52 protein-coding genes (2 of these 52 only partly in view) are annotated in these 56,373 nt (G+C 70.9%); 33 read left to right on the forward strand and 19 right to left on the reverse strand.

Annotated features, from left to right (window positions below):
* The 4 genes in view from AXK60_RS15740 to AXK60_RS15755 are tightly spaced (at most 49 nt apart) and all read right to left on the reverse strand, a layout consistent with a single transcriptional unit that may run on beyond the window.
* Positions 1-607: the 5' portion of an acyl-CoA dehydrogenase family protein gene (locus tag AXK60_RS15740; protein WP_068572381.1), read on the reverse strand. It extends 590 nt beyond the left edge of the window; the window shows 607 of its 1,197 coding nt (coding positions 1-607); the start codon lies at positions 605-607; the stop codon falls past the left edge of the window.
* A complete protein-coding gene (locus AXK60_RS15745; protein ID WP_068572383.1) occupies positions 604-2,349 on the reverse strand; it encodes an acyclic terpene utilization AtuA family protein in 1,746 nt (581 codons plus the stop codon). The genes AXK60_RS15740 and AXK60_RS15745 overlap by 4 nt, the downstream gene beginning before the upstream one ends.
* Positions 2,350-2,360: 11 nt before the next feature.
* The gene (locus AXK60_RS15750; RefSeq protein ID WP_068572870.1) at positions 2,361-3,137 is read right to left on the reverse strand and encodes a TIGR03084 family metal-binding protein; all 777 of its coding nucleotides are present in this window, start codon (positions 3,135-3,137) and stop codon (positions 2,361-2,363) included.
* Positions 3,138-3,186: 49 nt separating this feature from the next.
* Positions 3,187-3,894, reverse strand: coding sequence for an HNH endonuclease family protein (locus AXK60_RS15755; RefSeq protein ID WP_068572872.1), 708 nt, complete (start codon positions 3,892-3,894; stop codon positions 3,187-3,189).
* Between the two features lie 80 nt (positions 3,895-3,974).
* Between AXK60_RS15755 and AXK60_RS15760 the strand changes: the two genes are divergently transcribed.
* From AXK60_RS15760 to holA, 13 genes are all read left to right on the forward strand, one after another.
* Entirely contained in the window at positions 3,975-5,261 is a 1,287-nt protein-coding gene (locus tag AXK60_RS15760; RefSeq protein ID WP_068572386.1) for a glutamate-5-semialdehyde dehydrogenase, read from the forward strand.
* A gap of 46 nt (positions 5,262-5,307) precedes the next feature.
* Positions 5,308-5,757 (forward strand): SRPBCC family protein, encoded by a 450-nt coding sequence (locus AXK60_RS15765; RefSeq protein WP_068572388.1) that lies wholly within the window; start codon positions 5,308-5,310, stop codon positions 5,755-5,757.
* A 55-nt stretch (positions 5,758-5,812) separates the two neighbouring features.
* The gene (locus AXK60_RS25475) at positions 5,813-6,265 is read left to right on the forward strand and encodes an SRPBCC family protein (protein WP_068982543.1); all 453 of its coding nucleotides are present in this window, start codon (positions 5,813-5,815) and stop codon (positions 6,263-6,265) included.
* A complete protein-coding gene (locus tag AXK60_RS15770; protein ID WP_425315224.1) occupies positions 6,262-7,164 on the forward strand; it encodes an AAA family ATPase in 903 nt (300 codons plus the stop codon). The genes AXK60_RS25475 and AXK60_RS15770 overlap by 4 nt, the downstream gene beginning before the upstream one ends.
* Entirely contained in the window at positions 7,165-8,652 is a 1,488-nt protein-coding gene (locus tag AXK60_RS15775; protein WP_068572391.1) for a vWA domain-containing protein, read from the forward strand.
* 40 nt (positions 8,653-8,692) lie between these two features.
* Entirely contained in the window at positions 8,693-9,364 is a 672-nt protein-coding gene (gene nadD / locus AXK60_RS15780) for a nicotinate-nucleotide adenylyltransferase (protein WP_068572393.1), read from the forward strand.
* Complete coding sequence (gene rsfS, locus AXK60_RS15785; RefSeq protein ID WP_068572395.1) at positions 9,361-9,777, forward strand: ribosome silencing factor; 417 nt, start codon at positions 9,361-9,363, stop codon at positions 9,775-9,777. Before nadD ends, rsfS begins: the two co-directional genes overlap by 4 nt.
* Complete coding sequence (locus AXK60_RS15790; protein ID WP_068572398.1) at positions 9,777-10,484, forward strand: histidine phosphatase family protein; 708 nt, start codon at positions 9,777-9,779, stop codon at positions 10,482-10,484. Before rsfS ends, AXK60_RS15790 begins: the two co-directional genes overlap by 1 nt.
* The gene (gene octT / locus AXK60_RS15795; RefSeq protein WP_068572400.1) at positions 10,481-11,206 is read left to right on the forward strand and encodes a diglucosylglycerate octanoyltransferase; all 726 of its coding nucleotides are present in this window, start codon (positions 10,481-10,483) and stop codon (positions 11,204-11,206) included. Before AXK60_RS15790 ends, octT begins: the two co-directional genes overlap by 4 nt.
* Positions 11,206-12,057 (forward strand): DegV family protein, encoded by an 852-nt coding sequence (locus AXK60_RS15800; protein WP_068572403.1) that lies wholly within the window; start codon positions 11,206-11,208, stop codon positions 12,055-12,057. Before octT ends, AXK60_RS15800 begins: the two co-directional genes overlap by 1 nt.
* A 126-nt stretch (positions 12,058-12,183) precedes the next feature.
* On the forward strand, positions 12,184-13,089 hold the full coding sequence (locus tag AXK60_RS15805) for a ComEA family DNA-binding protein (RefSeq protein ID WP_068572405.1): 906 nt from the start codon (positions 12,184-12,186) through the stop codon (positions 13,087-13,089).
* Entirely contained in the window at positions 13,086-14,675 is a 1,590-nt protein-coding gene (locus AXK60_RS15810; RefSeq protein WP_139057990.1) for a ComEC/Rec2 family competence protein, read from the forward strand. The genes AXK60_RS15805 and AXK60_RS15810 overlap by 4 nt, the downstream gene beginning before the upstream one ends.
* On the forward strand, positions 14,575-15,564 hold the full coding sequence (gene holA / locus AXK60_RS15815) for a DNA polymerase III subunit delta (protein WP_231855434.1): 990 nt from the start codon (positions 14,575-14,577) through the stop codon (positions 15,562-15,564). The genes AXK60_RS15810 and holA overlap by 101 nt, the downstream gene beginning before the upstream one ends.
* 163 nt (positions 15,565-15,727) lie before the next feature.
* On the opposite strand, the gene rpsT is transcribed toward holA, so the two are convergent.
* Positions 15,728-15,988: a 30S ribosomal protein S20 gene (gene rpsT / locus AXK60_RS15820; RefSeq protein WP_068572410.1), complete on the reverse strand. Its 261-nt coding sequence runs from the start codon at positions 15,986-15,988 to the stop codon at positions 15,728-15,730.
* A 334-nt stretch (positions 15,989-16,322) separates the two neighbouring features.
* Between rpsT and AXK60_RS15825 the strand changes: the two genes are divergently transcribed.
* The 4 genes from AXK60_RS15825 to AXK60_RS15840 are packed head-to-tail and all read left to right on the forward strand — an operon-like array spanning position 16,323 to position 22,218.
* Entirely contained in the window at positions 16,323-17,876 is a 1,554-nt protein-coding gene (locus AXK60_RS15825; protein ID WP_139058014.1) for a circularly permuted type 2 ATP-grasp protein, read from the forward strand.
* Entirely contained in the window at positions 17,863-18,846 is a 984-nt protein-coding gene (locus AXK60_RS15830; protein WP_068572412.1) for an alpha-E domain-containing protein, read from the forward strand. Before AXK60_RS15825 ends, AXK60_RS15830 begins: the two co-directional genes overlap by 14 nt.
* A complete protein-coding gene (locus AXK60_RS15835; RefSeq protein ID WP_068572414.1) occupies positions 18,843-19,685 on the forward strand; it encodes a transglutaminase family protein in 843 nt (280 codons plus the stop codon). The genes AXK60_RS15830 and AXK60_RS15835 overlap by 4 nt, the downstream gene beginning before the upstream one ends.
* A 13-nt stretch (positions 19,686-19,698) precedes the next feature.
* A complete protein-coding gene (locus AXK60_RS15840; protein WP_068572416.1) occupies positions 19,699-22,218 on the forward strand; it encodes an excinuclease ABC subunit UvrA in 2,520 nt (839 codons plus the stop codon).
* Here the strand turns inward: AXK60_RS15840 and AXK60_RS15845 are convergent.
* The 3 genes from AXK60_RS15845 to AXK60_RS15855 are packed head-to-tail and all read right to left on the reverse strand — an operon-like array spanning position 22,205 to position 25,363.
* Positions 22,205-22,603, reverse strand: a complete 399-nt coding sequence (locus AXK60_RS15845; RefSeq protein ID WP_068572417.1) for a PPOX class F420-dependent oxidoreductase — start codon at positions 22,601-22,603, stop codon at positions 22,205-22,207. The genes AXK60_RS15840 and AXK60_RS15845 overlap by 14 nt on opposite strands.
* Positions 22,600-23,736, reverse strand: a complete 1,137-nt coding sequence (locus tag AXK60_RS15850; protein ID WP_068572419.1) for a saccharopine dehydrogenase family protein — start codon at positions 23,734-23,736, stop codon at positions 22,600-22,602. The genes AXK60_RS15845 and AXK60_RS15850 overlap by 4 nt, the downstream gene beginning before the upstream one ends.
* 25 nt (positions 23,737-23,761) lie before the next feature.
* Positions 23,762-25,363 carry a succinic semialdehyde dehydrogenase gene (locus tag AXK60_RS15855; protein WP_068572421.1) on the reverse strand — a complete coding sequence of 534 codons (1,602 nt, stop codon included), beginning with the start codon at positions 25,361-25,363 and terminating at the stop codon, positions 23,762-23,764.
* A gap of 202 nt (positions 25,364-25,565) precedes the next feature.
* On the opposite strand from AXK60_RS15855, the gene AXK60_RS15860 reads away from it, so the two are divergent.
* Both AXK60_RS15860 and AXK60_RS15865 read left to right on the forward strand, forming a co-directional pair.
* Positions 25,566-26,252, forward strand: coding sequence for a type 1 glutamine amidotransferase domain-containing protein (locus tag AXK60_RS15860; RefSeq protein ID WP_068572423.1), 687 nt, complete (start codon positions 25,566-25,568; stop codon positions 26,250-26,252).
* Between the two features lie 20 nt (positions 26,253-26,272).
* Positions 26,273-26,698: a RidA family protein gene (locus AXK60_RS15865; protein ID WP_068572424.1), complete on the forward strand. Its 426-nt coding sequence runs from the start codon at positions 26,273-26,275 to the stop codon at positions 26,696-26,698.
* On the opposite strand, the gene AXK60_RS15870 is transcribed toward AXK60_RS15865, so the two are convergent.
* Positions 26,683-27,297: a type II toxin-antitoxin system PemK/MazF family toxin gene (locus tag AXK60_RS15870; protein ID WP_068572426.1), complete on the reverse strand. Its 615-nt coding sequence runs from the start codon at positions 27,295-27,297 to the stop codon at positions 26,683-26,685. The two genes, AXK60_RS15865 and AXK60_RS15870, sit on opposite strands and share 16 nt — an antisense overlap.
* 104 nt (positions 27,298-27,401) lie before the next feature.
* Here AXK60_RS15870 and AXK60_RS15875 point away from each other — a divergent pair, with 104 nt between their 5' ends.
* Together AXK60_RS15875 and AXK60_RS15880 are read left to right on the forward strand one after the other, a co-directional pair.
* The gene (locus AXK60_RS15875) at positions 27,402-28,013 is read left to right on the forward strand and encodes a maleylpyruvate isomerase family mycothiol-dependent enzyme (protein ID WP_068572427.1); all 612 of its coding nucleotides are present in this window, start codon (positions 27,402-27,404) and stop codon (positions 28,011-28,013) included.
* Positions 28,010-28,978, forward strand: coding sequence for an RNA polymerase subunit sigma-70 (locus AXK60_RS15880; RefSeq protein WP_068572429.1), 969 nt, complete (start codon positions 28,010-28,012; stop codon positions 28,976-28,978). Before AXK60_RS15875 ends, AXK60_RS15880 begins: the two co-directional genes overlap by 4 nt.
* A 9-nt stretch (positions 28,979-28,987) precedes the next feature.
* Here AXK60_RS15880 and AXK60_RS15885 read toward each other — a convergent pair whose 3' ends face one another.
* Genes AXK60_RS15885 through betT form a run of 3 tightly spaced genes read right to left on the reverse strand, consistent with a single transcriptional unit; the run spans position 28,988 to position 34,241 of the window.
* Positions 28,988-30,598: a GMC family oxidoreductase gene (locus AXK60_RS15885; RefSeq protein WP_068572431.1), complete on the reverse strand. Its 1,611-nt coding sequence runs from the start codon at positions 30,596-30,598 to the stop codon at positions 28,988-28,990.
* On the reverse strand, positions 30,568-32,085 hold the full coding sequence (locus AXK60_RS15890) for an aldehyde dehydrogenase family protein (RefSeq protein ID WP_068572433.1): 1,518 nt from the start codon (positions 32,083-32,085) through the stop codon (positions 30,568-30,570). The genes AXK60_RS15885 and AXK60_RS15890 overlap by 31 nt, the downstream gene beginning before the upstream one ends.
* On the reverse strand, positions 32,082-34,241 hold the full coding sequence (gene betT, locus AXK60_RS15895) for a choline BCCT transporter BetT (RefSeq protein ID WP_068572436.1): 2,160 nt from the start codon (positions 34,239-34,241) through the stop codon (positions 32,082-32,084). Before betT ends, AXK60_RS15890 begins: the two co-directional genes overlap by 4 nt.
* 135 nt (positions 34,242-34,376) lie before the next feature.
* Here betT and lepA point away from each other — a divergent pair, with 135 nt between their 5' ends.
* Complete coding sequence (gene lepA / locus AXK60_RS15900; protein ID WP_175400040.1) at positions 34,377-36,230, forward strand: translation elongation factor 4; 1,854 nt, start codon at positions 34,377-34,379, stop codon at positions 36,228-36,230.
* A gap of 10 nt (positions 36,231-36,240) precedes the next feature.
* A complete protein-coding gene (locus AXK60_RS15905) occupies positions 36,241-37,179 on the forward strand; it encodes a cation diffusion facilitator family transporter (RefSeq protein ID WP_068572440.1) in 939 nt (312 codons plus the stop codon).
* A 17-nt stretch (positions 37,180-37,196) separates the two neighbouring features.
* Here the strand turns inward: AXK60_RS15905 and AXK60_RS15910 are convergent, their stop codons facing one another.
* Entirely contained in the window at positions 37,197-38,021 is an 825-nt protein-coding gene (locus tag AXK60_RS15910; protein ID WP_068572442.1) for an aldo/keto reductase, read from the reverse strand.
* A 35-nt stretch (positions 38,022-38,056) separates the two neighbouring features.
* Positions 38,057-39,247 carry an MFS transporter gene (locus AXK60_RS15915; RefSeq protein ID WP_068572444.1) on the reverse strand — a complete coding sequence of 397 codons (1,191 nt, stop codon included), beginning with the start codon at positions 39,245-39,247 and terminating at the stop codon, positions 38,057-38,059.
* A 146-nt stretch (positions 39,248-39,393) separates the two neighbouring features.
* Here AXK60_RS15915 and AXK60_RS15920 point away from each other — a divergent pair, with 146 nt between their 5' ends.
* Both AXK60_RS15920 and AXK60_RS15925 read left to right on the forward strand, forming a co-directional pair.
* Positions 39,394-39,855, forward strand: a complete 462-nt coding sequence (locus AXK60_RS15920; RefSeq protein ID WP_068572446.1) for a MarR family winged helix-turn-helix transcriptional regulator — start codon at positions 39,394-39,396, stop codon at positions 39,853-39,855.
* Positions 39,856-40,020: 165 nt separating this feature from the next.
* Positions 40,021-40,422 (forward strand): hypothetical protein, encoded by a 402-nt coding sequence (locus tag AXK60_RS15925; RefSeq protein ID WP_139057991.1) that lies wholly within the window; start codon positions 40,021-40,023, stop codon positions 40,420-40,422.
* Positions 40,423-40,539: 117 nt separating this feature from the next.
* Here AXK60_RS15925 and AXK60_RS15930 read toward each other — a convergent pair whose 3' ends face one another.
* Positions 40,540-41,652, reverse strand: coding sequence for a winged helix DNA-binding domain-containing protein (locus tag AXK60_RS15930; protein ID WP_068572450.1), 1,113 nt, complete (start codon positions 41,650-41,652; stop codon positions 40,540-40,542).
* A 36-nt stretch (positions 41,653-41,688) separates the two neighbouring features.
* Between AXK60_RS15930 and AXK60_RS15935 the strand changes: the two genes are divergently transcribed.
* Positions 41,689-42,657: an NAD(P)H-dependent flavin oxidoreductase gene (locus tag AXK60_RS15935; protein ID WP_068572452.1), complete on the forward strand. Its 969-nt coding sequence runs from the start codon at positions 41,689-41,691 to the stop codon at positions 42,655-42,657.
* A complete protein-coding gene (locus tag AXK60_RS15940) occupies positions 42,657-43,310 on the forward strand; it encodes a pentapeptide repeat-containing protein (protein WP_068572454.1) in 654 nt (217 codons plus the stop codon). Before AXK60_RS15935 ends, AXK60_RS15940 begins: the two co-directional genes overlap by 1 nt.
* A gap of 66 nt (positions 43,311-43,376) precedes the next feature.
* Here AXK60_RS15940 and AXK60_RS15945 read toward each other — a convergent pair whose 3' ends face one another.
* Complete coding sequence (locus AXK60_RS15945; protein WP_139057992.1) at positions 43,377-43,751, reverse strand: hypothetical protein; 375 nt, start codon at positions 43,749-43,751, stop codon at positions 43,377-43,379.
* Positions 43,752-43,836: 85 nt separating this feature from the next.
* On the opposite strand from AXK60_RS15945, the gene AXK60_RS15950 reads away from it, so the two are divergent.
* The 3 genes from AXK60_RS15950 (at position 43,837) to AXK60_RS27095 (ending at position 48,522) form a co-directional block, all read left to right on the forward strand.
* Positions 43,837-45,870, forward strand: a complete 2,034-nt coding sequence (locus tag AXK60_RS15950; RefSeq protein ID WP_068572458.1) for a M3 family metallopeptidase — start codon at positions 43,837-43,839, stop codon at positions 45,868-45,870.
* Positions 45,867-46,256, forward strand: coding sequence for an inorganic pyrophosphatase (locus AXK60_RS15955; RefSeq protein ID WP_068572459.1), 390 nt, complete (start codon positions 45,867-45,869; stop codon positions 46,254-46,256). The genes AXK60_RS15950 and AXK60_RS15955 overlap by 4 nt, the downstream gene beginning before the upstream one ends.
* 463 nt (positions 46,257-46,719) lie before the next feature.
* On the forward strand, positions 46,720-48,522 hold the full coding sequence (locus tag AXK60_RS27095; protein ID WP_175400041.1) for an HNH endonuclease signature motif containing protein: 1,803 nt from the start codon (positions 46,720-46,722) through the stop codon (positions 48,520-48,522).
* Positions 48,523-48,542: 20 nt separating this feature from the next.
* Here the strand turns inward: AXK60_RS27095 and AXK60_RS15970 are convergent, their stop codons facing one another.
* The 3 genes from AXK60_RS15970 to AXK60_RS15980 all read right to left on the reverse strand — a co-directional run bounded on the left by AXK60_RS15970 (position 48,543) and on the right by AXK60_RS15980 (position 54,039).
* Positions 48,543-48,809, reverse strand: a complete 267-nt coding sequence (locus AXK60_RS15970) for a F0F1 ATP synthase subunit C (protein WP_068572465.1) — start codon at positions 48,807-48,809, stop codon at positions 48,543-48,545.
* A 139-nt stretch (positions 48,810-48,948) separates the two neighbouring features.
* Positions 48,949-51,999 (reverse strand): alpha-mannosidase, encoded by a 3,051-nt coding sequence (locus tag AXK60_RS15975; RefSeq protein ID WP_068572467.1) that lies wholly within the window; start codon positions 51,997-51,999, stop codon positions 48,949-48,951.
* A 27-nt stretch (positions 52,000-52,026) separates the two neighbouring features.
* The gene (locus tag AXK60_RS15980) at positions 52,027-54,039 is read right to left on the reverse strand and encodes a glycoside hydrolase family 15 protein (protein ID WP_068572469.1); all 2,013 of its coding nucleotides are present in this window, start codon (positions 54,037-54,039) and stop codon (positions 52,027-52,029) included.
* 58 nt (positions 54,040-54,097) lie between these two features.
* Between AXK60_RS15980 and AXK60_RS15985 the strand changes: the two genes are divergently transcribed.
* The 3 genes from AXK60_RS15985 to cysT all read left to right on the forward strand — a co-directional run.
* On the forward strand, positions 54,098-54,334 hold the full coding sequence (locus AXK60_RS15985) for a hypothetical protein (protein WP_139057995.1): 237 nt from the start codon (positions 54,098-54,100) through the stop codon (positions 54,332-54,334).
* A gap of 155 nt (positions 54,335-54,489) precedes the next feature.
* Positions 54,490-55,584 (forward strand): sulfate ABC transporter substrate-binding protein, encoded by a 1,095-nt coding sequence (locus AXK60_RS15990; RefSeq protein WP_068572473.1) that lies wholly within the window; start codon positions 54,490-54,492, stop codon positions 55,582-55,584.
* A protein-coding gene (cysT, locus tag AXK60_RS15995) for a sulfate ABC transporter permease subunit CysT (protein WP_068572474.1) crosses the window boundary here: on the forward strand, positions 55,584-56,373 show its 5' portion. 2 nt of this gene lie beyond the right edge of the window; only the first 790 of its 792 coding nucleotides appear in the window; the start codon lies at positions 55,584-55,586; only part of the stop codon is in view: it crosses the right edge, with 1 base visible at position 56,373. The genes AXK60_RS15990 and cysT overlap by 1 nt, the downstream gene beginning before the upstream one ends.

A 56,373-nucleotide genomic window follows, 5' to 3' on the forward strand; every position in this document is an offset into this window, starting at 1 on the left:
TCTTCTTCAGGGGCGAGCTGACCTCGAAGCCGTCCAGGCCCTTGGGGATCACCAGGAGGCTGATGCCGCTCGCGCCCTCGCCGCCGGTGCGGACCGCCGTGACGACCCAGTCGGCGCGCACGCCCGAGGTGATGAAGGTCTTGGCGCCGTTGACGATGTAGTAGTCGCCGTCCCTGCGCGCCGTGGTGGTCAGGTGGCCGAGGTCGGACCCGCCGCCGGGCTCGGTGAGCGCCAGCGAGCTGATCTTCTCGCCCGCCAGGACCGGCGCGACCCACTTCTGCTTCTGTTCCTCGGTGCCCGCGAGGATGATGTGCGGCACCGAGATCCCGCAGGTGAACAGCGAGGCGAACAGGCCGCCGGAGCCGCCGGCCTCGTGCATCGCCTCGCACACGATGAGCGCATCGCGGGGATCGCCCCCGCCGCCGCCCACCGACTCGGGGAACGAGACGCCGAGGAGGCCGAGATCGCCCGCCTTCTTGTGGAGCTCGCGGGGGAGCAGGCCGCCCGCCTCCCAGTCGTCGAGATGGGGCAGGATCTCGCGCTGCGTGAACGCGGTCACCGTGTCGCGGAGCGCGATTCGCTCCTCGGTCTCCCAGAGGCCGGTCATGCGTTGTTCTCCTCGGTGTGGGCGGTGTAGGGCAGCAGGGTGACGGGCAGGTCGACGTAGCGCCCGCGGAGCCACTCGCCGACGCCCTTGGCCTGCGGGTCGAAGCGGAAGCCGTGCGCGACGCCCTTGCCGAGCAGGTCCTCGATGACGAAGTTGAGCGCCCGGAGGTTCGGCAGCTCGTAGCGCCGGACGGGCAGGTCCGCCGCCTCCGGGAGCAGCTCGCGCAGTGCGGCTTCCGTCAGATGTGCGCGGAGCCAGTCGTAGGCCTCGTCGGACTCGGCCCAGACGCCCACGTTCGCGCTGCCGCCCTTGTCGCCGCTGCGGGCGCCGAAGACGGTGCCCAGGGGCACCCGGACGGTGGCGGCACCGTCGGGCGACGGTGCCGTGCCCGGCTGCGAGGGGTCCGCGGGGAGGGCCTGCGTCGCCGCGGGCGGCGCGATGTCGGCGACGGTGCCGTCGGGGCGGTGGGCGCGGTGCGGGACGTCGCCGTTCGGCACGTACACGGCCTGGTACACCCCGTACGGGCCGCCGCTCGACGGTGGGGCCATCGGGGAGGCGCCGGGGTAGGTGGCGAGCGCGAGCTCGACAGCGGCGGCGCTGAAGGCGCGGCCCACCCGATTCGGGTCGCCGTCCCAGGCGATCGCGGTGAGCGTCGCCGACGCGGCGGCCTCCGTCGAGGCGTCCGGATGGTCGGTGCGGGCGAGGCGGAACTGCAGCTCCGACGGTGCCGGCTGCAGCGCGGCGCGCAGCTGCGCCTCGAGCAGCGCGGCCTTGCGTTCGATGTCGATTCCGGTGAGCAGGAAGGCGATCTCGTTGCGGAAGCCGCCCAGGGTGGTGGTGGCGACTTTGGTCGTCGTCGACGGTGCCTCACCCCGGACGCCGGAGACGGTGACCCGGTCGGCGCCGTCCTGGGCCAGGGTCATCGAGTCCAGGCGCAGCGTCACATCGGGATTGGCGTACCGCTGGCCGGTGACCTCGTAGAGCAGCTGCGCGGTGACGGTGCCCACCTCGACCACGCCGCCGGTGCCGGGCTGCTTGGTGATGGCGAAGGAGCCGTCGGACTCGATCTCGGCGATGGGGAAGCCGGGGTGCAGCAGCTGCTCGATCGGGTGGCGGTCGAAGAAGGCGTAGTTGCCGCCGGTGGCCTGGGTGCCGCACTCGATGATGTGGCCCGCGGCCACGGCGCCGGCGAGGGCGTCGAAGTCGGTGCGCTGCCAGCCGAATTCGGCGATCGCGGGGCCGAGGATGACCGAGGCGTCGGTGACGCGGCCGGTGATCACGATGTCGGCGCCCGCGGCCAGGCAGTCGGCGATGCCGAAGGCGCCGAGGTAGGCGTTCGCGGTGACCGCGTTCGGCACCCCGAGCTCGGCGGACCGGGCGATGAGGTCGTCACCGTCGACCCAGCCGACCGTGAGATGGCGGACGGACTCCTCAGCGCTCTCCATCGCCTTCTCGACGGCGGCGGCAAGGCCACCCGGATTCAGGCCGCCCGCGTTGACGACCACCTTGGTGCCGCGCTCGGCGAGCGTGCCGAGGTGCGGGGTCAGGTGGCGCAGGAAGGTCTTGGCGTACCCGAGGTCGGCGTCCTTGAGGCGGTCGCGTCCGAGGATCAGCATGGTGAGCTCGGCGAGGTAGTCGCCGGTGATGTAGTCGACCCGGGGGCCGGCGAGCATCTCGCCGAGCGCGGCGGCGCGGTCGCCGTAGAACCCGGAGACGTTGGCGATGCGGATGGAGCGGGTCATGGAGATGCCTCCTAGTTCGAGGTAGGCGCGCGGCCGGTGCCCGGGGCTCCGGCGAAGCACTGCGCGATGGTGAGCCAGTGGGCGGCGTCCGCGCCGGTGGCGACGAGGTCGGTGTCGGCGACGTTGATGCGCTGGGTCGCGAGGCGGCAGAAGTCCTCCAGCGAGCCGGTCACGCGCTGCGGCGCGTCGCCGGGGCCGAAACAGACCTCCGAGCCGTCGGCCGCGACGAGGAAGACGTCGAAGGGCTCGGCGGGCGGGGTCTCACCGTTGACCGTGTACGCGAAATCGCGGGTCTTGTAGGCGATCTTGGCGACGTGCGGCAGGGCATCGGGCGCGTTCAGCGCGACGCCGGCGGCGTCGGCGATGTCGAGACCGTGCGCCCAGGTCTCCATGAGGCGGGCGTTCGCCATGGTGGCGGGCCGCATGGGCGGGCCGAACCAGGGGAGTTGCGTGCCCGGGTCGGCGGCGCGCAGGGCCGCGGCGAGGGCCGCACGCGAGCGGTCCCAGCGGGCTCGTAGCTCGGGATCGGCGGCGAGCTCGGCGGCGCCGGCGTCGACGAAGCCCATGGGGTCCTTCATGGCCTCCTGCAGGAGCGCGGTGAAGCCCTCCGGATCGGTGGCGGCGACGAGGGAGACCTCGTCGGTCCAGGCCAGGTGCGCGACCTGGTGGGCGACCGTCCAGCCCTCTGCGGGCGTGGGCAGCGTCCAGTCGGGGAGGGCGTCCGCGATCGCGGCGACGGCGGCCGAGGTGGATTCGAGCGCGTCGAACACGGGGGCTGAAGTGGGCACGCCCACACTCTGTCAGCCGCGGCCGAAAAAAACAAGCAGCAATGCTTGTTTACGTTCCGCAGGTCGCGACGGCCTGCTCGACGACCGCAGCCGACGCACGGTCGACCGACAGGCCGTACTCCCGGGCGACGGAGGAGAACTGGCGCGCGTACTGGCAGTGGAAGCGTTCGTTCGCCGGCATCCAACGGCCCGGGGGAGAGTCGCGCTTGTTCTCGTTCGCCGGGCCGTCGACGGCGACCAGGTTGCGGGGGTCGTTCGCGAACGCGGTGCGTTTCGCGTCGTCCCACGACCAGGCGCCCATGTCCCACGCGTAGGCCAGCGCCACGATGTGATCGATCTGCACCTTGGCCGAGGTCTTCGCGCCGCGCTCGAAGCGCATGGTCGTGCCGCTGTACGGATCGACCAGCGTGCCGGTGGCCACGGCGTTCGGGCAGGCCGACGTGCGCACGAAGGTCTTGTCGGTGAGGTCGCGGTCGAGCACGTCGTTGCGGGTGTCGCACCCGTTGTGTCCCAGCTGGGCGGACTGGTCGTCGGTCCACGCCTCGCCGAATGCCGCCCGACGGTACGCCTGCGGTGCCCGCTCCCGTGCGGCGACGATCCGGACCCCCGCCAGCGGCGCACCGTCGGACACCTGCGCCGATGGCGCCGCCGGGCCGGGCGCGGGCTCCGCCGCGGACCGGTCCCGGTACACCCCGACCGCGACGAACAGGGCTGTCGCCGTGACGAGGACGAGCCCGATCCAGGACTGCCTGGACAGGCGGCGGGTCGTTCTCCGGCGGGACACGAGCGCAACCTAGCACCGCGCACCGACAATCCGGCCCCACGTATTCTCGACCCATGAGCACGCCCACCGCCAACGATGCCGCCACCGACGCCGATCTGCAGGCCGCGACCGCTGCGGTGGAGGAGGTGGCGCGCGCCGCGCGCGCGGCGTCGAAGCAGCTGATCACGCTGACCACCGAGCAGAAGAACGCCGCGCTGCACGCCGCGGCCGACGCCCTGCTGGCGAACAAGGACCGGATCCTCGCGGCGAACGCCGAGGACGTGGCGCGGGCCCGCGCGGCCGGCACCGAGGAGTCGCTGATCGACCGGCTCGCCCTCAACGCCGCCCGCGTCGACGGCATCGCCTCCGGCCTGCGGCAGGTCGCCGGCCTGCCGGACCCGATAGGGAACGTGCTGCGCGGATCGACGCTGCCCAACGGCCTCGAACTGCGGCAGGTCGCCGTGCCTCTCGGCGTGGTCGGCATCGTCTACGAGGCGCGGCCGAACGTCACCGTCGACGCCTTCGGGCTCACGCTCAAGTCCGGGAACGCAGTGCTGCTGCGCGGCTCCAGCTCGGCGGCCTCGTCGAACGCGGCCCTCGTCGAGGTCCTGCGCGAGTCGCTGGCATCGTCGGGCATCGTCCCGGACGCCGTCGCGCTGCTCTCGGCCGACTCCCGCGCCAGCGTCACCGCGCTGATCCGCGCCCGCGGTCTCGTCGACGTGGTGATCCCGCGCGGTGGCGCCGGGCTGATCGCGGCGGTCGTGCGCGACGCGACTGTTCCCACCATCGAGACGGGCACGGGCAACTGCCACGTCTACGTGCACGCCTCCGCCGATCTCGACATGGCCGAGCGGATCGTGCTCAACGCCAAGACCCGCCGGCCCAGCGTCTGCAACACCGCCGAGACCGTGCTCGTGGACGCGGCGCTGAAGGACTCGTTCCTGCCCCGCCTGCTCGGCACCTTCCAGGCGGAGGGTGTGATCGTGCACGGCGACGAGGCCGGGATGATCCCCGCGACCGAGACCGACTGGGCGGACGAGTACCTCAGCCTCGACATCGCGGTGAAGATCGTGGACGGCCTGGACGAGGCCGTCGAGCACATCGACCGCTACGGCACCGGGCACACCGAGGCCATCGTCACGGACGACCTCGCCGCCGCCCGCGCGTTCACCACGCGCGTCGACGCCGCGGCGGTCATGGTCAACGCCTCGACGGCGTTCACCGACGGCGAGCAGTTCGGCTTCGGCGCCGAGATCGGCATCTCCACCCAGAAGCTGCACGCCCGCGGCCCGATGGGCCTTCCCGAACTCACCTCCACCAAGTGGATCGCCTGGGGCGACGGGCACGTGCGGCCCCGGTAACGGAAGACCCGCCTGACGGCGGCGGCCGCGAGGGTAGGTTGTCGCCATGGCAATCAACGAATCCCTCGAATTCGACATCGATGCACCGCTCACGCTGGTGCTCGACACCCTGGCGGACGTCGACGCGTTGCCGGACTGGTCCTCCGCGCACAGCAACGTCAAGGTCGTCGAGCGCGACGCGAACGGCCGCCCGAGCGTGGTGGACGCCTCCGTCGGCCTGCTGATGTTCAGCGACAACCTGACCTTCGACTACGTCTTCACCGACGTCAGCTGCAAGTGGGACACCCGCAACGAGGGCACCGCGGTGCGCAGCCAGGGCGGCATCTACGAGCTGTCCCCGAAGGGCGACGACGCGACCCACGTCAAGGTCACCATGTACCTCGATCCCAAGGTCAAGGCGCCCGGCTTCGTGGTCAAGAAGGGCATCAAGCTGGCCATGGACATCATCAAGAACGGCCTGACCAAGGAGGTCATGAAGCGCAAGGCCGCTGCCTGACCGTTCGACCGGGCCACGGCCTCGTACGGCGGAGCCGGACGGCTACATTGTTGCAATGGCAATCAATGAACAGGTCGAGTTCGAGATCGACGCGCCGGCGGCGCTCGCCTATGCGACGCTGCTGGACGTCGAGTCCCTGCCCGAGTGGTCGTCGTCGCACAAGAGCGTGACGATCGTCGAGCGGGCGGCGGACGGCACGCCGAGCGTCGTCGAGGTCGAGGCCGGTATGGTGGGCATCAGCGACCGCATGCGCTTCCGCTACACCTTCACGCCCGGGACCAAGGTCGCGTGGCAGTCCGAGGGCGAGGGCATGGCGGTCCGCTCCCAGGGCGGGTACTACCAGCTCACGCCCCTCGGCGAGGACAGGGTGCACGTGCTCTGCGACATGAACATCGACCTCAAGATCAAGCTGCCCGGCTTCGTCGTGCGCAAGGGTGTGAAGATGAGTGCAGAGATCGCGTCGAAGGGCTTCTCGAAGGAGGTCCTCAAACGGAAGGCTGCACGCTGAGCACCAACACCACGATCACGGCCCCGACGGCGCTGTTCACCAGCGTCGACGACGTTGCCGCGGCACTCCGCGAGACCGGCTACATCCCGTCCGTCGCCACCGCGACGGCGGTGTTCCTCGCCGACAAGCTCGGCAAGCCGCTCCTCGTCGAGGGCCCGGCGGGCGTCGGCAAGACCGAGCTGGCGCGCGCCTGCGCCCAGGCCCGCGAGGCGCGGTTCGTGCGTCTGCAGTGCTACGAGGGCATCGACGAGGCGCGCGCCCTCTACGAGTGGAACCACGCTAAGCAGATCCTGCGCATCCAGTCGGGCGGCGCCGACGGCGACTGGGACGACACCAAGCAGGACGTCTTCTCCGAGGAGTTCCTCCTCCCGCGCCCCCTCCTGCAGGCCGTGCGGGAGAGCGGACCGTCGGTCCTCCTCATCGACGAGGCCGACAAGGCCGACCTCGAGTTCGAGGGGCTGCTGCTGGAGGTCCTCTCCGACTACGCGGTGACGGTGCCCGAGCTCGGCACCATCACGGCGGTGCGCAAGCCGCTGGTGTTCCTCACCTCGAACGCCACCCGCGAATTGTCGGAGGCGCTCAAACGCCGCTGCCTCTACCTGCACATCGACTTCCCGGACGCCGAGCTGGAGCTCTCGATCATCCGCAGTCGCGTCCCGGACCTCTCGGTCGAGGTCGCGCAGCAGCTGCTCCGTGTGATCTCGACGCTGCGCGGGCTGGACCTGAAGAAGAAGCCGTCGGTCTCCGAGACGCTCGACTGGTGCCGCACTCTGCTGGCCCTCGGTGTCACCGGCACCGCGAACGGCTCGATCGACAAGGCGGCGCTCCGCTCGACGCTCGGCGTGGTGCTCAAGCACCAGGTGGACATCGAGACCGCCGCCGCGGCACTGGGCCTGTAGATGACCACCGCGCAGGCCGGCACCCCGCTCGACAAGCATCTGCACGCCTTCGTGCGGACGCTGCGCGAGCGCGGGATGTCCATCGGTCCGGGCGAGGCCATCACGGCCGCCGAGGTGCTGACGGTGCTCGACCTCACGGACCGCGGCCAGCTCCGCGAGGGCCTCGCCGCTGTCCTGCTGCGCGAGCAGATGCACCGCAAGACCTTCGACGTCATCTTCGACCTGTACTTCCCGGTGCGCGGCGGCTTCGGCGCCGCATCCGACGGTGCCCAGGGCGCGTCCGGCACGGGCGGCGAGGGCTGCTCCGGCGTGCCGGGTGAACCGGATCCGCTGAAGATGCCCGCCGCCGACACCCCGCCCGACCCCGACGCCGTGCGCGAGGCGCTGCGCCAGGAGGCGATCGCGGCGCTCGTCGCGGGCGGCGACCACGACGGCATCGCCAGCCAGATCGTCGAGCAGCTCGGTGAGTACAACTCCGCCACCGGCACGGCCTTCTCCTCGTACCAGGCGCTCAAGGCCCTCAACCCGCAGACGCTCATCGCCGCCATCGCGAACGGCCTGCTCGCCGCCGCCGGCGAGGACGGTGCCGCGCCCGGCAGCTTCGAGTACGAGTCCGCCCGGCGCGTGGCGCGGTCGCGGGTCGCGGGCCTGACGGAGCGGGTGCAGGAGCTCACGTCGGTCGCGATGGCCGCCCGACGGGGCCCCGAGGCCGTCGCGCAGTACGCCGCGCCGCAGCTGCCGGAGAACGTGGCCTTCTTCGCCGCGACCCGCACCGAGCTGCATCGCATGGAGCAGACCGTCAGACCGCTCGCCCGGCAGCTGTCCACGCGGCTGCTGGTGCGTCGGCGCCGGGTCCGCCGCGGTCCCATCGACCTGCGACGCACGCTGCGCAAGTCGATGTCGACGGGCGGCGTGCCGATCGATCTGGCGCACCGTCGACCCCGCCCGACCAAGCCCGAGCTCGTGCTCCTGTGCGACCTGTCCGGCTCCGTCGCGGGCTTCTCCAACTTCACGCTGCTGCTCACGCACGCGCTGCGCGCCGAGTTCTCCAAGATCCGGGTGTTCGGGTTCGTCGACTCGGTGGACGAGATCACGGACTACATCGACCCGTCGCGCACGCTGACGGTCGACACGGTCGTCGACATGTTCGACCGCGTGATCCGCGAGACCAAGGTCGCGCGGTTCGGCGGCTCGGACTACGGCAACGTGCTGCGCACCTTCGTTCGTGACTTCCCGGACGCGGTGACCCACCGTGGGACGCTGCTGATCCTCGGCGACGCCCGCTCCAACCACACCGATCCCGCGCTCGCGGAACTCGACGAGCTCGTCGAGAAGGCGCGGCACGCCTTCTGGCTCAACCCCGAGCGGAAGGCCGCGTGGGGCACGGGCGACTCGGTCGCGGACAGGTACGGGAGTCTGATCGACATGTACGAGTGCCGCACTGCGGGGCAGCTGGCCGAGGTCGTCGGGCGCCTGCTGCCCGTGTGAGTACGCGGTCACGAGCGGCCGCCGCATAGGATGGTCCGTTATGCGTGAGTCCAGCACCGCCGCACAACGCCGCGGCAGCGACAACGGACGCCGGCGCGTCGGCGTCATGGGCGGGACGTTCGACCCGATCCACCACGGCCACCTCGTGGCCGCCAGCGAGGTGGCCGACCGGTTCGATCTCGACGAGGTCGTGTTCGTGCCCACCGGCCGCCCGTGGCAGAAGAACGAGGTCACACCCGCCGAGGACCGCTACCTGATGACGGTCATCGCGACCGCGTCGAACCCGCGGTTCTCCGTGAGCCGCGTGGACATCGACCGCGGCGGCGACACCTACACCGTGGACACGCTGCGCGATCTGCAGGGCCAGAACCCGGACGCCGACCTGTACTTCATCACCGGCGCCGACGCCCTCGCCTCCATCCTCAGCTGGCAGGACTGGGAGGAGCTGTTCGGCCTCGCGACCTTCATCGGCGTCTCCCGTCCCGGCTACCAGCTGGCCGCGGATCACCTGTCGGACGTGCCGAAGGATAGATTGTTCCTCGTGGAGGTGCCCGCGCTGGCCATCTCGTCGACCGAGTGCCGCGCGCGGGCCGACGCCGGGCGCCCCGTCTGGTACCTCGTGCCCGACGGTGTGGTCCAGTACATCGCCAAGCGCGCCCTCTACCAGAGCCGCCCGGCGCAGGAGAAGACCGTGAACCCAGGAGGATCATGACCGCATCCGATCAGGCCCGCACCCTCGCCGCCATCGCGGCCCGTGCGGCCGACGACAAGCTCGCGAGCGACATCGTCGTCCTCGACGTCTCGGAGCAGCTCGTGCTGACCGAGGCCTTCGTCATCGCGTCCGCGAGCAACGAGCGTCAGGTGAGCGCGATCGTCGAGGAGATCGAGGATCAGCTGCGTGAGGCCGGCGTGAAGCCCGCCCGCCGCGAGGGCGCCCGCGAGGGCCGCTGGGCGCTGCTCGACTTCCTCGACATCGTGGTGCACGTCTTCCACCAGGAGGAGCGCGAGTACTACGCGCTCGAGAAGCTGTGGAAGGACTGCCCGCACATCGAGGTCGAGGGCCTCGGGCAGCACGCCGACGAGTCCCCGGCCCAGAGCGGCACCGGGGCCGACGGGGACGCCTGATGCACGTCGAGGACGGGCTCGACTCGTCCGTCGAGCGCCTCACCCCGACGGTGCGCCGCCTGATCCTGCTCCGCCACGGCCAGACCGCGTCCAACGCGGAGGGCCGCATGCAGGGGCAGCTGGACACCGACCTGACCGAGCTCGGGCGCCGGCAGGCGCGCGCGGCCGCCGCGGCCCTCGCTGACCGGGATCCCATCGCGATCATCAGCTCGGACCTGCGCCGCGCCCGCGACACCGCGGACGCCGTGGCGGCCGCGACGGGCGGCACCGTCGAATCCGATGTCCGGCTGCGGGAGACCATGCTGGGGGACTGGCAGGGCATGACCCACGTCGAGGTGGACGCCTACATGCCCGGAGCGCGCCGACGGTGGCGCGACGCCCCCGAGTGGGCGCCGCCCGGCGGCGAGGCCCGGGTGGACGTGGCGGCGCGGTCGTACCCGCTGGTGACCGAGCTGATGGAGCGGCTGCCGGAGTGGGGCACCAGCGAGCGGCCCGTGATGCTGGTCGCGCACGGCGGGCTGATCGCGGCGCTGACCGCCCGGTTGCTGGACCTGCCCGTCGACCACTGGCCGGTCCTCGGCGGCCTCGGCAACTGCAGCTGGGTGCAGCTCTCCGCGCACGGCGACGCGACGCGGTGGCGGCTCGACGTGTGGAACACCTCGTCGGACGTCGACACCGCGCCCCAGTCGGTGCCCGAGGTCCAGTGACCGATTCACCGACCGGCGCGCTCCTGGTGCTCAGCGACTCGCTGGGCTTCTACGGTCCCGAGGGCGCCCTGCCGACCTCCGACCCGCGGATCTGGCCCAATCTGGTCGCCGCGGAGCTGGGGCTGCGCTGCGAGCTGTTCGCGCGCGTCGGCTGGACCACGCGCGACGGCTGGTGGTGCGTGGCCCAGGATCCGCGCGTCTGGGCGACGGTGCCGACCGTCGAGGCCGCGGTCCTGGCGCTCGGCGGCATGGACTCCCTGCCCTCGCCGCTCCCGACGGCCGTGCGTGAGCAGATCCGCTACCTGCGGCCCGCGTCGCTGCGCGCCCGCGCGCGCGAGGGCTACGCGACGATCCAGAAGGTGTTCGCGCCGGTCGGCTGGCCGATGGCCCTGCCGCCCAAGGTCACCGTCGACTACCTGGACAAGACCTATCAGTCCCTGCACGCCCTGCGGCCCGACGCTCCGATGGCGGTGCTCGCGCCGCCCACGCACCGCGCGCTCGCGTACTCCTTCGCGCACCCGGGGTGGTCGCGCACGGAGGGCGCCATGCGGGCGTGGGCCGACGGTGCCGGGGTGCCGATGGTTCCCCTGCGTGACCTGTGCGAGTGGTCGTTCGACCTGGGGATCAATAACCTGGACGGGATCCACTGGTCGTTCGAGATGCACGAGCGGGTGGCGCAGCGCGTGCTGCGTTCGCTGCGCGGTGCGCAAGGGGGTGCGTAATGAGTGTCGTCGTGGTGACCGACGCGTCGGCCGCGATCTTCCCCGACCGCGCCGACGAGCTGGGGATCCGGATCCTGCCGCTGCACGTGCTGTCCGGCGAGAGCGAGTACCTCGACCGCGGCACCGGCTACCAGGCCGAGCGGTTCGTCAAGGAGGGCGTGACCACCTCCGGGCCGTCGGTGGGCGAGGTCCGTGAGGTGCTCGACGCGGCCGTCGCCGAGGCCGGCGGCGACGGCGTCGTGGTGATCACCATGAGCTCGCACCTGAGCTCCACGTACTCGACCTCGGTGGCGCAGGCCGCGCTGATGGACGATGTCATCGTCATCGACTCCCGCAGCATCGACATGGCGATGGGTTTCGGGGTGCTGGAGGCCGCGCGGCTGGCCCGCGCCGGGGCGTCCGCCGACGAGGTCGCCGAGGCCGCGCGGCAGGTGCTCGACGGAGCCGAGGGCTTCTTCTGCGTCGCGACCCTCGATCACCTGCGGGCCGGGGGCCGGGTGAGTGCACTCGCGAAGCTGCTGGGTGGGGCGTTGCAGATCGTTCCCGTGCTGCGGCTGCAGGACGGCCGGATCGTCTCCGAGCGCAAGACCCGCACCGTCTCCCGCGCCCGCGACCAGCTGGCCGCGTTGGCCTCCCAGCACCTCGGGAACCGGCCGGCGCGGGTCGCGGTGCACCACGTCGAGGCGCCGGAGGCCGCGGAGCACGTGGCCGAGCTCGTCCGCGGCGAGTTCCCGCAGCTCGTGGAGCTGGTGATCGGTCGATTCGGCGGCACCATCGCGGCGCACCTGGGGCCCGGCGCGGTGGGCGTCGCGGTGGCTCCGGCGCTGGTCGACGAGGCGGATCCCGCCTAGCACACCGGGCCGACCGTTCCGGCTCGCCGGGGCGGGTTATCCACAGGTTCGGGGTTATCCACAGGCGTCTCTGATTCGGGGCTCGGCCGGGCTTTCCGACGGTGGCCCGGGCCTACGGTTCGTCGCATGAACGGCGAACGAGAGGCGGCGCCCGAAGCCGGCGCGGCCGACGAGCAGATCTTCGCGCGACCGGCGTGGTTGGAGGAGTTCGGGAGCGGCGCTGAGCGGGCGCCCGCCGAACGCTCCGACTCGGCCGCACCGGGTCGGGGTGTTCGGCTGGAGGACGACGACTTCTGGGACCAGGAGCCGACGGGGTGGCGTGCCACGGTCGATCGGGTGCGGACCACGCCGCGCGCGGCGATCGCGCTGATCGTCGTCGGGGTGATCGCCGCTGTCGTGGCTGCGGTTGCGGTGTTCGGAACGTCCGACGGAAGCGGCTCAGGTCCCTATCCGGTGGTGAACTTCGCCGGGGCATCGTCGAGTCCCTCCGCAGGCGGAGCGGATGCCACTGCGTCCGTGGCGGTTCGCCCCTCCGGCGCCGCACCGTCGGAGTTGGTGGTCGCGGTCGTCGGGCTGGTCCGAGCCCCGGGGCTGCACCGGTTGCGGCCGGGCGCGCGCGTGGCGGACGCCCTCACCGCGGCCCGGGGTGCCCTCGGTGGTGCCGACACCGCGAGCCTGAACCTGGCGCAGCCGTTGCGCGACGGCGATCAGGTGGTCGTCGGCGTCGTGGACCCGAAGTCCGGTGTGAAGCTCCGCAGTTCGGTGGTGTCGGGCGCTGGGCCCGGTGCGCAGGGTGCGGCGCCGGCGGGGGCTGGATCGGGCGCGCCGGCCGGGGTGACCGGCACCGTGAACATCAATACGGCAGGTGCCGCCGAGCTCGACAAGCTACCCGGTGTGGGAGCCGCGACGGCCTCGGCGATCATCGCGTACCGGGACAAGAACGGGCCCTTCCGTTCTGTCGACGACCTGGCGAAGGTGAGTGGGATCGGGACCGCGAAGCTCGCGAAGATCAAGCCGATGGCCACGGTGTGAGCGATGCGCGAGCAGTGGACCTGCGGCTTCTCCCGGCGGCGATCGTCTGCTGGGTCGCGGCGATCATCGCGCTGGTGTCGGCGGTGGCCGCGTGGTGGGTCGCGGGCGTCCTGGTGGCGGCCGCCGGGCTGGCGGCGCTCGTGCGCGGGCGCGCCGGTCGGCCCGCGGTACGGTCCCTCGCCCTCGTGGTCGTCGCGGCGGCGGGCCTCGGCGCCGGGGTGGCCGCGTCGGTAGCCTTCCGGGTGCACGACCGGGAGCGGGCGTCGATCGTGGATTTCGACGGCGCGGGCTCCGTGCAGGTCGTGCTGGAGGTCGACGAGTGGCCGCGGCAGCGATCGGGCGATCCCGGCGGGCATCTCGACGCGTCGCGCGTGCTGGTGCCGGGCACCGTCGAGGCGGTGCGGACCTCCCATGACACGCGCGCCGCGCGGGGCGGGATCCTGCTGCTGGGAGCGGGATTCGACCTCGGCGCCCTGGTGCCGGGGGAGCGGATCGCGATCCGGGCTACGGTGCTGCGCAGTACCCGGCCGGGTCTCGTCGCGGCCGTGCTGGTCGGGTCGGGGCAGCCGACGGTGCTCGGCCGGGCCCCGCCCTACTTCCGCGCGGCCGCGGCGGTGCGGCGGGCGCTGTCGGCGGTCGCGGCGGAGGCGTTGCCGACGGATGCCGCGGGCCTGCTGCCGGCGTTGGTCCTCGGCGACGAGTCGGCGACCCTGCCGACGGTGCGCGGCGACTTCCAGGACTCCGGGCTCACCCACCTGACGGCCGTCAGCGGCGCCAACTTCGCGATTCTTGCGCTGTGCGTCCTGGGTGCGTGCGCCGCAGCCGGCCTTCCGTTGCCAGCGCGTGCCGCGCTGACCGCTGCCGCCATGGTCGCCTTCGTGGGACTGGTGGGCCCGACGGGGTCGGTGGTGCGGGCCGCGGTGATGGGGCTGGTCGGCGTCGCGGCACTGGCGCTGCGGCGCGGGCGGCAGCCGCTGGTCGCGCTGTTCGCCGCGGTCGTGGTGCTCATGCTGATCCGGCCGGTGCTGGCCCGCGACATCGGCTTCGCCCTGTCGGTGGCCGCGACCGCCGGTCTCGTGCTGTGGTCGCCGGTACTGCGCGATCGGCTGGTGGCGGCGCGCGTGCCGGACACGCTCGCGAGCCTGCTCGCGGTGACGGTCGTGGCCCAGGTGGTGACGCTGCCCTTGCTCATCGCGTTCTCAGGTCGGGTACCGCTCGGCGGGCTGGTCGCGAACCTGCTGGCCGGCCCCGCGATCCCGATCGTCACGGTGGTGGGCACGCTGGCCGCGGTGGCGGCCCCGGTGGTCCCACCGATCGCCGAGGTAGCGGTACGGGCGACGGGTCCCGAGCTGTGGTGGGTGATCACCGTGGCGCGGTGGTGCGCCCGGATCGGGGTGATCGAGGTGCCCGGCGGCGCCACCGCGGGTGTTCTGCTCGTCGCGGCGTGCGTGATCGTCGGTGGGGTCTGGAAGTATGGGAGCCGTGGTGGACAGCGCGCGCGTACACGTGGTGGTGGGGACCGAGGGCCTCCTGGTGGAGCGGGCGGTCGCCGCGATCGTCGACGCGGCGCGCGCGAGTGCGGGTGACGGCGGCATGGGGCTGCCGGGCGGCGCCGGTGACGCGGTCCCGGTCACGCGCATCCGGGCGGGCGATGTCGACCAGTCCGAGCTGGTGGAGCTGCTGAGCCCGTCGCTGTTCGCGGAGGAGCGCATCGTCGTCCTCGAGTCCGCGGCCGAGGCGGGCAAGGCCCCCGTCGATCTCATCGTGGAGGCGGCGCAGAACCCGCCGGACGGGATCACCCTGGTCATCGAGCACAGCGGCGGCGGCCGCGCGAAGTCGATGGTGGCGGCCCTGAAGAAGGCCGGAGCCGAGATCGTCGAGGTTCCCACGATCACCTCCGCCCGCGATCGCGCTGACTTCGCCAAGTCGGAGTTCCGCGCCCGCAAGGTCCGAGTGTCGGACGAACTGGTCGACCTGCTCGTGGATTCCGTGGGCAAGGACCTGCGCGAGCTCGCGGCGGCCATCGCTCAACTGGTGGCGGACACGGGCGGCCGGGTCGACCTCGCGGCCGTACACCGCTACTACGCGGGGCGCGCAGAGGTCACCGGCTTCGAGATCGCCGACAAGGCGGTCGCCGGACAGGTCGCGGCCGCGCTCGAGGCGTTGCGCTGGGCCCAGCACCGCGGAACCCCGCACGTGCTCATCGCCGACGCGCTGGCCGACGCGGTGCACTCGGTGGCGCGGATCCGCGGGCTCGGCCGCACTCCGGACCAGTACCGCGACGCGGGGGAGCTGGGGATGGCGCCGTGGAAGGTGAAGAAGATGACGCAGGTCGCCCGGCGCTGGCGTGCGGAGAACGTGGCGAGCGCGCTGCAGGCCGTCGCGGCGGCGAACGCCGACGTCAAGGGCCAGGCCGCCGATCCGGACTACGCGCTGGAGATCGCCGTCCGCAAGGTCGCAACGCTCGCGAGCTGAGCGGCCGCACGGCGCGGGGGAATCGCACGGCGCGGGGATCGAACCGTCGAACCGGCTCCGGCTCCGGTTCCTGATCCGGATACGCGAAAACCGCGCCGTACCGTTCCGGCCCGCGTGGTGCCGGTGGTGGTGCGGCGCGGTGATACGCGCGTCTAGCGGAAGATCAGAGCTTGTTGAGAGCCAGCGACAGGGCCGACTTCTTGTTGGCGGCCTGGTTGGCGTGGATGACGCCGGCGCTGGCGGCCTTGTCGAGCTGACGGCTGGTGCTGACGAGGAGCTCACCGGCCTTGGCCTTGTCCCCGGCCTCGACGGCCTCGCGGAAGTGGCGGATGGCGGTACGCAGCGACGACTTCGCCGACTGGTTGCGCAGGCGGTTGCGCTCGTTGGTCTTGATCCGCTTGATCTGGGACTTGATGTTGGCCACGCGTTCAAACTCTCTTGTCTCGAAAGGGCAGCCGGTGATGACTGCCGACGTACCAGGTTACCAGCGGCCCGGATACAACCCAAATCGCGGCACCGGCCTGCGGAACGGCGTCCGACGCCCAGCTTGCCACGCCGTGAACGAGACCGCTGCCGAAACGGCTCGGGTGCGGCACGATGGCCGAGTGACCCCGCAGAAACAGGCCAAGGCCGGCACCTCGGGACGCACGTCGGCGTCCGCGACCCGGAAGCCTGCCGCCGTCCCACGACTGTCCGATGACGCGCCGCTGTTCGCGGGCTACGACGAGGCACCGTCGTTCCAGCGGGCGTTCGACGAGATGTTCGCCGACGACGGCACCGTCCGGACGCCCTACAAACGGATCTTCGGCGCTCTCGCGTCGGCGGACGAGTCGGACCTGGCGGCCCGCGTGGACGCGCTCGGTGCGGCGTTCATCGACCAGGGCATCACCTTCTCCCTCGAGGGTCGCGAGCGGCCCTTCCCGCTGGACCTCGTGCCGCGCGTGATCGCCGCCGCCGAGTGGAACCGGTTGGAGAAGGGGATCAAGCAGCGGGTGCAGGCGCTGGAGATGTTCCTCGACGACATCTACTCCGAGCAGGAGATCCTGCGCGACGGTGTCGTCCCCAAACGGCTGGTCACCTCGTGTGCGCACTTCCACCGGCAGGCCGCCGGCATCCGCCCGCCCAACGGCGTGCGCATCCACGTCGCCGGCATCGATCTGATCCGCGATGCCGAAGGAACCTTCCGCGTGCTCGAGGACAACCTGCGGTCCCCGTCGGGCGTGAGCTACGTGATGGAGAACCGCCGGACGATGGCGCAGGTCTTCCCGGACCTGTTCCAGCGCCACCGCGTGCGCGCCGTCGCGGACTACAGCTCGCACCTGCTGCGCGCCCTCCGGCGGAGCGCCGCGTCGAACGAGGCCGACCCGACCGTGGTGGTCCTCACGCCCGGCATGGCGAACTCCGCGTACTTCGAGCACTCCCTGCTCGCCCGGCAGATGGGCGTCGAGCTGGTCGAGGGCCGCGACCTGTTCTGTCGCGACAACGTGGTCTACATGCGCACGACGAGCGGCGAGCAGCAGGTGGACGTGATCTACCGCCGCATCGACGACGAGTTCCTCGACCCGATGCAGTTCCTCCCCAACTCGGTGCTGGGTGTGGCCGGCCTGCTCAACGCGGCGCGCGCCGGCAACGTGGTGATCAGTTCCGCCGTGGGCAACGGCGTGGCCGATGACAAGCTGACCTACACCTACGTGCCCGACATCATCGACTACTACCTCGGCGAGAAGCCGATGCTGCTGAACGTGGACACGCTGCGCTGCTGGCTCGACGAGGAGCGCGAGGAGGTGCTGGACCGCATCGACGAGCTGGTGATCAAGCCCGTCGAGGGCTCGGGCGGTTACGGCATCGTCTTCGGGCCGGACGCGAGCGAGAAGGAGCTCGCGACGATCCGCCGCAAGGTCATGAGCGACCCTCGCGGCTGGATCGCGCAGCCGGTGGTGCAGCTCTCGACGGTGCCGACGAAGATCGGCGAGCAGGCCCGCCCACGGCACGTGGATCTGCGGCCGTTCGCCGTCAACGACGGTGACGACGTGTGGGTGCTGCCCGGCGGCCTGACGCGCGTCGCTCTTCCGGAGGGCTCCCTCGTGGTGAACTCGAGCCAGGGCGGCGGATCGAAGGACACCTGGGTGCTCGCGGCCAGGTCGTCGGCCGCGGAGGCGGAACTCGAAGGCGTGGAAGTGGTTCCGAGCCGCGACCTCGCCGAGCAGCAGCAGGTGGAGCTCGGTCCCGAGCTCAGCTCACAGGATCAGCAGCAACAGCAGGCACGCCAGACGATGCAGGCACGAGAGGAGGAGCGCCATGCTCGCCCGTAACGCGGAGGCGCTGTACTGGATCGGCCGGTACGCCGAACGCGCCGACGACACTGCCCGCATGCTGGACGTGACCGTGCACCAGTTCCTCGAGGACGCCACCATCGACGAGGACCGCGCCTCCCGGCAGCTGGTCCGCGTCCTCGGCATCCCGGAGCCGCCCGCGGACCAGCCGCTGGACCTGCGGTCGGTGACGGAGGTCGTGGCCTACAACCGGGATCCGGGCAGCGGCTCGATCGCGGCGAGCGTCGCTTCCGCGCGCGAGAACGCTCGTGGCGCACGGGAGGTCACCAGCTCCGAGATGTGGGAGTGCCTCAACGCCACCTACAACGGTCTGGCCGAGCGCGAGCGCGTAGCGCGCCGCCTCGGCCCGCACGAGTTCCTCAACTACATCAAGAACCGCGCGGCGATGTTCGCCGGGCTCACCGACTCGACGCTCTCGCGCGACGAGGGCTACCGGTTCATGTTGCTGGGCCGCTCGATCGAGCGGATGGACATGGCCGTGCGGCTGCTGCTCTCCCGCGCCGGCGATCGCGCGAACGCGCCGACCTGGGTCACGGTGCTCCGCGCGACCGGTGCGCACGACACCTACCTGCGGACGCACCGGGGCGTGCTCGACGCGACGCGGGTGGTCGAGTTCATCCTGGTCGACAGGCTCTTCCCGCGGTCCGTGATCCACGCGCTCACCACCGCGGAGGACTGCCTGAACGCCATCGAGGGCGGCCGTGAGGGCCGCCTCGGCACCCGCACCGAGGCGCAACGACTGTTGGGCCGCGCCCGCGGTGAGCTCGAATTCCTCGCCCCCGGTGAGCTTCTCGACGATCTGCAGCGTCGTCTGATCGCGCTGCAGGAGCTGGGGCAGGCCGCGGGCGAGGCGGTCACCGCTCGCTACTTCCACGTGACGCCCTACGTCGCCTGGACCGACGCCCGCGCCCGCGGCGAGATCGACACCATCCTGGAGGGGGAGCTGTGAGCTGGCGTCTTCGAGTCGTGCACTCCACCGGTTTCGGCTACAACGCACCGGTCACCTCGTCGTACAACGAGGCCCGGCTGACGCCGCGCAGCGACCAGCGGCAGAACGTGATCCTCAATCGCGTCGAGACGGTGCCCGCGACCCGCGCGTACCGCTACACCGACTATTGGGGCACCGCGGTCACCGCGTTCGACCTGCACGCCCCGCACACCGCGCTCGAGGTCACCGGCGCCTCCGTCGTGGAGACCGAGGCCGCCGACGACACCGGCGAGGTGGTCGGTTGGGACGAGCTCGCGACCGACCGCGTCCGGGACCGGTTCGACGAGCTGCTCAGCTACACCGACTACGTGCCCAAGCAACGCAAACTCGCGGCGCAGGCGAAGAAGCTGGTCAAGGACCTCGAGCCCGACGAGGCCGTGCTCGAGGTGTGTCGGTGGGTGCACGAGGAGCTGGACTACGTGCCCGGCACCACCGGCGTGCACTCGTCGGCGACCGACGCCTGGGAGGAGCGCAAGGGCGTCTGCCAGGACTACGCGCACCTCACGCTGCTACTGCTCCGCAGCGTCGGCATCCCGGGACGCTACGTCTCGGGGTACCTGCACCCGCAGCGCGACGCGGAGGTCGGGTCGACGGTGGCGGGGGAGTCGCACGCGTGGATCGAGGCGTGGACGGGGCAGTGGCGCGGCTACGACCCGACGAACGACGTCCCGATCGGCGAGCGGCACGTCTCCGTCGGCGTCGGCCGCGATTACGCGGACGTCCCGCCCCTGCGCGGCGTGATCGCGGGCGGCGGCGCGTCGGATCTCGATGTGGTCGTGGAGATCACGCGTCTCGCATGAGCGGCCGGCGCGCATGACCGACGACACGCCGCTGTGGATCGCCGTCCGCGGGGCGCGGGTGCACAACCTCCGCTCCCTGGACGTCGACGTGCCGCTGCGCCGGCTCGTGGCGATCGCGGGCGTGTCCGGCAGCGGTAAGTCCTCGCTGGCGATGGGCGTGCTCTACGCGGAGGGCTCGCGCCGGTACCTGGAGGCGCTCTCCACGTACACCCGTCGCCGGATGGCGCAGGCGCCGCGGGCCGCCGTCGATTCGGTGGAGCACGTCCCCGCCGCGCTCGCCCTGCGGCAGCGGCCCGGCGTCCCCGGCGTGCGCAGCACCTTCGGGACCAGCACCGAGCTGCTGAACGTGTTGCGGCTCATGTTCTCCCGGCTCGCCGCGCATCGCTGCCCGAACGGCCACTACGTCGATCCGACCATCGACGTCGCGATCGGACTCGACCTCACCTGCCCCGTCTGCGGGGCCGTCTTCACCCCGCCCGGCGCGGAGTCACTGGCCTTCAACTCCGACGGTGCCTGCCCCACCTGCTCGGGGACGGGAACCGTCCGCGAGATCGACGGTGCCGCACTGGTACCGGATCCCACGAGGACCATCGCCGACGGTGCCGTCGCGCCCTGGTCGATGATGGGTCTGACTGTGATGCCGCAGGTGGTCGCGGAGATGGGGGTCCGCACCGATGTGCCCTTCGGTGAGCTGACCGACGACGAGAAGCAGGTGGTGCTGCACGGTCCCGCGGAGAAGCGCCACATCACGGTGCCCTCGAAGAACGGCAAGCTGTTCGAGCTGAACTTCACGTACCGGAACGCGACGACCGCGGTGCAGGAGGCGCTGGACAAGGCGGCCACCGAATCCGGGCTCGGTCGCATCGAGCGCTTCCTCTACTCGGGTCCGTGTCCCGACTGCCGCGGTACCCGCCTGAGCCCCGCCGCGCGAGCGCCGCGCATCGGCGACCTCGGCCTCGCGGACGTCACCGCGATGACCCTCGACGAGGTGGTCGCGTGGGCGCCGGGCACCGTCGAACCGCTCCCGGCCGACATGCGCGAGATGGCCGGAATCCTCGTCGACACCCTGGAATCCATCGCGCGCCGCCTGTTGGAACTGGGCCTCGGGTACCTCGGCCTGGACCGTGCCGCGGCCACCCTCTCCACCGGTGAGCGGCAGCGGGTGCAGCTCGCGCGGGCGGTCCGCAACCGCACCACCGGGGTGCTGTACGTGCTGGACGAGCCGTCGGTCGGCCTGCACCCGGCCAACGTCGAGGGCCTGCTCGGCGTGGTGCGGGACCTGTTGCGGGACGGCAACTCCGTGGTCGTCGTCGATCACGATCTGGACGTCGTACGCGAGGCGGAGCACCTCGTCGAGATCGGCCCCGGTTCCGGCGCGGAGGGCGGCCGCCTGATCGCGCAGGGCACCGTCGCCGAGATCGAGCGCGACCCGGACTCCGTGCTGGGCGACTATCTCGCGGGCCGCGTGCCGGTTCGCACGCGGCCCCGTATCGCCGACGACGAGGTCTTCGCGCGGGGCCGGGTCCACCTCGAGACGGCCCCGATCCACACCGTGCACGCTCTGTCGGTCGACCTGCCCGTCGGTCGGATCACCACGGTGACGGGCGTTTCCGGCTCGGGCAAGTCGACGCTGGTACTCGAGGCGTTGGTGCCTGCGCTGGCCGCCGCGGCGGAGGGCGAACCCCTTCGTGCTCCGGTGACCGCCCTGGACGCGCCGGGCCTCGGCCGGGTGAACCTGGTGGACGCCACGCCGATCGGCGTCAACGTGCGCTCGACGGTCGCGACTTACAGCGGCGTCCTCGACGACCTGCGGCGCGAGTACGCCAAGACCGCCGCGGCCAAGGACCTGAGCCTGAAAGCCGGTGCCTTCTCCTACAACACGGGATCGCTGCGCTGTCCGCGGTGCGAGGGCACGGGGCAGGTCTCGCTCGACGTGCAGTTCCTCCCCGACGTCGACATCGAATGCCCGGTCTGCCTGGGCCGACGGTACGCCCCCGAGGCCTGGGCGGTGCGCTGGCCGGAAGGGCAGTCCGACGGTGCCGCCCTCGCCCTGCCGGACCTTTTGGCGCTCAGCGTCCGCGAGGCCGCCGACGCCGTTCCCGTGCCGCGGATCGCGAAGAAGCTGCGCACTCTCGACGATCTGGGACTCGGCTACCTGACGCTGGGCGAGGCGACGCCGGCGCTGTCCGGCGGCGAGGCGCAGCGGCTCAAGCTGGCGGGGGAGCTGGGGCGCGATCAGTCCGACGCCGTCTTCGTGCTCGACGAGCCCTCGGTGGGGCTGCACCCCAAGGACGTCCGCGTGTTGCTCGACGTCCTGCAGCGGCTCGTCGACCGCGGCGCGACGGTCATCGTCGTCGAGCACGACCTGGACATGATCGCCAACGCCGACCACGTCATCGACCTGGGCCCGGGTGGCGGGGCCGCGGGCGGCACCGTCGTGGCCCAGGGGACGCCCGAACAGGTCGCGGCCGCCCCCGACAGCGTGACGGGCCGGTTCCTGCGCACGCACCTGGAGCAGCTCAGTCGAGCGTGATGACGAGGACTGACTCGTCGGCCCGGCGCCGCGTGAGCGCCGTCTTGAGCGTGCTCCCGAGCCCGATGACGACGGCCTGTAGGCCGTACTTCGCGCGCAGCGCGCGGCGGACCGCGGCGATCTCCGGGCCGTCGGCCACGATCGTCGCCCGGCCCGTCACCGTCGGGGCCCCGGGCTCGATGCGGCCCCGCACATCGCACGGGGTGAGCTCCACGCGCGCGTCGTTCCGCAGGCGTTTGACCTTGCCCGCGTCAGGTGCGGTGGACACGCCGATCCGGCCGTCACCGAGCGGGACCGTCCAGACCGGGGTCGCGACGCGCTCCCCGGACCTGCGGAAGGTCGCGAGCGAGACGTAGCGGGCGTGACCCGGCTCGAATCCGGTCATGACGCGGCTCCGGCCGCTCCGGAGACCCGGGCGAGCCCGACCTCCGCGCACGCCGTCGGGAAGGCGTCGGCGCCCAGGCCGTCGATCGGCCCGACGACGCCGGCCGTACGGCCCAGTCCCCGGGCCAGACGGTCCGCCGCCATCGCCATCAGCTCGGCCGTCACGGTGTAGGGCGACGGGCCGTCGACCTCGACCTCCGCGAGCACCTCGCCCGAGGCCGACCGCGCGACGGCGACGGCGAGGCCGCGCGTCCGGGCGCGCTCGGCCTCGTCGGGACCGCCTGCGGGGCCGACGAACCGGGGCAGGACCGCGTCGAGCGCGCGCCGGCCGAGCGGGTTGCGGGAGAGCGTCGTCGCGACGAGCGACATCGCCTGCATGGCGCGGGCCAGCTCGGGGAACCAGCCGTTGAAGACGCGCACGCCCTGCAGCTGCGGGTAGGTGCGGGGCAGCTGAAGCACCTCCGTGCCGGTGGCGAGGATGCCCGCGCGCTCGCGTCCGCGCACGGGGAAGCGCACGACCTCCTGCGCCGCGCGCAGATCGGTGAGTGCGCCGCGGCGGAACACCGCCACCGGCAGGCTCATGCCGTCGATCACGGTCTTGCGCGTGCCCTGGCTCAGGCCGTTCCGCAGCGATCCGGTGGCGAAATAGCCGATGTCCACGGACCGCGCGCGCTCGCCGGCCTCCTCCAGTGCGAGCGACCCCGCGAGGACGCCGGGCACGTAGTCGTAGCCGAAGGCGGGCAACATGACCGAGCCCGTTTCGCGGGCCTGCGCGTCGTGTCGCCGGTGCAGCTCGCGGACGAAACCGACCTCGCCGGTCGAGTCCACGTAGTGCGCGCCGGCGCGGGCCGCGGCCTCGGCGGCGACCCACCCGACCCGCTCGAACGGGCCGACGCCGGTGACGAGCACGTCGCCCGCGCCGACGAGTGCGCGCACGCTGTCGGGGTCGGAGACGTCGGCCACCCGGTACTCCAGGCCGCCGTGCCGTGCGGCGAGTTCGGCCAGTTTGCCCTCGGATCGGGCGGACAGGACGGGCCGCAGTCCGCGCGCGACGAGCGCGTCGACGGCGAGGCCGCCCGCGTAGCCGGTGGCCCCGAAGACGACGATCCGGCCCGGGGTCTCGGGTGCTGTCATGGTGGTGCTCCTCGGTGGGGACGGGTCAGCGTGCGCCGACGGACTTCCAGATGCGCAGTGCTGTGGTGATGGTGGGTGCCCACATCTTCCACGGGACGCCGGCGGGCGGGTAGAAGTTCAGGCGGGCCTGATGCGCAACGGTCTGCGCCTCGGTGTACTTGAGCAGGCCCTCGACGCCGTGCCGGCGGCCGAGGCCCGAGTCGCCCATGCCGCCCATGGGGGAGTCGATGCTGCCCCAGGCCGCGGCGAAGGCGTCGTTGATGTTGACGGTGCCGGTGCGCAGCCGGGCCGCGACCGCCCCGGCGCGGCGTGCGTCGCGTCCCCACACGCTGCTGTTGAGGCCGTAGACGGTGTCGTTGGCCCGCGCGATCGCCTCCTCGTCGTCGGCCACGGTGTAGATCGAGACGACGGGGCCGAAGGTCTCGTGCGCGTACAGCGTCATCTCGGGGGTGACGCCGGTGAGGATCGTCGGCTCGAAGAACAGCGGGCCGAGGTCCGGGCGGGCGCGGCCGCCGGCCAGCAACGTCGCGCCCTTGGCGACGGCGTCGGCGACGTGCTCGGTCACGGTGGCCAGCTGCTTCTCCGTGGTGAGGCTGCCCACGGCCTTGCTGAAGTCGTAGGCGGCACCGATCTCGAGGGCGCGGGTGCGGTCCACGAACTTCGCGACGAACTCGTCCCGCACCGAGGCGGCGACGTACATCCGCTCCACGGACACGCAGAGCTGGCCCGCGGACGGGAAGGCCGCGGCGACCGCGCCCGCGGCGGCGCGGTCCAGGTCGGCATCGTCGAGGACGAGCATCGCGTTCTTGCCGCCCAACTCGAGTGAGGCGCCGATCAGGCGCTCCCCGGCGTCGCGGGCGATCTGCCGGCCGGTCGCGGTGGATCCGGTGAACATCATGTAGTCCGCGCCCGCCATGAGGGCGTCGCCGATCGAGCTGCCGCGCCCTACGACCATCTGCCAGACATCGGCCGGGAGACCGGCCTCGTACATCAGGTCGAGGGCCCACAGTGCGGTGAGCGCAGTCTGCGTGTCGGGCTTCTGGACCACGGCGTTGCCGGCCATGAGGGCGGCGATCGCGTCGGTGGCGGCCATCGACAGCGGGTAGTTCCACGGCGAGATGATCGCGACGACGCCCTTCGGATGGTGCAGCTCCGTGGTGCGGGTGAGCAGGGGGAGTGCGCCGTTCCGGCGGTGCGGAGCGAGCGCCTTCGGCCCGGTGCGCGCGTAGTAGCGCGCGGCGATCGCGGCATCGGCGATTTCGAGGTAGGCGTCGCGGCGGGTCTTGCCGTTCTCCGCCTGCATGAGGTCGAGGCCGGTGGCCTGGCGTTCCAGGACGAGGTCGTGGAAGCGGAGCAGGACCTTCGCGCGGTCGGCGGCGGGGGTCGCCGCCCAGTCCGCCTGGGCGCGGCGGGCGCGGGCGTAGGCGTCCTCGACGTCCGTCGGGGTCGAGACGGGGAGATCCGCGAGCGGCGCAGCGGTGTACGGCGCGGTGGTGACGGTGCGCGCGGCGTCGGGTCCGGCGCTCACGCGGGCCGCCAGACGGTGGAGCGCGGCGCTCGTCAGCGAGGCCGGCAGTACGGGAGTGGTGGTGGTCGTCGGGGTGACGACCGATGCTGTCGAGGTCATGGTCTCCGGGCTCCTCGCCGTTCGATGTATGCGTTGCTTACATGAGGCTAGACAGCTCATGTAAGCACTGTCAACACCTGAGTGGTATCTCACGCGGGGATTGACGGCCGCAGGGGCGCCGCCTAATGTAAGCGCTGCACACATCGCAGGTCGCGGCTCTCACGGCGATCGGAACGAACCACTCTCCAGGAGGCATCGCCCCATGTCGAAGCGCATTCTCAATGTCGTCACCAATGTCGGCCACTACGACGATCCGTCGCACAAGACCGGCCTGTGGCTCTCCGAGCTCACGCACGCCTGGCACGTCTTCGAGGAGGCCGGCTACGAGCAGGTGCTGGTGAGCCCCCAGGGCGGCGCGTCCCCGCTGGAGCCGCGGTCGCTGAAGTTTCCCAACTACGACAAGACCGCGAAGGCCTGGCACGCCGACCCCGCGAAGATGGCACTGCTGGAGAACACGTTGAGCCCCGACGACATCGATTCGGCGGACTTCGATGCGATCTTCTTCACCGGCGGCCACGCGGTGATGTACGACTTCCCGGGGAGCGAAGGGCTGCAGCGGATCTCACGCGAGCTCTACGAGCGCGGCGACATCGTCTCCTCGGTGTGCCACGGCTACTGCGGGCTGCTCGACACCACGCTGTCGAACGGCGAGTACCTCATCAAGGGCCGCAACATGACCGGGTTCGCCTGGCAGGAAGAGGTCCTCGCCCGCGTCGACAAGCTGGTGCCGTACAACGCCGAGGAGCGGTGCAAGGAGCGCGGCGCTTCCTACCAGAAGGCCAAGCTGCCCTTCGTTTCGTACACCGTCGTCGACGGGAACCTCATCACCGGCCAGAACCCGGGCTCCGCCAAGGCGACCGCGCAGAAGGTCGCCGCGGCCCTGCGCTGAGTGTGTGACAGGCTCGGGCCATGCCGAGCCAGGTCCGATTGATCCGTTCGTCCGCGCTGAGCGACGTGGCGCAGTACGCCTACGCCGCGACCGCGCCGGCGCAGGCGCGGCTGATCTTCCTCGCGGGCGCGTGCCCCCTGGCGCTCGACGGCGGCACCGTCGGGCCCGGTGACTACGCGGCGCAGGCGGCGCGGTGCGTCGAGAACCTGGTCCTCGCCCTGGACGCGGCGGGCGCGACCCTGCAGGACGTGATCCACACTCGCGTCCTGGTCGCGTCGATGCGTCAGCACGACCTCGTCACCGCGTGGGACGTGGTCCGGTCCGCGTTCGGTGACCATGACGTGCCCAGCACGCTCATGGGCGTCACGGTGCTGGGCTACGACGACCAGCTGGTCGAGATCGAGGCCGTGGCAGCGGTGACGGACTCCGCTCAGGACCAGCCGTAGTCGTCGCGCAGGCGCTGGGCGACGGACTCGAAGCGACGTCGGTCCAGAACCGCGCCCTCGCGGCGGATGCCGTCCTCGGGCACGTCCAGGACCCGGTCGAGCCGCACCCACGACGGGCGACGGTCCTCGTCCCACGGGCCGGAGCCGATGCCGACCCACTCCGGGTCGCCCATGTGCTTGTCCTGGCTGGAGAGCATCAGGCCCAGCAGTGCCACGCCGGAGCGGCCCACCACGAGCACGGGCCGGTCCTTGCCGTGGCCGGCGTTCGGCCCCGTCGTCTCCTCGAACTCGACCCAGGTCCACACGACCTCGCCCGGATCGGCCTGCCCGTCCAGTTGGGGCGCGTAGGCGATGGACCGGGCCATCAGCTCGGTCCGCGTCGAGGTGCGGGTCACGGGCCGCCCAGGGGTGAACTCCTTGGGCTCCGACGGTGCCTCCAGGCCGAGGGCTTGATTCACCGTCTGGGTGACCACCTGGGTGATCGCCTCCCGGCCGGCGCGGACGGGAGGGCTGTTCACGACCTGCGCCGCGAGCCGGGGGCCGTGCTCGCGCGCGAGCTTGGCCGCCACGGCCGCGAAGCGGGTGAAGTCGTTCGCCATGGTCCCAGGATAGGCCCGCGGGTTCGTGGGGCGCGCGCGACGAATTCCAGCGGCCCCGCTCGTACACACCTGTGACGATCCCTTCCCGAGCACAGGAGAGCACCATGACCACCCTTTCCGATACCGACCTGTACGACGCCACCGTCGCCGAGCGCACCCGGATGGCAGGGTTGCTCGACGGCCTCACGCCCGAGCAGTGGGCGGCGGACTCCCTCTGCGCGGGTTGGCGGATCCGCGAGGTGGTGGCGCACCTGAACATGACCGACACGCAGACCTTCGAGGAGTTCGGAGCGGCCGTCGCCGAGGCGGGCGGCGACGTGAACGTCGCGGTCGACCGCACCGCCCGCGCCGATGCCGCCCGCTTCACCGACGCCGAGCTGCTGGCGATCCAGCACGCCCGCGTCGCCAGCCGGTGGACGCCCGGGCCCGGCGCGACGCAGGGCGCGCTGGCCCACGAGGTGATCCACGGCCTGGACATCACGATCCCGCTCGGGCTGCCGGGTCCGGCACCGGAGGTGCTCGCCGCGACGGTGACCGGGTCGAGCGCGGAGGGGCTCGGGTTCTTCGGTGTCGACCTCGCGGGTCTGAGACTCGCGGCCGACGACTCGGATCTGGTTCTCGGCCACGGCCCACAGGACGTCGCGCTGCCGACGCTCGAGATCGTCCTGATCGCGACCGGCCGACGCCCGGTCCCGACACCCACCGTCGTGGGATGATCGCCGGTGTGGCGGGAGTCGACGAGCCAGTGATCGATGATGCGGCCCTCGGCGCCCTCCGCCCCGAGCTGGTCCGGTACTGCTACCGGATGATCGGCGACGGTGCGGGCGCCGAGGATGCGGCGCAGGAGGTGTTGCTGCGGGTGTGGAACGCGCGGGAGCGCTACGACCCGGCCCGCGCGAGCATCCGGACCTGGGCGTACGCGATCGCGTCCCGGTACTGCATCGACCTGCTGCGTGCCGCCCCGCGCCGGGCTCTGCCGACCGACCTGGCGGAGCGCAACGGCGCGGGGGATCAGGCGTTCGCGGAGCTGCGGCCGGGCAGCTGGGTCACGCCGCTGCCGGACGTCGTCGCGGATCCGGCGGCTGCGGCGGAGCGGCACGAGAGCATCCGGATGGCCTTCGTCGCGGCGTTGCAGCACCTCACGCCGGCGCAGCGGGCCGTGCTGGTGCTGCGCGACGTGTACCGGCACAGTGCCGCCGAGACCGCGTCGATCCTCGGGATCAGCGCCGCCGCAGCGCATTCCTCGCTGCAGCGCGCCCGCAAGGTGCTCGCCGGGGCGGCGCCGGCACCGTCGGACGTTCCTGCGGGCGAGGTGGATCCCCGGCTCCTGGACGGCTTCGTCAGCGCCTTCGAGCGGCACGACGTCGCGGGGCTCGCCGCGCTCCTGGCGGAGGACGTGGTCTTCTCCATGCCGCCGGTGGCGTTCTGGTTGCGGGGCGCAGCCGACTACGCGGCGTTGTTCGCCTCGGGCGACGCCTGCGTCGGGCACCGCCTCGTGGCGACGACGGCCAACGGATCGCCTGCGTTCGGGCAGTACGAGCCGGGTGACGGGAACGGCATGCGCCCGTTCGCCCTCGTCGTCCTCGAGTCCGACGGTGCCCGGGTCACCCGGGTGACGACGCATCTGGACCAGGCTGACCGGTTCGAGGCCTTCGGCCTGCCGACCCGCCTGCTCCCGTAGCCGTCGCGGTCAGTGACCTGCTGCGACCAGTTCCGCGCAGCGCTCGCCGACCAGCATCACGGTGATGTTCGGGTTCACCGTCGTGTGCTCGGGGAAGACCGAGGCGTCGGCGACGCGCAGGCCGGCGACGCCCTTGACCCGCAGTTCCGGATCGAGGGGTGACATCGGGTCGTCGACGGCGCCCATCCGTACCGTGCCCGCGGGGTGGTACACGGTGTTGTGCGTGCGCCGGATGTAGTCGGCCAGTTCGGCATCCGTCTGGGCGCCGGGGCCGGGGTAGAGCTCGCGCTCGACCCAGTCCTTGAGCGGTCCCGCCTCCGCGATCTCGCGCGCCTTGCGGATCCCGGCGATCATCACCTTCAGGTCGTGCCCCTCGGCGTCCGTGAAGTACCGCGGGTCGACCCTCGGCTTGTCGCGGAAGTCTCGGGTGCGTAGCCGGACGGTGCCGCGCGAGCGCGCGTGGGTGACGTTGGGCGTGAGGCAGAAGGTGTTCTCCGCCGTGGGGTAGCCCTGGCGGAGCGTGTGCATGTCGAAGGGGACGCTGCCGTAGTGCATCATCAGGTCCGGCCGGTCCAGGCCGTACTCGGTGGGCGTGAAGATCCCGATCTCCCACCACTGGGTGGACTCGCGGACCATCGGTCGCGAGGTCTCGAAGCCGATCACGCCCTCCGGGTGGTCCTGCAGGTGCGCGCCCACGCCGGGGGAGTCGACGAGCACGTCGACGCCGGTCTCCCGCAGGTGGTCCGCGGGCCCGATTCCGGAGAGCATCAACAGCTTCGGTGAGTCGATGGCACCCGCGCTGACGATCACCTCGCGCCGCGCCTCGACGGCCGTGGTGCGCCCGAACGCGTTGTCCGTGATGTCCACGCCGGTGGCACGCGGCTGATCGCCGGACGTGTCGAAGACGACTCGCTTGGCCCAGGCGCCGGTGCGGATCGTCAGGTTCTCCCGGTCCAGGACCGGGTGCAGGTAGCTCACGGACGAGGACGACCGCGTCCCGTCGGCGCGGCGGTTGATCTGGAAGAAGTTGGCGCCGTTGGTCACCGTGGTCCCGGAGTTGAACTCCGCACGCGGGATGCCCACCTCCTCGCACGCGTCGAGCAGCGCGACGCCGCACGGGTCGTTCGGGGGCACCGTCATGATGTGCACCGGTCCGGAGCGTCCGTGGTGCTCGCCCGGGGCGTCGTTGGTCTCGATCCGCGGATACAGCCGGTACACCGAATCCGCGCCCCAACCCGCCGCGCCGTGGTCGCGCTCCCACGAGTCCAGATCCTCGCGCGGTGCCCAGAAGGCGATGCAGCTGTTGTGGGAACTGCAGCCGCCCAACACCTTCGCGCGGGCGTGCCGCATGAACGAATTGCCGTTCTCCTGAGGCTCGATCGGGTAGTCCCAGTCGTAGCCCGATTCGAGAAGCTCCATCCAGCGGTCGAGTCGCAGGATCGCCTCGTCGCCCACGTCGGAGGGTCCGGCCTCCAGGAGGCAGACGGTCACCGTCGGGTCCTCGGACAGGCGGGCGGCGACGGCTGCACCCGCCGATCCCGCGCCCACCACCACGTAGTCGAAGGCCTCCTGGCCGGATTCGGGTGCAGTCACTGATCGTCCTTCCGCTCGGCGAACCATCCGGTGACGGACGGCCGCAGGTTCTCGTAGACGTGCTTGGCCTCGAGGTACTCGCCGAGGCCCGTGGGGCCCAGCTCGCGCCCGATGCCGGAGGCGCCGAAGCCGCCCCACTCGGCCTGGGGGAGGTAGGGCCCGAAGTCGTTGATCCAGACGGTGCCGTGCCGCAGGCGCCGCGCGACCCGCTTCGCGCGCCCTCCGTCGGCCGACCAGACCGCGCCCGCCAGACCGTATTCCGTGTCGTTGGCGATCGCCACGGCCTCGTCCTCGGTCTCGAAGGTCTCGACGGTGACCGTTGGCCCGAAGGCCTCGTCGTGCACGCACGCCATCGACGGATCGCACTGGTCGAGCACCGTCGGGAGGTAGAAGAAGCCGCCGTCCAGCGGCCCCGAGCCCTGGTCCCCGGTGGCGAACGCGCCGCCCGTGCGGACGACCGCGCCGTCGGCACGCGCCTTCTCGACGTACGTGTGCACCTTATCGCGATGCGCGGCCGAGATCAGCGGCCCGGTCTCGGTGCCCTCGGCGTGCGGCAGGCCCTGCCGGATGCCCTCCGCACGCCGGACCAACTCGTCGACGAAGGCGTCGTGCACGGACGCCTCGACGACGAGCCGGGCGCCCGCGGAGCAGACCTGGCCGGAGTGCAGGAAGGCGGCGTTGAGCGCGTTGTCGACCGCCGCGGCAAGGCCTTCCGGCGTCGCGCACGCATCGGCGAAGATCACGTTGGGGTTCTTGCCGCCGAGCTCCAGTGCCACCTTCTTGACGGTGCCGGCGGCGTTCGCGGCGATGATCCGGCCGGTCACCAGGCCGCCGGTGAAGGACACCAGGTCGACGTCCGGGTGGGTGGACAGGGGAGCGCCGGCTTGTGCCCCGGCGCCGAGCACCAGGTTGGCGACGCCCTCTGGCAGGCCGACCTCCTGCAGCACCTGCATCAGCAGGATCGACGTGTGCGGGGTGAGCTCGGAGGGCTTGAGCACGAAGGTGTCCCCGGCGGCCAGCGCGGGCGCGACCTTCCACGCAGCCTGCAGGAGCGGGTAGTTCCAGGGCGTGATCATCCCGCACACGCCCACGGGCTCGTACACGATCTGCGAGGCGACATCCGCGGATCCGGCGTCCACTATCCGCCCGGAGTCCTGGCCGGCGAGCTTGCCGAAGTAGCGGAAGCACGCCGCGATGTCGGCCATGTCGAGCTCGGACTCGTACAGGCGCTTGCCGGTGTCGAGGGTCTCGGCCCGCGCGAAATCGTCGCGCCGCCGATCGATCTCGTCGGCCACCCGCAGCAGCAGGTCGCCCCGTTCGGCGGCCGGGACGTGCGGCCAGGGGCCCGTGTCGAAGGCACGGCGGGCGGCGGTGATCGCGGCTCCGGTGTCGGAGGCGGTCGCCTCGTCGACCACGCCGACGTCGGTGCCGTCGGCGGGGCAGACGATGGTGCGGGTACCACCGTCGGCGCTGTGGCGCCACGTGCCGTCGATGAACAGGGTGGGTTCGGTCATGCGGGTGTCCCTTCGGGTTCTGTGGACGCTTCCGGGTCGGGATCGGTTAGGGTGCCGTCGGTCTCGTCGTCGCCGTCGTGATGGTCGGTCGCCGCGCGGCGCAGATGCAGGTAGCCGAGATGGCGCTCGTACTGGTCGAGGATGTCGCCGATGATCTGCTCGCGCGTGTAGCCGTTGAGCGTGTAGCCCTGCGAGCCCTCCGCGAGGTAGACCTCGCACCGGAAGTACCGGTCGGCCGAACGCTGGGCGAGCACCGCGTAGCTCGGCGCCGGGGCGGAGACGGGCCACACGCAGTACTCGAAGTGCGGCTCGCCGGCCAGGTCGACGGTGAGCGTGGGGGAGGGCAGCGATTCGCTGCGGCCCGATTCGTCGATCGTCGCCGAGATGCCCTCGGCGGCGAACTCGGCTGCCACGTCCCGCATGGCGGGTGCGACGGCGTTCTCCAGGAACTTCAGGGTCGCGGCGCGGCTCGGGTAATGGATCGTCGCGAGGAGGCGCCGGCGCCAGCTGCCGGACTCGCCGCCGCCCCGACCCGCAGCGAGGGACTTGGGCAGCGCCGTCCGATAACTGTCGTGCTTGTACGACTCCGTGTGCAGGGCCCGCAGCAGCGACAGGCCCACCAACGCCAGCACGAACGAGAAGGGCAGGCCCATGATGATGGTCGCCTTCTGCAGAGTGACGATCGAACCCTCGTTGCCGGCGAACAGCATCGCGAGGGTCAACAGGCCGATCGCGAACGACCAGAAGATCCGCGTGCTGCGGGCGCAGTCCGCCATCGGATCCGACAGCTTGCTGGTGAAGTTGCCCATCACCAGCGAGCCGGAGTCGGCGCTCGTGACGTAGAAGAGCAGTCCGGTGATGGTCGCGATCGCGAGCAACAGCGGTGCGCCGGGGTACTTCTCGAGCAGCGAGTAGAACCCGACCTCGGGCGTCGACGCGGTCGCCTCGGCGAAGGGCTTGTCGCCCCGGGCCACCTCGAGTGCGCTGTTGCCGAAGATCGAGATCCACACCAGGATGAAGCTGAAGGGCACGACGAGGACGCCGAAGACGAACTGGCGCAGCGTGCGGCCCCGCGAGATGCGGGCGAGGAAGAGTCCCACGAACGGGGCCCACGCCACCCACCACGCCCAGAAGAACAGCGTCCAGGAATCCAGCCAGCCGGACGGATCGTTGCCCGCGGACTCGGGACTGATCTGGCCCCACGCGAAGGTGTCCATCGTGCGGTCGAGGAAGGTCGACAGGTAGTCGCCCGTGTTCTGCACCAGGCCGTTGAGCAGGAAGTCGGACCGGCCGGCGACCAGGATGTAGACGAGCAGCAGGATCGCGAGGATCACGTTGAGCTCGCTGAGCCGGCGGATGCCCTTGTCGACGCCGGAGGTCGCGGAGATCGTCGCGACGATCACCGACAGCACGATGAGGCCGATCTGCGCGGCCTTGCCCTGCGGCAGGCCGAACAACTCGTGCAGGCCGTAGTTCAGCTGGACGATGCCGATGCCCAGCGAGGTGGCGATGCCGAAGATGGTGCCCAGAACCGCGGCCACGTCGACCGCGTCGCCGAGACGTCCGTGCACGCGCCTGCCGAGGATCGGGTAGAGCGCGGCGCGGATGGTGAGCGGGAGGTTGTGCCGGAAGGCGAAGTAGGCGAGGGCGCCGCCCATCAGCGCGTACATGGCCCAGCCGGTGACGCCGTAGTGGAACACGGTCCACGTGACGGCCTCCCGCGCGGCGTGGTTGTTCTCGCCCGTACCGACCGGGGGATTGAGGTAGTGGCTCACCGGCTCCGCGACGGAGAAGAACATCAGGTCGATGCCGATCCCCGCAGCGAAGAGCATGGAGGTCCAGGTGAACAGGCTGTACTCGGGGCGGGACTCCTCGGGCCCCAGGCGGTAGCGACCGTAGCGACTGAGGCCGATGAACACGACCACGCCGACGATGGCCGTCGCGAGGAGGAAGTACCACCAGCCGAACCAGGTGGTGATGAAGGAGACGACGCCGCTGATCACGCTCTCCGCGGTCTCGGGAGAGGCGAGTGCCCAGAGGGCGAAGGCCAGGACCGAGCCTGCGGCGGCGATGAAGACTCGGCGGTTGAGGGAGCTCGTCGGTGTCGATGTCGTGTCTACTGGTTTCGATGTTCGTGAGGATTCAGAATCACTCATGCCTTTCGACGTTACCGGGACCCGGGTGAAACCGGACGTAGTCGCCGGGACTCGCTCACCGCGGTGCGGCCGCGCGAGGCGGCATGAGAAACTGGACGGTGACGTGTGCCGGGGACCCGGCCAGCCGCCCGAGGAGTGAGACCGATTCCCAGCTTCGCCGACGAGACCTTCACCGAGCCCTCGCGTATCCGAAATTTCTCGATCATCGCGCACATCGACCACGGCAAGTCCACCCTGGCCGACCGGATGCTGCAGATCACAGGGGTCGTCGAGGCGCGCGCCATGCGTGCGCAGTACCTCGATCGGATGGACATCGAGCGCGAGCGCGGCATCACGATCAAGGCGCAGAACGTGCGCCTCCCGTGGTCCGTGGACGGCGAGGACTACGTCCTGCACATGATCGACACGCCGGGTCACGTCGACTTCACCTACGAGGTCTCCCGCGCACTCGAGGCGTGCGAGGGCGCGATTCTGCTGGTGGATGCCGCACAGGGCATCGAGGCCCAGACCCTCGCCAACCTGTACCTGGCGATGGACAAGAACCTCGAGATCATCCCGGTCCTCAACAAGATCGATCTTCCCGCTGCGGACCCGGACCGGTACGCCGAGGAGATCGCGCACATCATCGGCTGCGAGCCCGACGAGGTGCTGCGCGTGTCCGGCAAGACCGGCGCCGGCGTGGACGCGCTGCTCGATCGGGTGGTCCAGAAGGTGCCGGCCCCCGTCGGCGATGCCGACGCGCCCGCCCGCGCGATGATCTTCGACTCGGTCTACGACACCTACCGCGGCGTGGTCACGTACATCCGCGTGGTGGACGGCAAGATCGTCCCGCGCGAGAAGATCCAGATGATGTCGACGGGTGCCACCCACGAGCTGCTCGAGGTGGGCATCGTCTCGCCCGAGCCGAAGGCCTCGAAGGGGCTCGGCGTGGGCGAGGTCGGCTACCTCATCACCGGTGTGAAGGACGTGCGGCAGTCGAAGGTGGGCGACACCGTGACCACCGCGCGCAAGGGCGCCGAGACGCCGCTCACCGGCTACCAGGAGCCGCGGCCGATGGTCTACTCGGGCCTGTACCCCGTGGACGGCTCCGACTACCCTGCCCTGCGTGAGGCGCTCGACAAGCTGCAGCTCAACGATGCCGCGCTGACGTACGAGCCGGAGACCTCCGTGGCCCTCGGGTTCGGGTTCCGCTGCGGCTTCCTCGGGCTGCTGCACATGGAGATCACCCGCGAGCGGCTGCAGCGCGAGTTCGGCCTCGACCTGATCTCGACCGCACCGAACGTGGTCTACCGCGTGGTCGGCGAGGACGGCAAGGAGCTCATCGTCACCAACCCGTCGGACTGGCCCGACGGCCGGATGCGCGAGACCTACGAGCCGATCACCAAGACCACGATCATCGCGCCCAGCGAGTTCGTCGGCACGATCATGGAGCTGTGCCAGTCGCGCCGCGGTGAGCTCGGCGGCATGGACTACCTGTCGGAGAGCCGCGTGGAGCTGCGGTACACGCTGCCGATGGCGGAGATCATCTTCGACTTCTTCGACTCGCTGAAGTCGCGGACCCGCGGCTACGCCTCCCTCGACTACGAGGAGGCGGGCGAGCAGCAGTCCGACCTGGTGAAGGTCGACATCCTGCTGCAGGGCGAGGCGGTCGACGCGTTCAGCGCGATCGTGCACCGCGACGGTGCCCAGGCCTACGGCAACAAGATGACCGTCAAGCTCAAGGAGCTCATCCCGCGCCAGCAGTTCGAGGTGCCGGTGCAGGCCGCGATCGGCTCGAAGATCATCGCCCGCGAGAACATCCGCGCCATCCGCAAGGACGTGCTCGCCAAGTGCTACGGCGGCGACATCAGCCGTAAGCGCAAGCTGCTCGAGAAGCAGAAGGAGGGCAAGAAGCGGATGAAGACGATCGGCCGGGTCGACGTCCCGCAGGAGGCCTTCGTCGCCGCGCTCTCGTCGGACGCCTCGGCGGACAAGCCGAAGGGCAAGTAGTGTCCCGACGGTGACCGCACCGTCGAGCCCGGCAGCCCCGGGCGCGGGTCCTGGCGTCCGGCAGGACCTGTCGCGCTTCGCCCTGCTGTCGATCGCGACCTCGATCGTCGTGATCGCGCTGAAAATCCTCGCGTGGCGGCTGACGGGCTCCGTCGGCCTGCTCTCCGACGCGGCCGAGTCGTCCGTCAACATCGTCGCGGCCGTCGCAGCGTTCGTGGCGCTCAAGGTGGTGGCCAAGCCGGCGGACCACGACCACAACTTCGGGCACACCAAGGCCGAGTACTTCTCGGCGGTGCTCGAGGGCGTCATGATCGTGGTCGCCGCGGTGGTCATCATCGTCTCCGCGGTGGATCGGCTGCTCAACCCGCAGGCACTGGAGCAGGTGGGGCTGGGCCTCGCGATCTCCGTCGCGGCGACGGTGCTCAACGGGCTCGTCGGGCTCTACCTGATCCGGGTCGGCCGCCGGCACCGCTCGCTCGCGTTGCAGGCCGACGGGAAGCACCTGATCACGGACGTGTGGACCACGGCCGGTGTGATCGTGGGCGTCCTGCTGGTGGCCCTCACCGGGTGGCTACCGCTGGACCCGCTCATCGCCATCGCGGTGGCGGTGAACATCCTCGTCGTCGGTGCGCGCCTGGTGTGGCAGTCGGGCGCCGGCTTGATGGACGCCGCGCTGCCGGTCGAGGAGCGAGCGCAGATCGACGAGGTGCTCGACCGCCACCGGGTCGCGGGCATCGACTTCCACGACGTTCGGACCCGCGAGTCCGGGCACGAGCGCTTCCTGCAGATGCACATGCTCGTGCCCGGCGACTGGACCGTGCAGCGCGCCCACGACGTCACCGAGGAGGTCGAGGCGGACCTCGACGCGCTGTTCGACGACCTGCGGATCACTGTGCACATCGAGCCGATCGACGACCCGCGGGCCTACGAGGACTGGCGCCTGGACTGAGCCAGCTCGCTGAACGCTCAGCCGTTGAAGGATTCCGGGTGCGGTCCGGTGCGGCCGTCGGCCTCGAGAGCATCGATCGCGGCGGTCTCGTCCTCGTCGAGCGCGAAGCCGAACAGGTCCAGGTTCGCGGCGATCCGGCTGGGCGTCACCGACTTCGGGATGACGACGGTGCCGTTCTGGACGTGCCAGCGCAGCACCACCTGGGCGGGGCTGACACCGTGCCGCTCCGCGGCGGCGAGGACGGCCGGGGAGCCGAGTGCGGCGCCCTGGGCGAGCGGGCTCCAGGCCTCGGTCGCGATGCCGTGGCGCCGGTTCGCGGCCACGGTCTCCCGATTCTGCAGTGAGGGGTGCAGTTCGATCTGGTTCACGGCCGGGAGCGGCGCTCCGAGCGCGGCGACGCGGTCGAGGTGCTCGGGCGCGAAGTTCGAGACGCCGACCGATCGGGTACCCGTGCCGCGCAGGTCCTGCAGCTCGCGCCACGTGTCGAGGTAGTCGTCGGTCGCGGGCGCGGGCCAGTGGATGAGATACAGGTCCACGTGGTCGAGGCCGAGTCGCTCGAGGCTCGCGTCCAGGGCGGCGCGCGCCTTACCCGCGCCGAGGTCGGCGACCCACAGCTTGGTCGTGACGAAGAGCTCGTCGCGGGCGACGCCCGAGGCCGCGAGTGCCCGGCCGACGCCGGTCTCGTTGCCGTAGATCATCGCGGTGTCGATGCTGCGGTAGCCGGCCTCGAGTGCGGTCTCGACGGCGCGCTGCGCCTCGTCGTCCGGCACCTGGAAGACGCCGAAGCCGACCTGGGGCATGAGGATGCCGTCGTTGAGGGTGATGTTCGGGATGGTGGTCATGGGGTACTCCTGGGTTCTGGTGGAGGGAGGGGCAGTCAGGCGGCGACGGGGATCGGCGCCGAGTCGGTGGAGCGGTCGAACTCGCCTCCGCGGACACGGGCGGCGATGAGGTAGGCGACGAGACCGGCGAGGGTGATGCCAGCGCCCACCCAGAGCGGGGAGACGTAGCCGAGCCCGGCGGCGAGGGTGAGCCCGCCGGCCCAGGCGCCGAACGCGTTGCCCAGGTTGAAGGCGGCGATGTTCGCGCCGGACGCGAGAGTGGGGGCGTCGTCGGCGTAGTTCATGATGCGCATCTGCAGTCCGGGCACGGTGGCGAAGCCGAAGGCGCCCATGAGGATCAGCGCGACGACGGTGGCGATCTGCGAGGTGGCGGTCAGTGCGAACACGCCGAGGACCACCGTCAGCGCGGCGAGCAGCACGATGAGCGTGAGCGGCAGGTTCCGGTCCGCCGCCCGCCCGCCGAGCAGATTGCCGACGAACAGGCCCGCGCCGAACAGTACGAGCAGCCACGGCACGGACGAGGACGCGAAGCCGCCGACCTCCGTGAGGGTGAATGCGATGTAGGTGAAGGCGCCGAACATGCCGCCGTAGCCGAGCACGGTGACCAGCATCGACAGCCACACCTGGCGGCTGCGGAAGATGCGGAACTCGGCGAAGGGGTTGCTGCCGGCGGGGGCGGCGGGGGTGTTCTGGACGAGTGCGGCGATACCGATCAGGGCGAGGACGCCGATGATCGTGATTGCCCAGAAGGTGGACCGCCAGCCCGCGGCCTGTCCGAGGAACGTGCCGAGCGGCACGCCGAGCACGTTCGAGACGGTCAGTCCGGCGAACATGATGGAGATCGCTGCGGCGCGGCGGTTCTCGGCGACGAGGTCCGCTGCCACGACGGCGCCGATGCCGAAGAACGCGCCGTGGCACAGGGCGGCGACGATCCGGCCGGCCAGCATGAATTCGTAGGTACCGGCGAGTGCCGACATCAGGTTGCCCACGATGAACAGGACGAGGAGTCCGAGGAGGGCGTGCTTGCGATTGACCCGGCCGAGCGCCGCGGTGAGGATGATGCCGCCGATGGCCACGGACAGCGCGTAGCCGGAGATCAGGTAGCCGGCCACGGTCTCGCTGACGGCGAAGTCGCGCGCGACCTCGGGGAGCAGTCCCATGATGACGAACTCGGTCAGTCCGATGCCGAAGCCCCCGAGGGCGAGCGCGAACAGCGCGATGGGCATGAGGTTCCTTAGGAAGTCGGGATGGTTGGCGCGTCTGCAATCACCGGCGTCTGCAGTAGTTGCACACACAACGAATAGATAGTTGCACACGCCGATAATCTTCGCAAGGTGCTATGCTCGTAGTTACGACGAAAGGGGTCCTCACCATGGGTATCGCCGACGATGCGGTGGAGATCCGCGCACGGGGATGGCGCACGCTGGTCGCGCTGCATGCGCTGATCGAGAACGATCTCGAGCGCTCGCTGCAGGCGGGGCACGATCTCTCCGTCGTCGAGTTCACAGTGCTCGACGCGCTCAGTCGGCAGGATGGCTGGCACATGCGGATGCGCCAGCTGGCGCGTGCCGCCGCGCTGTCCAGCAGTGCCACGACGCGCCTCGTCACCCGGCTCGAGGATCGGGGTCTCTTGACCCGGATCCTGTGCGCGGACGACCGTCGCGGCATCTACACCGAGCTCACCCCGGCGGGGTGGGATCTCCTCACTGCGGCGCGTCCGACCCAGGAGCGGGTGCTGCGGGAGGCGCTGTCCGAGGCTGCGGGACAGCCCGAACTGCGCCCGCTGGTCGATGCGATCCAGGTGCAGGCGCCGGTGGTGGAAACGTCCGCGTGACGCGACTCGCCTGAATCACGGGAAACTTCAGCCGCTTTCGTCTCAGCCGTAGCGCCAAAGGTTGGTTTTCCGTCTCGGACGCGCGACAATGTGACCGGCGTCACACTGACGCTGGGTCGCTGCTGCGGCCGGTCGTCGTTCGACGGAGGATTGGGGAGATCAACCATGAAGATGAGGACAACGGGAGTGTTCGGGCTCGCGGTCGCGGGTGTGGCGACGATGCTCTCGGTCGGTACGGCCTCGGCGGATCCTGCGCCCCCGTACGTGGATCTACAGGCGTTCGGATACGTCAGCTGCGGTGGGCCGCTGCCCGGTCGGGCCGAGCCGAATTCGCTGATCGACCACGGCTGGGTCACCAACAACGGCCCGGGGGTGGCGCACGACGTCACCGTCTGGTTCAACGGCGGCGTCAGCAAGTCGGCCGGCGAACTCCGTGCGGGACGTTCGTTGCAGATCGAGCAGGTCGTGCCCAGCTGGGGCTGCCCCTTCCGGGCGATCCCGGTGACCGCTTCCACCAGTACCTACGACCTGAACGGCGGCAACAACAGCTGGATGGCGCGCAACTGACGCGTCCGCGCAACCGATTCGACGACCCCGGGACCCAGGGCCCGTGTCCCGGGTTCGTCGTCCGCGCTGTCCACTCTCGAACGGCGATGTCCCGCGCGGACACGGATACCGTTCGCGCTACGCGAGTTCCGCCCCGAGACCGAGGAACCGTCCGTAGTCGCGCACTGGCTCGGCGAGGCGTCGTTTCGTGGCAGCGGTGAGCGAGGTGAAGGGCTCCAGCGCGACGGTGACCTTCTTCGCTGTGGCCTTCCGGCTCCAGGTGCCCACGATCTCGCCGTCGACGACGATCATCGGCTTGAACACACCGTTGCGCCCGGGGATGATCCGCGCCAGGTACTGCTCGTCGAGCTGCGGTGCGCGGGAACCGTATCCGATGATGTACTCGTCGAATCCGGGGAGGAGGAGGGGGCGCGCGAGCGCCTCGTCGACCTCCGCGTCGGTGATGTCGACGGTGCCGGGCGCGACCAGGTAGGTCGTCCCCGCCAGCTCGACGGTCTCGACGGCGCGGCCCGCGGCGGTGATGCCCTCGTCGACGGCTCCCATCGGCAGGTACGCCCACTTGCCGATGTCCTGCCGGGTCACCGGGCCGCGGGCCGCGACGAACCGCGAGACCATTTCGCCCAGTGCGTGATCCGGCTCCCGACGATCTGCGATCCACTCGTCGGCCAGGGCGAAGACATCGGTCTTCGACGCGGGATCGGCGAACACGATCGCCATGAGCTCGGTGAGATGCCGCAGGACGTGCCCGGCCTGACCGTTGTCGAGGACGACCCCGTTCTCCGCGCACGCTTGCACGAGTTGTGGACGCGTGAGGACCTTTCCGCCCGCCAGTTCCGCGCGGATGGTCCGCTCGGCACCGTCGACCATGGCGTCCGAGAGTCCGAGTGCCGGACGTCGCTTGGCGGCCTCGGTCCGCGAACGGTCGGTGAGCGCGGCACTGAGCCAGTGCAGATCCTCGGCGGCCGTGATCTGGAGCGTGCCCCGCGCGGGCCGATTGCGGGTGATACGCCCCTCTGCCAGATCGGTGAGGACGGCGGCATCGTCGGGATGATCCGCGGCGCGCAGGGACAGTGCGAACCGGGCCGCCGCACCGTCCTGCGCCTGGATCGCGAGCATCCCGCGCGCGGCGTCCTCCGCTGTGCGCCAGTCCCGAACGCCGGGCACCAACCCCTGGGCTCGAAGCCTGAGTGCGCGGATACGGCGGATCTCAGGGTCCACGGATACGGCCATGAGTGATGATCCTGCCACGGGCGTAGCCTCGTCGGTGTGTGGAACACCTGGCTGACGCGCACCCTGAACATCGACCTGCCGATCATCGGTGCCCCCATGGGCGGCCGTGCCGGGGGCGAGCTCGCCGGGCAGGTGACAGCGGCGGGCGGGCTGGGCATGATCGGCGCTGCCCGCTACGCCACGCCCGAATGGATCGACGAGCAACTGCGCGTCATCCGCGCGGCCGCCGGCGGCGATGCGCCGCTGGCCTTCGGCCTGCAGACCTGGTCGCTGGCGGACAGCCCCGAGCTGTTGGACTCCGTGCTCGCCGCGCAGCCGAAGCTCGTCTCGCTGTCCTTCGGCGATCCCGCGCCCTTCGTGCAGCGCGTCAAGGACGCGGGGGCCGTGGTGATCTCGCAGATCAACTCCGTTGATGACCTGCGCGAGGTGGAGGCCGCCGGCGTGGACGCGGTCGTCGCCCAGGGCGGTGAGGCCGGCGGGCACACCGGCCGCATCGCCACCCTGCCACTGCTGCAGGAGGTGCTCCGCGCGACGGATCTTCCCGTGCTGGCGGCCGGTGGCATCGGCAGCGGCGCGGGCCTCGCGGCGGTGCTCGCGGCCGGGGCACAGGGCGCGCTGGTCGGCACGGCGCTGCTCGCCTCGCCCGAGACCATCGGCCCCGAGTACGCGATCCCCGCGCTGCTGAAGGCCCGCAGCGTCGACACCGTCTACACCGATGTCTTCGACAAGGCCCGGCATCAGCCCTGGCCCACGCGGTGGTTCGGGCGCGCGCTCACCAACGACTTCACCGAACGGTGGCACGACGGCGACGGGGTGGACGCCTCGTCCAGTACCGAGGAGGCCGTCAGCGCCGCGTACGACGGTGCCATGCCCGAGCTCGGTGTCGTCTACGCCGGACAGGCCGCGGGCCTCGTCGACGAGGTGCGCCCCGCCCGCGAGGTGGTGGCGTCGATCGCGGCGGATGCCGAGGCCCGTCTCCGTGCCGTCGCCGAGGTGCTGGGCTGATGGCCGGCCTCGTCGCACCCAAGATCACGCCGCTGCGGCTGCCGGACCTCGAGGACGGCGTCACCGACGATCTCATCCCCGGAGACACCCACGACCGGCAGCGGTTCGCCGAACCGACGGTCAAGGGCCGCGACCTCGGCGGGATCACCTTCAGCGAGTGCGAGCTCGTCGGGTGGGAGGTCCGCGACGCGGTGTTCACCGAGTCGGCGTTCCTCGAGACCCGCATCTCCTCGTTGTTCGCGACGGGCTTCCGGGCGTCCCGCTCGACCTTCCGGCAGGTCGAGGTCGACGATGCCCGCATCGGCGCCGTCGAGCTGATGGACTCCAAACTGCGCTCCGTCGTCTTCACCGGCGTCCGTCTCGGATTCGTGAACCTGCGGGGCGCCGCACTCACCGATGTCGTGTTCCGGGAGTGCGTGCTCGACGGCATCGACGCCGGTGACGCGACCCTGACCCGCGTGGCGTTCGAGGACTGCCGCGCGGGCGAGCTCGATGTGACGCGTGCGAAGCTGCAGCACGTGGACCTGCGCGGTCTGCAGGTGGAGCGGATCCGCGGGATCGAGGGCATCTCCGGGGCGACGATGTCGCACTTGCAGGTCGTCGGCCTGGCGGAGGTGTTCGCCGCGCACTTCGGGATCAGCGTCACCGACTGACGTCACCTGAGCGGGACTCGCGGAGATCCTCGCCACGCACGTGGGTGTCAGCGTCTCCGACTGAGGTCACCGGAGCCCGCCCGCGTCGATCACCAGGCGGAAGCCCCACCAAGTGCCCGCGGACGCGATGAGGATCCCGAGCAGGGGCCAGTACCAGACGGACCTCCGCACGACCGCGCAGGCGACGCTGCCGACTCCGGCGACCGCCCAGCCGCCCAGCACGCCCGCGGACAGCACGACGACCGCGAACTCGGCCTGCTCGCGCGCTGCGCACGGGCTTCCTGCGGCGCAACCCGGCGCGCTCGCGGAGAAGTACATCACCGCGAAGAACATCGCGAGCCCGCCCGCGAGGACGAGCAGCCCCCACAGCACCGTGGCGACGACCAGATCTGCGATCACCGGGCCGGTACGGCGACGATGGGGAACCACCGGATGTGTCATACGTCCACGGTCGCGGATGCCTGTGCTCGGTGGATCCGTGGAACTACTCAGATCGGGTGGGGGCTTGTCCCGGTAGGTTCGAGAGGTGACCGTCGACGCCGTTCTCGCCCCCAGCACCCTGCCCTTCGCCCTGCCTGACTTCGCCGCGTTCGCGGACGCGGACTTCGAGGCCGCGTTCGCCGAGGGGTTCGCGCGGCACCGTCGGGAGATCGCGGCGATCGCCGGCGATGCCGAGCCCGCCACGTTCGCCAATACCGTCGAGGCGATGGAGCGCGCGGGGCAGGACCTGGGGCGCGTCGCGGCGGTGTTCTTCTCGTTGACGTCCACCGATCGCACCGATGCGTTGGAGGCGGCGCAGGCCGCGATCTCGCCGCTGTGGTCGGCGCATTTCGACGCGATCCTCATGGACCAGGCGCTCTTCGGCCGCGTCGACGCGCTGCACTCGCGGCGCGGTGAACTCGGTCTCGATCCCGAACAGCTTCGGCTGCTCGAGCGCTACCACCTCCGGTTCACTCGCGCGGGGGCAGGGCTCGACGACGCCGCCCAGGAGCGGCTGCGGACCATCAACACCGAGCTCGCCGAGCTCACCACCGAGTTCTCCCGGCGCACTCTCGCCGAGACGAACGCCTCCGCAGTGCATTTCGCGAGCGAGGCCGAGCTCGACGGGCTGGACGCGGACGCCGTCGCCGGAGCTCGCGCCGCCGCCGAGGCGGCCGGGCGTGACGGGTACCTCCTCGCCCTCGGTTACCCGCTCAATCAGCCGAACCTCGCGCGCCTGACGAACCGCGATTCGCGGCGGGCGGTGTACGAGGCGTCGTCGCGCAGGAACACCCGGGGAGGCGAGAACGACACCCGGGAGCTGATCGCCCGCGTCGCGAGCCGGCGGGCGGAGCGCGCGGCGCTGTTCGGGTATTCGCACCACGCCGCCTATCAGATCGCCGACCAGACCGCCGGTACGGCGGAGGCGGCCCTCGGCATGCTCCGCGACCTGGCAGTACCCGCCGCGCGTAACGCCACCGCCGAGCGCGCCGAGCTGGAAGAGCTTGCGGGCCATGCGATCGAGGCCTGGGACTGGCCCTTCTACGCCCGCGTTGCCGAGCAGCGTGCGCAGGCCGGCGACGGCGGATCCGGACCCGCGCTGAACGAGTACCTCGCGCTCGACAACGTGATCGAGAAGGGCGTCTTCGAGGCGGCCTCGCGGATGTACGGGTTGGGTTTCGCCGAGCGCACGGACCTCGCCCTGCACCATCCGGACGCGCGCGCCTGGCAGGTCACGGGGCCCGACGGTGCGCCGCTCGGCCTGTTCGTCGGGGACTACTTCGCGCGGCCCAGCAAGCGGGGCGGGGCGTGGATGACGAGCTTCGTGGACCAGTCCCGCCTGCTCGACGCGCAGCCGGTGATCATCAACGTCTGCAACTTCGTTCGCCCGCCGGACGGGCGGCCCGCTCTGCTCAGCCGCGACGAGGTGACCACCGTCTTCCACGAGTTCGGGCACGCCCTGCACGGCCTGCTCTCGGAAGTGACCTACCCGTACTTCTCGGGCACCAGCGTGCCGCGCGATTTCGTCGAGTTCCCGTCGCAGTTCAACGAGATGTTCGCCGCCTGGCCCGCGATCCTCGACGGCTACGCCCGGCATCACGCGACGGGGGAGCCTCTGCCCGAGGGGCTTCGCCGGTCGGTTCTCGAGCCCGGCACGCGCGGTGAGGGATTCGGCACCGTCGAGTACCTGGCCGCGGCCGTCATCGATCTGGCATGGCACACGATCGAGCCCGGCACCGTCGTCGACGACGTGGAGGGCTTCGAGTCCGCCGCGCTCGCCGACGCGGGGTTGGACGTGCCGGGCGTCCCGCCGCGCTACCGCGGGCCGTTCTTCAACCACATCTTCTCGGGCGGCTACAGCGCCGGGTACTACAGTTACATCTGGTCCGAGGTGCTCGATGCCGACGCCTCCGCGTGGTTCACCGCGCACGACGGACCGACGCGCGAGAACGGCGAGAAGCTGCGTGTCGCAGTGCTCTCCCGCGGCGGCAGTGTCGACGCCTCGCAGGCCTACCGCGACTTCCGCGGCGGTGATCCCGATATCGCGCCCCTGCTCGAGCGGCGTGGCCTGACTCCATGAGCGACGATGCCACGCAGTACTTCCGGGTCCTCGACGAGCTGGTGCGGACATCGAAGGTGGTCATCGACCGCCCGCGGGGCACGGCGCATCCCCGGTATCCGCGGGCGATCTATCCGCTCGACTACGGGTTTCTCGCGGGAACGACCGGCGGTGACGGTGAGGGAGTCGACGTCTTCGTGGGCACCGATGCCGGAGTGGGGGTCGTCGCGGTGGTGTTGACGGCCGACGTGCGTAAGCGCGACGTGGAGACCAAGGTGCTTCTCGATTGTACGGCGGCCGAAATCAATGCCGTGCGTGGTTTCCTCGCCGACTCCTTGGGGCTCGCCGGACACTTTGTTCTTCGCGAGGGGCATGCACGGACGGTTGCGTCGATCGGTATGCCGTAGTGTTCTAAACAATGGCGTGATCGAACGGATAGGCGTATCATGGAGTCATGGCCCTACCGGACGCATTACGTGAACTCCCTGAGGATTTGGTTCCTCGGGAGCTCGCTGAGGCACGGGGTGAGGATCGTGCGGTAGCGGAGGTATTGTTCGAACAGCGGCGGGTCGAGGGTGTTGCGTACTGCCGCACGATGACCGCGGTCTACGCGCTGCACCGCGCCCTGTACGCCGATGATGAGGCGCAGTACCTCGCCCGGCCGGCGAACTACCGGGAGGCGGTCGAGGCGCGGCAGCGGTTGGCCGCGGCGGAGGTCGCCTTGAGTGCGCAGATCTCCACCCTGCTGCGCCTGGGTTCGGCCGCGGCGGTGCACGTGGTGGAGGTCGCGGTCGGGTTGATCGAACGGCTGCCGAAGGTGTTCGGGTTGATCGGGAGAACGTCATCACGCCGAAGGCGGCGGAGATCGCGTTGGGGCGCTCGCGGGTGCTCAGCGCCGCGCAGGTCGGTGATCTCGATGCGGCGTTGCATGAGCGGCTCACTCGCGACTACGAGGTGCTCTCGATCCCCGCGCTGCGTGAACAGGTGGATCTGCTGGTCGGTGCGATCGACCCGGACGCGGCGGAGCGGCGTCGCAAGCTCGCCGAACAGGACCGCAAGGTCACCTTCCGCCCCGCGGACGACGGGATGGCGATGGCCTTCGCGTTGTTGCCTTCGCCGGATATGCAAGACATCGCCGCCCGAGTGCAGTACATCGCGACCACGGTCTGTGATGATGACTCGCGGACCGTGCCGCAGCGGCAGGCCGACGGGTTGGCGCAGTTGATCCGCGGGTACAGCACCCTCGGCTGCGCGTGCGCGAACCCGGAGTGCAAGTACCGTACGGCGCGGTTCCACGGCGAGCCCGACGCGGACGGTGTGATCACCCGGTTCGTCACCCTCATCAACGTGGTCATCAACGAGACCGACCTCGCCGATCCGGACACGCCCGACCAGGGTGCGCCCGAGCAGAGCGTGCCGGAGGATAGCTCCGCTGCGGACTCACACGCGGATAAGGGCGCCGCGGGTGCCAGTGCCGCCGATGACGAAGGCGCGCAGGCAGATGCCGTTGCCCGCGCAGACGCTGACGCAGGAGTCGATGCAGATGCTGCCGCTGACTCTGCATCGAACCCGGCGCCCGGCCGTCGTGGCGGGCTCGCGTACCTCGAGGGGTACGGCCCGATCAGCCTGGCGCTGGCGCGGGCACTGGCGGCCCGCGAGGACGCGGTCATCCGGCCGTTCGGCCGCCGGATCACCGACCACGACGATGCTGCGGGACTATCGAGCCGGGCGGCGTGCGACGCCTCCAGCGAGACCGAGCCGCGTGGCGCGATCGACTTCCAGTGGGCCTGGCGCGATATCGTCGCGCGACTCGAAGGACACGACGACCCCGGTGGCACCGGATTCGACTTCGGACCCGACGACCACGGGCCGGACGGCGACGCACCGGATGGCAACACCAGCCCAGACGACGAAGGCCCGGATGACGGAGATCTGGACGGTGGAGTTCTGGACGACGGAGATCTGGACGACGGACGTGCAGGGGAGACCTGTGCGGACGACGGTGGTCCTCACCCGGGCGACTCGAGCCCGCCCGGAGCCCCGCCTGCACTCGTCCGGGCACGCGGAAGCTCCGGATACCGGCCATCGGCGGACCTACGCCGCTACCTGCGACTGATCCACCCCCGGTGCGTGTTCCCGCACTGCAACCGACCCGCGGCGAGGGCCCAGATCGACCACCGCCGCGAATACGACCACACCTCACCCGAACTCGGCGGGCAGACCACCGCCGAGCAGATCCAACCGCTCTGCATCAGCCACCGCCAGCTCAAGACCGCAGGAGAGTGGATCGACGCACGCCTGCCCGACGGCCGGATCCTCTGGACCTCACCCCACGGACGGCACTACATCGTCGACCCCACCGGCATCATCCTCACCCTCTTCCCCGACCTCGCCCGCGTCGAATGGGTCATCCCCGCGGCGTCGGGGTCGGGATCGGAGGATCACGTCAGCGCCGCCGAGGCGGAAAGCCCGGCGCGGCCGGGAGGCCGCACCCGCCTGCAACGCGAACACGCCCGCCGGGAGCGGCGTCGCCGCGACAACATCACCGCGTACGAAGCGGAACAGAATCGGAAATCCCTGCCTGTCAGCGAGATCGAGGCCGGCATGATGCGCGTCATCGGTGCTCCGACTCCGCGCTCGGCCCCGTCGTTCGACGGTCCGCCGCCCTTCTGATCCGCCCTCGCCCCACTCCGTCAGCGTCCCGGCGTCGCGAAGACGAAGAGCGCCATGAACGCCACGTTGATGAAGAACGCCGCCTCGACGAGCCCCACGGTGATGAGGAACGGCGCCATCATGCGCTGCTGCGCTTCGGGTTGTCGCGCGACGCCCGCGATCATCTGTGCACCCGCGTTGCCGTTGCCGATGCCGGCACCGATCGTGCCTCCCGCCAGGGCCACGCCTCCACCGCAGATCGCGCCTGCGGTGATGATCGCGTTGACCAGTTCCGGGTCCGCTGCCATGGGTTCCACCTTTCGTAGATCGATTGATCTAAGTATAGATCAATCGATCTAATTTCGGGAAGGCTCACCGACAGCCGGACGTTTCCGGTGAGCTCGGGCGGGAGCTCGACAGTGCCCGTGGGCGACGGGACTCGGCGCTTCAGCGGCGGTAGCGGAGAGTGACGATCTTGAAGGGGCGCAAAATCAGGCGCACGTCACCGGCGGACTCGGGATCGGCGACGGGGCGCTCCAGGAGGTCTGTGCGGACCACGGACTGGTACGGGAAGTCCGCGTGGATCGTCGCGTCCGCGCGGGTTCCGCGCGACTCGTAGAGGCGCACGACGACATCTCCGCTGCCGTCTTCGGCGAGCTTGACGGCCTCGACGATCACGGCGGGGTGATCGACGGTGACGAGCGGAGCCACCGAAGTGACCGACCCGGCGACGGTGCGGGGAGCGAGGTTGCGGCGGTATCCCTCCTCGACGGCGTCGCCGATCGTCGCACCGGGGCGCACGGAGATGGCGAGCCGGTGGAAGCCCTGATCGGTCTCCGGGTCGGGGTAGCGGGGAGCGCGCAGCAGCGACAGGCGCACGACGGTGCCGGTTGCGGGCATTCCAGGATCGACTGTCCGGCGGGTGATGTCGTGGCCGTAGGTGGAGTCGTTGGCCACGGCGACGCCGTAGTCGGGCTCGCCGACGTACACCCAGCGATGCGCGCAGATCTCGAACTTCGCAGCGTCCCAGGAAGTATTGGCGTGGGTGGGGCGGAAGACGTGGCCGAACTGGATCTCCGAGGCGCTGCGATCGGCCTGCACGTCGAACGGGAACGCCAGCTTGAGCAGCTTCTGCCGCTCGTGCCAATCGATCTCGCACACGATGTCCAGGGCCGGCGATCCGGCGCGCAGGCTGATCCGCTGGGTGATCGACGAGTCCCCGAACGTTCGGCGCACCACGACGGCGTCACCGTCGCTCGTCACGGACTCGACCGCGTCGAGGTCGGTGACATCGCGCCGGTAGAAGGAGTCGATGTCCCACGCCTCCCAGTGGTTCGGGATGTCGCGGTGCAGTTGGAGCAGGTTGCCGGGGCCGGCCATCGCCTCGCGGCCGGAGGCGGCGTCGACGACCGAGACGAGGAGCCCGCGCGCGTCGATCAGGGCGGAGACGACGCCGTTGTCCAGCCGGAACGCCGTGCCCTCGGCGGTCGGGCAGATCGCGGGGGCGGTCTGGATGGCGGTGGCACCCAGCGCCGGCACCCCGTCGCGGGCGTGCGGAGCGGCGTTGAACACCAGGCTGTGCGACGCGGCGGCGGAGGAGTCCTCGACCGGGGCTATGAGCCGATTCCGAGCCACGCCCCCACCGGCGGACGTCGACCCGTTCGCGAGAGCCGCGAGGGCACCGTCGATGATCCGCTCGAGGCGCTTCGCGACGGCGGCGTAGTTGTGCTCGGCGTCCTTGTGCACCCAGGCGATCGAGCTACCCGGCAGGATGTCGTGGAACTGCTGCAGCAGCACCAGGTGCCAGATCTCCTCGAGCTCCTCCAGGGGATAGGCGAATCCGGTCCGGACCGCGGCGGTCGCGGCCCAGAGTTCCGCCTCGCGCAGCAGGTGCTCGCTGCGCCGATTGCCCTGCTTGGTGTTCGCCTGCGAGGTGTACGTGCCGCGGTGGAACTCGAGGTACAGCTCGCCCGACCATCGGGCGGGGTGATCCAGTTCCGCTGCGGCGGCGTCGAAGAACTCCACCGGCGTGCCGACCGTCACCGTCGGCGAACCGTCGAGCGATGCGGTCCGCGCCGCGGCGGCGAGCATCTCCCGGGTCGGGCCACCGCCACCGTCGCCCCATCCGAACGGGACGAGGGAGCGCGTGCCCACGCCCTGCTCCTTGTAATTCTTCTGCGCCCGAGCGAGATCCGCGCCGGAGAGGTCCGAGTTGTACTTGTCGACGGGCGGGAAGTGCGTGAACAGCGCGGTGCCGTCGATGCCCTCCCAGAGGAACGACGAGTGCGGCATCCGGTTGGTCTGGTTCCACGACAGCTTCTGGGTGAGGAAGTACCGCGAGCCCGCCTCGGCCACGATCTGCGGCATCGCCGCCGAGTAGCCGAACGAATCGGGGAGCCACGCCTCCGGGGTGTCGATCCCGAACTCGTGCAGGAAGAACCGCTTTCCGGCCACGAACTGGCGGGCCATCGCCTCGCCGCCCGGCATGTTCGTGTCGGCCTCCACCCACATGCCGCCGACCGGGACGAACCGTCCCGCCGCCACGTGATCCTTGATGCGCGCGAACAGCTCCGGGTGCCGGTCCCGCACCCACGCGAACTGCTGCGCCGAGGAGCACGCGAAGCGGAACGACGGGTCGCGGTCCATGAGGTCCACGACATTGGCGAAGGTCCGTGCGCACTTGCGCGCCGTCTCGCGGACGGGCCACAGCCACGCCGAGTCGATGTGCGCGTGGCCGACCGCCGTGATCCGGTGCGCGGACGCGGCGGCCGGCGAGGCCAGCGCGGGGGCCAGGGCCGCCCGCCCCGCGGACGCGGTGGCGGCGATGTCGTGCGGGTCCACCACGTCGAGCATCCGCTCGAGGGCGCGAAGTACCTCGTGCCGGCGCGGTAGGTCGAAGGGCAGCTCGTGCATCAGCCCGTGCAGCGTCCACACGTCCTGCTGCAGCTCCCACACCGTCCGATCGCGCAGCGCGAGGTCGATCGTCCCGAGCCGGTACAGCGGACCGTCGCCCGCGGTCTCCCGGTCACCGAGGTGGGTGGGGGAGACGAAGTCACCGCCCAGGTCGGGGTTCGCGGCGCACTCGATGTACAGGTCCACCGGCTCGCCCGGGGACAGGGGAACGTAGGCGTTGAACGGAGAGATCCCCTTGACGACGGTGCCGTCCGCCCGGTACGCGAGCCCCTCGGCGTTGAACCCCGGGCCGCCGGTGAAGCCGAGCTCCACGCGGAGCTCCAGCGCACCGTCGGCGTCAGTCCAGTCCGACGGCGGCGCCCCGGTCACGTGCAACCACAGCGTGGACCAGGGCGCTCCCCACGGCGTGCCGGCGGAGACCGGCGTGAACGCCTGGGCCGCCGCCTCCGCGAAGGGCACGGGCTCGCCCGGGGCGGGCCACGCCGTCACCGTGACCGTGGCGGAGTGCGAGTACACCGCCCCGTTCAGGAACTCCCGGGTGAATCTGTCGAGACGCTCTTCGGTCAACCGCCGGTCGTCGTGCATGACAGTGAACCTACGGCCTCACGCTCGTCAGGGGGTCGGATGCGCCGGGAGGAAGGCCGACGCGTCGTGCCCGGAGGAGTCCTCCGCCCGGATCACGTGCACCACCGCGTTGATCAGCGCCAGGTGAGTGAACGCCTGCGGGAAGTTGCCGAGGTGCTTGCCCGACTTCGGGTCGAGCTCCTCCGCGTACAGCTTCAGCGGCGACGAGTACGCCAGCAGTCGCTCGCACAGTGCCCGGGCGCGGGCGACCTCGCCGATCTCGACCAGCGCGGAGACCAGCCAGAACGAACAGATCGTGAACGTTCCCTCCTCGCCCGCGAGCCCGTCGTCGGTCTCCTCGACGCGGTAGCGCAGGACCAGGCCGTCCTCGGTGAGCTCGTCCGCGATCGCCAGCACGGTGGCGCGCACCCGCGGGTCGTCGGAGGGGAGGAATCGCAGCAGCGGCACCAGGAGCAGCGACGCGTCCAGCGCGGGGGCGCCGTAGCGCTGCGTGAACACGCCGCGCTCGTCCACGCCGTGCTCGAGGATGTCGGCCTTGATCACCTCGGCCTGCTCCGACCACTCGCGGGCGTAGTCGGTCTCGCCGTGCATGACCGCGAGCTTGGCGCCGCGGTCCAGAGCGACCCAGCACATCACCTTCGAGCTCGTGAAGTGCTGCGGCTCCCCGCGCACCTCCCAGATTCCGCGGTCCGGCTCGCGCCAGTGCTTGAGCGCCTCCTCGACCTGCTCCTTGAGCACCGGCCACAGCGTCTCCGGGATCCGCTCGGACGACTTGGTGTTCAGGTACACCGAGTCCAGCATCGTGCCCCAGATATCGTGCTGGCGCTGGTCGTAGGCTCCGTTCCCGATCCGGACCGGCCGCGCACCGTCGTACCCCGAGAGGTGGGAGAGCTCCTCCTCGTGCAACGTGCGTTCCCCGCCGACGCCGTACATGACCTGCAGCGGATGTCGCTCACCGTTGTTGGCGCCCGAGACATCGGCGATGAAGGAGAAGAAGTCCTCGGCCTCCCGGTCGAGCCCCAGCGTGTACAGGCCCCAGAGGGCGAAGGTGGAGTCGCGGACCCAGGCGTACCGGTAGTCCCAGTTGCGGACGCCGCCCGGGGTCTCGGGCAGCGAGGTCGTGCACGCGGCCAGCAGCGCGCCGGTGGGCGAGTAGGTCAGGCCCTTGAGCGTGAGCGCCGAACGCTGCAGGTACGTGCGCCACGGGTGGTCGGGGAACTGGCCCACGTTGATCCACTGCCGCCACGACTCCGCCGTCGACCACATCTTCTGCGCCGCCTCGGCGAAGGTCTGCGGCACGGGGTGCTTGCTCCAGGACAGGGCGACGAAGACCTCGTCACCCTCCTTGAGCCGAGTGTGCGCGCGGGCCTCCCGGCCCTCCAGGCCGAGCCGCATGTTGGTGGTGAGCTTGAGCTCGGGGTGCGCCCCGAAATCGGTGCGGGCCCGCGCCACGGCCTCGCCGTAGCCGTCGCCGGAGTAGGCCCACTCCGCGCCGGCGCGGTTGTAGTCGAAGGCGGGCTCGCAGTTGAGCTGCAGCTCGACGGTGCCGGACACGCACCGGGCCGTGCGGAGCAGGATGTGCTCGGCGTCCCAGTCCGTCGGTGTCCGACGGTGCGTCCGGGACCGGGTCTGCGTGTCGTGCCACGGGCCCATCACGAGGGCGTCACGGACGATGAGCCAGCCCGTGGAGGTCTGCCAGGTGGTCTCGAGCATGAGGCTGCCCGGCAGGTAGCGCCGGTCGACGGGGACCCGCACGCCGTACGGCGCGAGCCGGAAGGAGCCGGCGCCGCGGTCGAGGATGGCGCCGAAGACGCTGGGGGAGTCGGGGCGGGGGATGCACATCCATTCGACGCTGCCGTCGCGGGCGATCAGGCAGGTGTTCTCGCAGTCCGAGAGGAAGGCGTAGTCGTGGATCGGCGGGAAGACCGCGTCACCGAGGGGCGGGGTGTCGGTGATGAGCGCCTCGGGGCCGGAGACCTCGTCGAGGGCGGTGTCGGGGCCGGGGGCATCGGAGGTCGGGGCGTCGTTCTTCGATGACATGCAGTCCATGATGAGGCACGGCGACCGGTTCGCGCAGCGCGGTCGCTACGCTGGGCGTGTGCATGCGATCGCGCAGTGGTGGGACTCGGTGGAGCTGTGGCTCACGGGTCTGCCCTTCGCGCTGCAGGTCAGCCTGGTCATGGTTGTACTCGCGGTGATCGCAATGCTGGTGGTGCGCGTGCTGAGCGCCCTCATCGACCTCGTCGCCGACACGCTGGACGCCCGCCTCGCGCGGGCCTCCCGCGCCGACGCCGCAGGTCATGAGGCCGGAGAAGGGGATGACGAGAGTGTCTGAGACAGGCGGCGGATGGCGGGCACTGGTGCCCAAGTCGAAGGTGACGCTCGCGCTGATCGCGCTGCTGGTGCTCCTCGTGGTCGCGTGGGCGCTGCTGCGCTGACCGCGCTTCGTAGGATTCTCGCCTGACCTGTCCACAAGCAGAACGGCGAGACGTGACCAGACCCACTCGCCGCGGCCGTGCCCTGAGCATCGTCGCGGTCGCCCTGACCGTGTTGCTCACGGCCTGCGGGGGCGGCTCGACCGACGACCCGCACGGCGTGGACATCTCCAGCGGCACTCAGCGGGTGAACCTCGTCGCGTTCGCGGCGCCCAAGCCCGCGTTCGACGTGGCCATCCCGCTGTTCCGTACGACCGACCCCGACGTCGGCTTCTCGCAGTCCTACGGCGCGTCGGGCGATCAGTCCCGCAAAGTCGCGCGGCACGTGCCCGCCGATGTCGTGAACCTCTCGGTCGCGCCGGACGTCACACGCATCGTCAAAGCCGGCCTGATCGACAAGGACTGGGAGAAGGCCTACCCGCGGCGCTCCGTGCCGTTCACGTCGCTGGTCGCCGTCGTCGTGCGCCCCGGTAACCCGAAGGGCATCCACGACTGGGCGGACCTGCTCAAGCCCGGCGTCGAGGTGGTGACGCCGAATCCGGCGAGCTCGGGCTCGGCGAAATGGAACCTGCTGGCCCCGTACGCCGCGCTGTCGAACGGCGGCCAGGACCCGTCGAAGGGCCTGGCCTTCGTGAAGGAACTCATCCGGGACCATACGACGGTGAGCCCGGGCTCGGGCCGCGACGCCACCTCGGCCTTCGAGTCCGGCCAGGGCGATGTGCTGCTCAGCTACGAGAGCGAGGCGGTCCTGCTGCAGCGGCAGAGCGTCAAGGACGGCAAGCCGAAGCCCGAGTACTTCATCCCGCCGCAGTCCTTCCGGATCGACCTGCCGGTCGCCGTGGTGAACACCGCGCAGTCGCCCGAGGCGGCCAAGCGGTTCGTGGCCTTCCTGTTCTCGCCCGAGGCGCAGCGCGCGATCCCGGCGTCCGGGTTCCGCGCCGGCGACCCCACGATCGCCGCCGAGACGGCGCACCTGTTCTCCGCCCAGCCGCAGCGCCTGTGGACCATCGACGAGCTGGGCGCCGTGCTCGGCAGGGGGACCGCCGCGAAGAACGGCGGCAAGGACCTCGTCGGGTGGCCCGCGGTGGACGCGGCATTGTTCGGCGACAAGGGCACCATCGCCACCGCCTACAAGACCGGGGGCAAGTGATGCGACGCTTGATCAACCCGCTGCGCATCGGCGTCGCGTGGATCTGGATCTCGGTCATCGTGTTGCTGCCCATCGCGGCCATCACGACGCGGGCCTTCGACAACGGCTGGTCCGGATTCTGGGACGCGCTGACGGCGAAGAACGCCGTGTCGACCCTGCTCATCACCGTGTGGGTCGCGCTGCTCGTCACGGTGATCAACGTGGTGATGGGCACCGTCATCGCGTGGGTGCTGGTGCGGGACGACTTCCCGGGCAAGGGCGTCGTCAACGCGCTCATCGACCTGCCCTTCGCGCTGCCGACCATCGTCGCGTCGATCGTGCTGCTCTCGCTGTACGGGCCGGACAGCCCGATCGGGTTGACGCTCAACGCGACCCAGCCGGCGATCGTCATCGCTCTGGCCTTCGTGACGCTGCCCTTCGTCGTGCGGCAGGTGCAGCCGGTGTTGATCGAGCTCGACCGCGAGGTCGAGGAGGCCGCCGCCTCGCTCGGGGCGCCGAACCGGGTGATCGTGGCGAAGATCGTGATCCCGACCCTGCTCCCCGCCATCCTCTCCGGCGCCGGTCTGGCGTTCACCCGGGCGATCGGCGAGTTCGGCTCGGTGGTGCTCGTGGGCGGCAACATCCCGGGCGAGACACAGGTCGCCTCGCAGTACATCCAGCAGCAGCTCGAGGTCGACAACCAGGTGGCCGCGTCCGCCGTGTCCGTCGCACTGCTCGCCATCGCCTTCGTGCTGCTGGCGGTGATGCGGTTCGTCGGGGGTAGGACCGCCAAGCGGGAGGAGAACGAGT

It is taken from the genome of Tsukamurella pseudospumae, from assembly GCF_001575195.1.
Taxonomy (GTDB): Bacteria; Actinomycetota; Actinomycetes; order Mycobacteriales; family Mycobacteriaceae; genus Tsukamurella; species Tsukamurella pseudospumae.

Bases quoted from the DNA above. Each gene is read 5' to 3' on its own strand.
- AXK60_RS15745 (WP_068572383.1), bottom strand. From the start codon at position 2,349: ATGACCCGCTCCATCCGCATCGCCAACGTCTCCGGGTTCTACGGCGAC.
- AXK60_RS15760 (WP_068572386.1), top strand. From the start codon at position 3,975: ATGAGCACGCCCACCGCCAACGATGCCGCCACCGACGCCGATCTGCAG.
- AXK60_RS15765 (WP_068572388.1), top strand. From the start codon at position 5,308: ATGGCAATCAACGAATCCCTCGAATTCGACATCGATGCACCGCTCACG.
- AXK60_RS25475 (WP_068982543.1), top strand. From the start codon at position 5,813: ATGGCAATCAATGAACAGGTCGAGTTCGAGATCGACGCGCCGGCGGCG.
- AXK60_RS15775 (WP_068572391.1), top strand. From the start codon at position 7,165: ATGACCACCGCGCAGGCCGGCACCCCGCTCGACAAGCATCTGCACGCC.
- nadD (WP_068572393.1), top strand. From the start codon at position 8,693: ATGCGTGAGTCCAGCACCGCCGCACAACGCCGCGGCAGCGACAACGGA.
- rsfS (WP_068572395.1), top strand. From the start codon at position 9,361: ATGACCGCATCCGATCAGGCCCGCACCCTCGCCGCCATCGCGGCCCGT.
- AXK60_RS15790 (WP_068572398.1), top strand. From the start codon at position 9,777: ATGCACGTCGAGGACGGGCTCGACTCGTCCGTCGAGCGCCTCACCCCG.
- AXK60_RS15800 (WP_068572403.1), top strand. From the start codon at position 11,206: ATGAGTGTCGTCGTGGTGACCGACGCGTCGGCCGCGATCTTCCCCGAC.
- AXK60_RS15805 (WP_068572405.1), top strand. From the start codon at position 12,184: ATGAACGGCGAACGAGAGGCGGCGCCCGAAGCCGGCGCGGCCGACGAG.
- AXK60_RS15825 (WP_139058014.1), top strand. From the start codon at position 16,323: ATGTTCGCCGACGACGGCACCGTCCGGACGCCCTACAAACGGATCTTC.
- AXK60_RS15830 (WP_068572412.1), top strand. From the start codon at position 17,863: ATGCTCGCCCGTAACGCGGAGGCGCTGTACTGGATCGGCCGGTACGCC.
- AXK60_RS15840 (WP_068572416.1), top strand. From the start codon at position 19,699: ATGACCGACGACACGCCGCTGTGGATCGCCGTCCGCGGGGCGCGGGTG.
- AXK60_RS15845 (WP_068572417.1), bottom strand. From the start codon at position 22,603: ATGACCGGATTCGAGCCGGGTCACGCCCGCTACGTCTCGCTCGCGACC.
- AXK60_RS15850 (WP_068572419.1), bottom strand. From the start codon at position 23,736: ATGACAGCACCCGAGACCCCGGGCCGGATCGTCGTCTTCGGGGCCACC.
- AXK60_RS15855 (WP_068572421.1), bottom strand. From the start codon at position 25,363: ATGACCTCGACAGCATCGGTCGTCACCCCGACGACCACCACCACTCCC.
- AXK60_RS15860 (WP_068572423.1), top strand. From the start codon at position 25,566: ATGTCGAAGCGCATTCTCAATGTCGTCACCAATGTCGGCCACTACGAC.
- AXK60_RS15865 (WP_068572424.1), top strand. From the start codon at position 26,273: ATGCCGAGCCAGGTCCGATTGATCCGTTCGTCCGCGCTGAGCGACGTG.
- AXK60_RS15870 (WP_068572426.1), bottom strand. From the start codon at position 27,297: ATGGCGAACGACTTCACCCGCTTCGCGGCCGTGGCGGCCAAGCTCGCG.
- AXK60_RS15875 (WP_068572427.1), top strand. From the start codon at position 27,402: ATGACCACCCTTTCCGATACCGACCTGTACGACGCCACCGTCGCCGAG.
- AXK60_RS15880 (WP_068572429.1), top strand. From the start codon at position 28,010: ATGATCGCCGGTGTGGCGGGAGTCGACGAGCCAGTGATCGATGATGCG.
- AXK60_RS15885 (WP_068572431.1), bottom strand. From the start codon at position 30,598: ATGGTTCGCCGAGCGGAAGGACGATCAGTGACTGCACCCGAATCCGGC.
- AXK60_RS15890 (WP_068572433.1), bottom strand. From the start codon at position 32,085: ATGACCGAACCCACCCTGTTCATCGACGGCACGTGGCGCCACAGCGCC.
- betT (WP_068572436.1), bottom strand. From the start codon at position 34,241: ATGAGTGATTCTGAATCCTCACGAACATCGAAACCAGTAGACACGACA.
- AXK60_RS15910 (WP_068572442.1), bottom strand. From the start codon at position 38,021: ATGACCACCATCCCGAACATCACCCTCAACGACGGCATCCTCATGCCC.
- AXK60_RS15915 (WP_068572444.1), bottom strand. From the start codon at position 39,247: ATGCCCATCGCGCTGTTCGCGCTCGCCCTCGGGGGCTTCGGCATCGGA.
- AXK60_RS15920 (WP_068572446.1), top strand. From the start codon at position 39,394: ATGGGTATCGCCGACGATGCGGTGGAGATCCGCGCACGGGGATGGCGC.
- AXK60_RS15925 (WP_139057991.1), top strand. From the start codon at position 40,021: ATGAAGATGAGGACAACGGGAGTGTTCGGGCTCGCGGTCGCGGGTGTG.
- AXK60_RS15930 (WP_068572450.1), bottom strand. From the start codon at position 41,652: ATGGCCGTATCCGTGGACCCTGAGATCCGCCGTATCCGCGCACTCAGG.
- AXK60_RS15940 (WP_068572454.1), top strand. From the start codon at position 42,657: ATGGCCGGCCTCGTCGCACCCAAGATCACGCCGCTGCGGCTGCCGGAC.
- AXK60_RS15945 (WP_139057992.1), bottom strand. From the start codon at position 43,751: ATGACACATCCGGTGGTTCCCCATCGTCGCCGTACCGGCCCGGTGATC.
- AXK60_RS15955 (WP_068572459.1), top strand. From the start codon at position 45,867: ATGAGCGACGATGCCACGCAGTACTTCCGGGTCCTCGACGAGCTGGTG.
- AXK60_RS15970 (WP_068572465.1), bottom strand. From the start codon at position 48,809: ATGGCAGCGGACCCGGAACTGGTCAACGCGATCATCACCGCAGGCGCG.
- AXK60_RS15975 (WP_068572467.1), bottom strand. From the start codon at position 51,999: ATGCACGACGACCGGCGGTTGACCGAAGAGCGTCTCGACAGATTCACC.
- AXK60_RS15980 (WP_068572469.1), bottom strand. From the start codon at position 54,039: ATGTCATCGAAGAACGACGCCCCGACCTCCGATGCCCCCGGCCCCGAC.